This is a genomic window from Prevotella sp. P3-122, assembly GCF_002251365.1.
GTDB lineage: Bacteria > Bacteroidota > Bacteroidia > Bacteroidales > Bacteroidaceae > Prevotella.
This window is the reverse complement of record NZ_NPJH01000041.1, coordinates 1-57,671: the sequence shown is the minus strand read 5'-3', so window position 1 is coordinate 57,671 and position 57,671 is coordinate 1. Positions and strand designations below refer to the sequence as shown.

Sequence of the window (57,671 nt, the reverse complement as noted above, 5' to 3'; positions counted from 1 at the left end):
CAGATACTGCCTGCCCTCTACGTTGAGCACGGAACCATTGAAGGTCATATCGCCAGTATTGGCCGACGAGTGCACGTATGTGACTCCAGCCTCGCTGATGCGGATGCTCTGTCCGTATGCCGTGAGTGAGGCTGCAGCTGCCAACATGATGGTCAGCAGTCGGGAGATGCGCATTATGGTCATTTGTCGAGTACGGTCTTAAGTGTTTTACCTTGAGTCTTGAACAGATATATGCCCTTGTCGAGACTTCGGCGTGCGGCCTCGATATCCTTGAATTTTCCTACGCGCACACCTGCTGTAGTATATGCAACCACCTCACCGCCATCGGTAGCGGGCAACTCTCCTACTCCCGATGTCTCGGCAAAGAACATCTTCGCCATTGAGGAGATGGGAAACTGCAGAGTGCCGTCAGCGTTGGTGACAACGAGGTTGTTGTCGGCGATGGTAATCTTCAGATTGGTTACTGTCATGGACGTTAGCTGCCCGCTGTTGTCTTCAAATGTCAGATAGTCGTAGCCGTTAGCGTTGGCTGGGAGTGTCATGAGCGCAATGACGGCCGTCAAAAAACATGCTTTCTTCATAATGTTGTATGCTGTTAATAGATTTGTCGTTGGGTAATGGTACCCGCTGTGTTAAAAGCATTTATTCTGTTGCAAAGATAATAGAATCTGCGTGAATATGATAAAAAAAATAGTGTTTTTTTGCATTTTTAATGATTACACGAATACCATAGGCATTACGCACTGTAAGCGCAAAAGCACAAAGCCCAGGGTAAATGTAGCGTAGCGACACCCTGGGGCTAAGCGGATATTGTCCCATGCGCGCTGTAAGCGCAAAAGCGCATAGCCCAGGGTAGAGCGTAGCGACACCCTGGGTTATTACATGTAGTTGACGGTCGCCCTGCTAAGGGCAAAAGCGTAGATAATGGCAGGAAAGATAACGCTTCTGCGCTTACAGCGCGACAATTGCCGACATGAACTTCTGAATTAGGATATTCAATTTTTGCACATCAAACTGTACACCCTACTAATTTATTTTCCGTGCAAAAGTTTTACCGGACAGCAATAAAAGTCAATATCTGCGAGGCTTTCATCTAAGGCAAAGGAGGTTGCACCGTGGGCATGTAGCCCCTGATGCAACCTCCTTTGTGTGGCGGTGGCGTGTGCAGGCGTGTTCTTTCTCGGTCCTTACGCCTGTGCGGCCTCACGCTATTACTTCATTACCTTTCGCGTTGTGCCGTCGCTCATGCGCACAATATTCAGTCCACGCTTCATTGAGTCCGTGCGCCTGCCGTCAATGTCATACACGGCATCCACTCTTGGCGCATTATCCGTCGGCTTGCCCTCAATGCCCGTGTCCTCAAGGGCAACGACATTCACAAAGTTGCTCCATGGAGCGGTGGTCTTGTATGCGTCTATAGACTGCTTGGGCACGTATAATGTGGCAGTTTTGTAGACATAGAACATGTTAAACCTCGAGTCTTTATCATACACAGGACATTCCTTGGCAAGACATGTCACGGAGGTGATATCATAACAGCCGGCAAAAGCTCCATCTCCGATAGTAGTGACAGACTCTCCAATGTTGACGGATGCAAGTGAAAAGCAATTAGCAAAAGCATATTTTCCAATAGTCGTCACAGAGTTAGGTATGTCGATGGATGCAAGGGATTCGCAAGAAGAAAAAGCCTCATATCCAATAGTCGTCACAGAGTTAGGTATGTCGATGGATGCAAGGGAAGAGCAATGAGAAAAAGCCATCTTTCCAATAGTCGTCACAGAGTTAGGTATGTTGACGGATGCAAGGGAGGTGCATCTATAAAAAGTACACTCTCCAATAGTCGTCACAGAGTTAGGTATGTCGATGGATGCAAGGGAGGAGCAATAAGCAAAAGCATATTCTCCAATAGTCGTCACAGAGTTAGGTATGTCGATGGATGTAAGTGAAGAGCAAGAAGAAAAAGCCCACTCTCCAATAGTCGTCACAGAGTTAGGTATGGTGTATTCGGAGCCGTCTTTACCTTCTGGATATACAACTATCATTGTCTTGTCCTTATTGAACAAAACACCGTCAATGCCAATATAATTAGGATTGTCTGATGCAACACTGATGGATGCAAGGGAGGTGCAATTAGAAAAAGCCCACTCTCCAATAGTCGTCACAGAGTTAGGTATGTCGATGGATGCAAGGGAAGTGCAATTATAAAAAGCATATTCTCCAATAGTCGTCACAGAGTTAGGTATGGTGACGGATGCAAGGGAAGAGCATTCAAAAAAAGCCCCCTCTCCAATAGTCGTCACAGAGTTAGGTATGTCGATGGATGCAAGGGAAGTGCAATTTTCAAAAGCATATTCTCCAATAGTCGTCACAGAGTTAGGTATGGTGACGGATGCAAGGGAAGAGCAATCAGAAAAAGCCTGCTCTCCAATAGTCGTCACAGAGTTAGGTATGTCGATGGATGCAAGGGATTTGCATCCTAAAAAAGCCCCCTCTCCAATAGTCGTCACAGAGTTAGGTATGTCGATGGATGCAAGGGAAGAGCATTCAAAAAAAGCCCCCTCTCCAATAGTCGTCACAGAGTTAGGTATGTCGATGGATGCAAGGGAGGTGCAATTATAAAAAGCATATTCTCCAATAGTCGTCACAGAGTTAGGTATGGTGTATTCGGAGCCGTCTTTACCTGCTGGATATACAACTATCATTGTCTTGTCCTTGTTGAACAAAACACCGTCAATGCCAATATAATTAGGATTGTCTGATGCAACACTGATGGATGCAAGGGAAGTGCAATAACCAAAAGCCAACTCTCCAATAGTCGTCACAGAGTTAGGTATGTCGATGGATGCAAGGGAAGTGCAATTAGAAAAAGCCCACTCTCCAATAGTCGTCACAGAGTTAGGTATGTCGATGGATGCAAGGGAGGTGCAAGAATAAAAAGCCCTCTCTCCAATAGTCGTCACAGAGTTAGGTATGTCGATGGATGCAAGGGATTTGCAAGAATAAAAAGCCCGCTCTCCAATAGTCGTCACAGAATAATTCCCCCCGTACTCAATGGTATTGGGTATGACAACATCCGTGGGTTTATTACTACGGTCATATCCCGTGACAGTAGCGACCTTGGTGTCTGTGTCAAGGATATACACAAGATTCCCGATAGTAACGTCAGAAATGGTCTCTGCACCTGCCGCCATAGCTACCAACAGCAGCATCGTGGCGGTCAATAGTTTAAGTGTCTTCATATATTTAAAATTTTGAGATTGTTTGATTGAATTTTTATATGTATTTTGATTCTGTAAATTTAGCAAAAAAAACACATACAAAAATAATTCAGGGCGATTTTTTTGATGTTTTTGCGGCTTTTAAAGCCAAAAACACTCAAAATGGCAAGATACTCCGTGCTTTTGGAGCGAGGCGAGGTGTGATTACACGAATACCGTAGGCATTATGCGCTGTAAGCGCAAAAGCACACAGCCCAGGGTAGAGCGTAGCGGCACCCTGGGTTATATCCATGTCGTTAATGGTCGCGCTGTAAGCGCAAAAGCGCATAGCCCAGGGTAGAGCGTAGCGACACCCTGGGTTATTTCATGTAGTTAACGGTCGCCCTGCTAAGGGCAAAAGCGTAGATAATGGCAGGAAAGATAACGCTTCTGCGCTTACAGCGCGACAATTACCGACATGAACTTCAGAATTAGGATATTCAATTTTTGCACATCAAACTGTACACCCTACTAATTTATTTTCTATGCAAAAGTTTTACGGGACAGCAATAAAAGTCAATATCTGCGTGGCTTTCATCTAAGGCAAAGGAGGTTGCACCGTGGGCATGTAGCCCCTGATGCAACCTCCTTTGTGTGGCGGTGGCGTGTGCAGGCGTGTTCTTTCTCGGTCCTTACGCCTGTGCGGCCTCACGCTATTACTTCATTACCTTTCGCGTTGTGCCGTCGCTCATGCGCACAATATTCAGTCCACGCTTCATTGAGTCCGTGCGCCTGCCGTCAATGTCATACACGGCATCCACTCTTGGCGCATTATCCGTCGGCTTGCCCTCAATGCCGGTGTCCTCAAGGGCAACGACATTCACAAAGTCGCTCCATGGATCGGTGGTCTTGTATGCGTCTATAGACTGCTTGGGCACGTATAATGTGGCAGTATCGAAGACTGAGAATATGTTATTCCACAGGCCTTTATCACACACAGGACATTCCTTGGCAAGACATGTCACGGAGGTGATATAATAACAGTAGATAAAAGCTCCAACTCCGATAGTAGTGACAGACTCTCCAATGTTGACGGACGCAAGTGAAAAGCAATAAGCAAAAGCAAATTTTCCAATAGTCGTCACAGAGTTAGGTATGTCGATGGATGCAAGGGATTCGCAAGAAGAAAAAGCCTCATATCCAATAGTCGTCACAGAGTTAGGTATGTCGATGGATGCAAGGGAAGAGCAATGAGAAAAAGCCATCTTTCCAATAGTCGTCACAGAGTTAGGTATGTTGACGGATGCAAGGGAGGTGCATCTATAAAAAGTACACTCTCCAATAGTCGTCACAGAGTTAGGTATGTCGATGGATGCAAGGGAAGTGCAATAAGCAAAAGCATATTTTCCAATAGTCGTCACAGAGTTAGGTATGTCGATGGATGCAAGGGAGGAGCATCTAACAAAAGCCCACTCTCCAATAGTCGTCACAGAGTTAGGTATGGTGTATTCGGAGCCGTCTTTACCTTCTGGATATACAACTATCATTGTCTTGTCCTTATTGAACAAAACACCGTCAATGCCAATATAATTAGGATTGTCTGATGCAACCCTGATGGATGCAAGGGAAGTGCAATAATCAAAAGCCAACTCTCCAATAGTCGTCACAGAGTTAGGTATGTCGATGGATGCAAGGGAGGTGCAACTTGCAAAAGCCTGCTCTCCAATAGTCGTCACAGAGTTAGGTATGTCGATGGATGCAAGGGAGGTGCAATTATAAAAAGCCGCCTTTCCAATAGTCGTCACAGAGTTAGGTATGTCGATGGATGCAAGGGAAGTGCAATTATAAAAAGCATATTCTCCAATAGTCGTCACAGAGTTAGGTATGTTGACGGATGCAAGGGAGGAGCAATAAGCAAGAGCATATTTTCCAATAGTCGTCACAGAGTTAGGTATGTCGATGGATGCAAGGGAATAGCAATCAGAAAAAGCCCGCTCTCCAATAGTCGTCACAGAGTTAGGTATGTCGATGGATGCAAGGGAGGTGCAATAAGCAAAAGCCCCCTCTCCAATAGTCGTCACAGAGTTAGGTATGTCGATGGATGCAAGGGAAGAGCAATTACAAAAAGCCCCCTCTCCAATAGTCGTCACAGAGTTAGGTATGTCGATGGATGCAAGGGATTCGCAAGAAGAAAAAGCGCTCTCTCCAATAGTCGTCACAGAGTTAGGTATGTTGACGGATGCAAGGGAAGAGCAATGAGAAAAAACCCTCTCTCCAATAGTCATCACAGAGTTAGGTATGTCGATGGATGCAAGGGATTCGCAAGAAGCAAAAGCGCTCTCTCCAATAGTCGTCACAGAGTTAGGTATGTCGATGGATGCAAGGGAGATGCAAGAAGAAAAAGCCCACTGTCCAATAGTCGTCACAGAATAATTTTTCCCCCCGTACTCAATGGTATTGGGTATGACAACATCCGTGGGTTTATTACTACTGTCATATCCCGTGACAGTAGCGACCTTGGTGTCTGTGTCAAGGCTATACACAAGATTCCCGATAGTAACGTCAGAAATGGTCTCTGCACCTGCCGCCATAGCTACCAACAGCAGCATCGTGCAGGTCAATAGTTTTAGTGTCTTCATATATTTAAAATTTTGAGATTGTTTGATTGAATTTTTATATGTATTTTGATTCTGTAAATTTAGCAAAAAAACACATACAAAAAAAATCAGGGCGATATTTTTGATGTTTTTGCGGCTTTTAAAGCCAAAAACACTCAAAATGGCAAGATACTCCGTGCTTTTGGAACGAGGCGAGGTGTGATTACACGAATACCGTAGGCATTATGCGCTGTAAGCGCAAAAGCACACAGCCCAGGGTAGAGCGCAGCGGCACCCTGGGCTATGTACTTCTGCGCTTACAGCGCGACAATTACCTACATGAACTTCAGAATTAGGATATTCAATTTTTGTACATCAAACTATACACCCTACCTATTTTATCTCCGGCGCTCCTGTCCCTGGACGGAAGAAGGAGACGAGGGTGATATCGAAGGTAAGTAATGAATATGCAGGGATTGACGAGCTTGCCGAGGTGCCGTAGCCAAGCTGATAAGGCATGTACACCGTCCACCTGTCACCTTCATGCATATTCATGAGGGCCGTGGTAAAACCATCTACAAGGCCGCCACCAAGATAGAACTGCACTGGAGCGGAAGTGGGCGGCATGTGAGAGTCGAAGACATAGCCATCAGTGTATGACACTGACGGCAACAGCCTGCCCTCGTAATACACACGCACAGAGTCTGTGTATAGAGGCGAGGTGGCACCAGTACCTGTATTCTCGACATGTGCCACAACGAAATTGGTGTTGGATGTCTGCAAGCTATCCTCCAACGACCATTTGCGGAGAATCTTCCACGAAGTGTCGCCAGCTGCTATCCGCATCTGTGCCTCTGCGAAGATGGTCTCCCAGCGAGCCTCGTTGACGGCCTGCCAGTCGGGATATTCCTCAACGGTATCGTCCTCTTCGCTGCACGAGGGCAGGCCGAAGAGAGATACCATAAGGGAGAGCATATATAATAAGGTGTATTTTTTCATTGAAAACAGAATAATGTAAGTCTTGATTCTGTGCATTTGCCGTATGACATTATTGCAGCTTCTTGAGAAGGCTGGTAATGCTAACCTTGTCCTCGATGATGGCTGCAAGCTGGCTTATAGGCACACGCTCCTGCTCCATGGTGTCACGGAAGCGCAGTGTCACGCAGTTGTCGTTTGGTGTCTCGTGGTCAACAGTCACACAATATGGTGTTCCGATGGCATCCTGACGGCGGTAGCGCTTGCCTATGGAGTCCTTCTCGTCGTACTGGCAATTGAAGTGGAACTTCAAATCGTTGATTATCTCACGTGCCTTCTCTGGCAGTCCATCCTTCTTGACGAGCGGCATAACGGCGAGCTTTACCGGAGCAAGGGCTGCAGGCAGCTTCAGTACAACGCGTGTCTCGCCGTTCTCGAGTTTCTCCTCCTGATAAGAGTGGCACATAACGGAAAGGAACATACGGTCTACACCGATGGATGTCTCAATGACATATGGAACGTAGCTCTCGTTGGTTGCCGGGTCGAAGTACTTGATGCTCTTTCCAGAATATTTCTCATGCTGCGAGAGGTCAAAGTTGGTACGGCTGTGTATACCCTCTACCTCCTTGAAACCAAACGGCATCCTGAACTCTATGTCGGTAGCGGCATTGGCATAGTGGGCAAGTTTCTCATGATCGTGGAAGCGGTAGTTCTCTGCTCCGAAGCCGAGAGCCTGATGCCATGCCATTCGCATCTGCTTCCATTTGGGGAACCAGTCGAGCTCTGTTCCTGGCTTTACGAAGAACTGCATCTCCATCTGCTCAAACTCACGCATGCGGAATACGAACTGACGTGCAACAATCTCATTGCGGAACGCCTTGCCAATCTGTGCTATACCGAAAGGTATCTTCATACGGCCAGTCTTCTGCACATTGAGGTAGTTGACGAAGATACCCTGTGCGGTTTCCGGGCGCAAGTATACCTTCATGGCTGCATCGGCGCTGGCTCCCATCTCTGTAGAGAACATAAGGTTGAACTGGCGCACATCAGTCCAGTTCTTAGTGCCGCTGATAGGGTCTACGATTTCCTCATCGATGATAATCTGCCTAAGGGCCTCAAGATCCGGTCCCTGCATGGCCTGTGCGAAACGCTCGTGCAAAGCGTCACGCTTTGCCTTGGTCTCCTTCACACGCTCGCTTGTCTCAAGGTATTTCTCTTCATCGAACGAGTCTCCAAAGCGCTTGCGTGCCTTGGCAACCTCTTTCTGTATCTTGTCGTCGTACTTTGCTATCTGCTCCTCTATGAGCACATCAGCGCGGTAGCGCTTCTTGGAGTCACGGTTGTCGATGAGTGGGTCATTGAAGGCATCGACGTGTCCGCTGGCCTTCCATATCGTTGGGTGCATGAAGATGGCGGAGTCAATACCGACAATGTTCTCATGCAGCAGAACCATGCTCTTCCACCAATACTGCTTGATATTGTTTTTCAGCTCAACACCGTTCTGACCATAGTCATAGACGGCTGCCAGGCCATCATAAATCTCACTACTTGGGAAGACGAAGCCATACTCCTTGCAGTGGCTCACAATCTTCTTGAATACATCTTCTTGTGCCATAATTTATTATAGTTTACGATTTTTGCGTGCAAAGATACGTTTTTTTCTCCGAATAGCGACACTTACAGATGTGAAAACTTTATAATCTGTTTGCTGTATGGATTTTTTTTCGTACTTTTGCCGATAACGTTGGAGTTTTTTGGCTATGAGGTTTTAAGGTTTGAATACCTACAAAACCTATAAACCACCCCAGCGGACCCTACCTAACCCACAAAATAAATGAACGACAACGAAAACTTTAACGGCAACGACATCGAAACAGGAATGGAGGAAAAGCATTCCGACTACAAGCCGGTGAACAGATTCGACGCAGCAGCCGTTCACCACCTGAGCGGCATGTACCAGAACTGGTTCCTTGACTACGCATCATACGTAATTCTTGAGCGAGCCGTCCCGAATATCGAGGATGGCCTGAAACCTGTACAGCGACGCATACTGCACTCGATGAAGAGAATGGATGACGGCAGGTACAACAAGGTTGCAAACATCGTTGGACACACCATGCAGTTCCATCCTCATGGCGATGCGTCCATCGGTGACGCCTTGGTACAGATGGGACAGAAGAACCTTCTCATCGACACTCAGGGAAACTGGGGAAACATACTAACCGGCGACCGCGCGGCTGCACCAAGATATATAGAGGCAAGACTGTCGAAGTTCGCCCTCGACACGGTGTTCAATCCAAAGACCACCGAATGGCAGATGTCTTACGATGGCAGGAACAAGGAGCCAGTGGCTCTGCCAGTGAAGTTCCCGCTATTGCTGGCTCAGGGTGCTGAGGGTATAGCCGTCGGTCTTAGCTCAAAAGTGCTGCCACACAACTTCTGCGAGCTGTGCGATGCTGCCATCAGCTACCTGCGTGGCGAGCCGTTCAAGCTCTATCCCGACTTCCCCACTGGCGGTGCCATTGACGTAAGCCGCTACAACGACGGACAGCGCGGGGGAGTACTCAAGGTCAGGGCAAAGATAGAGAAACTCGACAACAAGACGCTCGTCATCAGGGAGATTCCGTTTGGCAAGACGGCCGACACTCTGAAGGAGTCGATACTGAAAGCTGTGGAAAAAGGGAAAATAAAGGTAAAAAAGGTTGATGACATGACATCGGCAGAGGTGGAGATACAGGTACACCTGGCACCGGGAGTATCGTCAGACAAGACACTTGATGCCCTGTATGCCTTCTCCGACTGCGAGGTGAACATATCGCCCAACTGCTGCGTCATCGAGGACAACAAGCCGCAGTTCCTTACCATCAGCGATGTACTTCGCCACTCGACCGACAACACAATGGGACTGCTACGCAAGGAGTTGCAGATAAGGCGCGGAGAGCTTATGGAGCAACTGTTCTTCGCTTCGCTTGAGAAAATATTCATTGAGGAACGCATATATAAGGAAAGAAGATTTGAGCAGGCCAAGGACATGAACGAGGCCATAGCCTTTGTGGACGAGAAGCTCACGCCCTTCAAACCCAGCTTTGTAAGAGAAGTTACACGCGACGACATCCTCAGGCTCATGGAGATAAAGATGCAGCGCATACTGAAATTCAACAAGGACAAGGCCGATGAGCTGATTGCCAGAATAAAGGACGAGGTGAAGGGCATAGACCATGACCTGGCACACATGACCGACGTAACCATTAACTGGTTTACATTCATAAAGGAGAAATACGGGCACGAGCATCCACGACTCACGGAAATACGCTCCTTCGACACCATCGAGGCAACAAAGGTGGTGGAAGCCAACGAGAAACTATACATCAACCGTCAGGAGGGCTTCGTGGGCACAGGACTGAAGAAGGACGAGTTTGTGTGCAACTGCTCCGACATCGACGATATCATACTCTTCTACCGCGACGGCAAATACAAGGTCATCAAGGTGGCCGATAAGATTTTCGTAGGCAAGAATGTCATGCACGTCCAGGTGTTCAAGAAAAACGACAAGCGCACCATCTATAATGCCGTATACCGCGACGGAAAGAAAGGGTACTATTTCATCAAGCGCTTCAATGTTACGAGCATAACACGAGACAAGGAGTACGACCTCACCATGGGTACTCCAGGCTCAAGGGTGATGTACTTTACCGCCAATCCCAACGGCGAGGCTGAAACCATAAAGATAACGCTCGACTTGGACCCAACGAAGAAAAAGCAGAACATCTTCATGGAGAAGGACTTCTCTGAGGTAATAATCAAGGGACGCGCCTCAAGGGGTAACCTGCTGAGCAAGAAGAGCATTCACCGCATAGGCCTGAAGAGCCACGGACACAGTACACTCGGCGGACGCAGAGTGTGGTTCGACCCTGATGTGAACCGCATCAACTACGAGGAGCACGGACGCCTGCTCGGTGAGTTCTGGGACGGCGACAGCATACTGGTGGTGCTGGACAACGGTGAGTTCTACATCACTAACTTCGATGCAAACAACCACTTCGAGAATAACATCCTGCGTATAGAGAAATGGGATAGGAATAAGGTATGGACGGCAGTGCTCTACGATGCCGACAACGAAGGCTACCCCTACATAAAGCGCTTCGAGATGGAGGCCATAAGAAAACATCAAAACTACCTGGGAGAGAACCCAAACAACAAGCCCGTACTGCTCACCGATACCGCCTATCCACGAATTCTCGTCACCTTCGGCGGTGCCGACGAGCCACGTCCACCAATGGAGATTGACGCAGAGAGCTTCATCGCCGTAAAGGGCTTCAAGGCCAAGGGCAAACGTATAACGACATTCCACATAGGCAACATAGAGGAGTTGGAACCACTGAGAATGCCAGAGCCAAAGAACGAAGGAGACAATGAGGAGGCGGAGACACAAGTAGAGGAAGAGGAAAATCTCGACCCAGATGCAGGGAAAACCCAGCAGCAAATAATTGACGAGATAACAGGACAGCTGAACCTTTTCACCGATGAAGACTTGTAGACGACTGCTTACAGCCATTGCATGCATGGCTGCCACCACGGCAGCAACAGCACAGGAGGACACGCCTGATGCTGGCCGAATGGTGACAACAGCCAGAATGGTGGCCGTTGGAGCAACCGACATCCTCGACACCTACCTGTCGCAAGAGAAATACAAAGGCACGGAGGTGAGGTATATGTCACACTCTCTGAGCACCAAGCCCGGCAGCAACATCTCACGCCTCATCATACACCAGGGCATGGCGGCATTTGCCGACAACCGCTCGGGAAACGGAGGCGAGATGGAGGGTATGTACAACTTCCAGTACGGATGGCTATACAACTGGCGACTATACGGAGGCAGGCTAAGGGTAACGGCTGGAGCTACTGCCGACGCAACGGCTGGTTTTCTATACAACACCCACGGCAGCAACAATCCTGCACAGGCAAGGCTAAACATCAACATCACACCTACGGCTTCGGCTGCATACACCCTCAGATGGGGCAATACCCCGCTGACAATATCCTACGAGCTGGCAATGCCATTGGCAGGAATGATGTTCAGTCCAAACTACGGGCAGTCATACTACGAGATATTCAGCCGCGGAAATTACGACCACAACATCGTACCAACATACTTTGGCAACGCACCATCAATGAGGAACATGCTTACCATAGACATTGGCTTGGGAAGCAATGCCCTGCGCATAGGCTACCTGGGAGACATAAGACAGGCGAAACCAAACTCACTTAAGCAGCACAAGTATACACACGCATTCTTAATCGGCTTCATCAGAACTATAAAAACGGTGAAAGTAAAAGCCGGAAATTTTACACAGAAGTAGACACCCACAATGAGACAACTACTGCACAACCTCCTCATGGCAGCATCCATCCTGCTGACATTAAACGCATGTATTGACGAGGACGAGTTCGACGACACTCCCAACGGTAACTTCGAGGCTCTGTGGAAGATTATCGACGAGCACTACTGCTTCTTCGAATACAAGCAGGTGGACTGGAATGCCATACATGACAAATATCAACGACAACTGGCAGGCAACGTCTCCGATGACCAGCTGTTTGAGGTGCTCGGAAACATGCTTGCCGAACTCCGGGACGGACACGTAAACCTATACTCGCCCTTCGACGTGGCACGATACTGGACATGGCACGAGGCATACCCCTCGAACTACTCAGACTCACTAATCACACACTACCTCGGCACGCACTACCGCATGGCATCGGGCATGAAATACCGCATCCTCGATGACAATACAGGCTACATACGCGTGGCATCGTTCGCCAACGGCATCGGCGCAGGCAACCTCGACGAGATAATGCTATACCTCTCCTCATGCCAGGGGCTAATCATCGACGTGCGCGACAATGGCGGAGGACTGCTCACCAGCGCGGAGGAGCTGGCCGCACGCTTCACCAACGAGGAGATAACCGTAGGCTACATGCAGCACAAGACGGGACGCGGGCACAACGACTTCTCAAGCATGGAGGTACAGACTCTGAAACCCGGACGGGGACTAAGGTGGCAGAAATCAGTCGTCGTACTGACAAACAGAGGAGTTTACAGCGCAGCCAACGAATTTGTGAAATACATGAGGTGCTGCCCCAACACCATCACCGTTGGCGACAGGACGGGAGGAGGCGCGGGACTGCCTTTCTCAAGCGAGCTGCCTAACGGCTGGATAGTAAGGTTCTCGGCATGCCCGATGTATGACGCGCAAGGCAACAGCACGGAGTTCGGAATAGACCCTGACTGCAACATACAGCTCACCGAGAGCGACCGCCTCAGCGACCGTGACACCATCATTGAATTTGCGCGCCAGCTCATTAGGAACAAGAGGTGAAGAAAAAACTTGGGCAAAAAGTCTTGTATTAAAAAAATTATTTGTACCTTTGCACACGCTTTTGCGCCTGTGGCGAAATTGGTAGACGCGCCAGACTTAGGATCTGGTGTTTTGCGACGTGTAGGTTCGAGTCCTATCAGGCGCACAACAGAGGGAGACACCCATTCGGATGTCTCCCTCTTTCTATCTTCAAGCCGCCATCGGTGGCTTATTATTTTGGCTCAGCTTGCTGTAGTCACCCACTGCCGACACCTTATTCACAGTAATCCTCATGTCTTTCAGGTTGAGGGTGACGTAGTAGTCGCCGTCTTGGTTTACAGTAAACTGATAGTCGATATATGGCACATTGCTCTTGCTGACAAGCAGATTAGCGGTGCTTATGCCATCGTTGAACTGAAAGTCCTTGTATTCGGCATAGTAGCTGGAGTTGGTAGAGAAATCCTTGCCGTTGACAAACTTGAACTTCTTGCCTGCCTTAAGAGTCAGCTTGGCGTTGTAAGTGTTTCCGTCGGCGCCCTTGGTCATCAGAAACATACGTTCCGCACTGTAGTTGCTGAAGTCCTCGCCTGTGACATACATGTTGTCTTCCACGGATGCCGCCTCGAAAACCACCATTGTCCAGTATTCGAGCGACGGCACTGTAACGGTCACCTTGTTGCCGTTCTGTGTGAACGGCAGTTCGAGGGGTGCACCTCCACAGTTGTCGGGTGTAGCCGTCCACACCTTGCGTATCTGCCTTATAGTCTCGAAGGTGAAGTTGATGTTGGTTTGCTTTTTTGGCGCTGGTCTTGTACCGTTGAGGTCACGCCACGAGAGGTCGTCGGTGTTGCTGAAGTTGAGCAGATGTACCACCTGGTTGACACCCACGTTCTTAGCAAATGCCGTGATGTGATAGCTTTGTGGCGGCCATGCGTTGACAGCATGGGTGGTAGAGCTTACCGAAGGCTGAAATACGCCCTTTGAGCCTATGCCGCGAAGCAGGTTCTGATAGCCGGTCATGAAGTCGTAATAGTGTACGAGCCGCTGTTTCAGCTCGTCGGTCATAGCAAGTGGCTTTGCGGGGAAATACTCCCTTGTCAGCATGTGGTCGCCCATCTCAAGGTGAGAGCCACCGATGGCGAACATCACGGCATCGGTAAGCAGCGCGCCGGGAGTGTTGACATTCTGGTCGGCAAAGTCCCAGGCATGGTCAGCCTTGTCGTAGTTGATGTAGGCTGCATATACCGTCTGCAGGCTATGGTCGCTCTCCTTGTCGTTGGACTTTATTATTTCATAGAGGCTTTCAAAAGAAGGCTGGGTGTCCCACACCTCGTTATAACAGAAGTCGACAGTCCGGGTACCGTCGTCGAGTTTGGCATCGCAGATGTCGTGGGTGCCGTAGCCACCTACGCAGTTCATGACAAGCCGCTTGTCTTTGCGGTGACCCTTCATCGCCTTGAGAAACAGACGGTAGTTGTACTGAAGGTCTATCATATTGCCGTTTTTCTCGAACACGTCACCACGTCCACCAAGCTGATCGATCTGATAGCCGTCGAAGTCGTAGTTGGCATAAACATCTCCGTTGCGGTCCATCAGATAGTTCTGCCAGTTGGGGTTGCCGGGGTTCATGAGGAAGATGTTGCTCTGCCATGAAGACGGCAGACCGTGATAGTCCTGGTAGAGGTTGCCGTTGCTGTCTTTCTTGTACAAGCCCCACTCCGCACTGACGTGATCTGTCTCGTAGTCTTTCCATGCACCGAAGCAGAGGTTATAGAAGATAGACTTCATGCCGTAGCGGTGCTGCACCTCGATGTATTTCTTCACATACTCGGTGCCTATCCAACGGTTGCTGACATCCTGATACCAGGCTACAAAGTTGCCGTTTTCATCGAACTTAACCGGTCTGTGGTGTTTCCAGTGCCAGTCCTGAAACTGCACGCCGTTAATATGCAGGCGGTTGAGATATTTCATCTCTGCCTCGATGTTGGCGTACTTGTCGATAGTCTTGTTGCAGTCGTCGAACTCAGCCACGAAGCCGTAACGCGGGAAGCGTGTCCAGTCGGACGACACATCGACGGCTATCGTGCCGAGTATGTGCTCCTTGGTATCTTCGACGTAATAGATATCGACTAAATAGCCCACGAAGTCGTTGGTTGGCGGTTGCCATTTCCATGTCTTACCATTGGTGAAGGTAAAGGCGTCTTTCTGTATTATGTCGTTGCCATGGCGATAACGCACGAAGAGCGTCTTCCCTTCTGGAACTGTTCCTTCGGAAGTGAACGTCACCGTAGAGCCGGGCGAATAGCATGCCTTGTCGGTGCTCAATGACAGCGTCTGCTCTGACACCATGCCGTCTGCTCTTGCTGTTAACGGCAATAATAACATGCATACCATCAACAGCAAGAAAGATATACAATGTCTGAAAATCACAACTACTTTTTATTCTCTAACAAGTTGACGAGTTGTTATTCTTTCCGGTTATTGTCAAGGTAAAACCATCAGAGCAGCAACTTGTCAACTTGCAAAACTTAGGTTATTTTCTATTAATTGTCTTCACAACCCTGTTGCCCTGACGTTTTATGCATATACCCTTTGCAGGAGCAGACAACCTTACGCCGGAGAGGGTGAAATAGTCTGCTGTGGCATTGGCTGTGGTCGCCATATTGGTTATTCCATTCGCAACGTGCTCCACGATGGAGATTGTGAGGTTCTTGACATCAGCCTCAACGTCGTACTGTCCTGCCTTTGAGATGTTCCACTTGTTGTCGTCGCCTCCGAACGTCATTTTCGTATCGTCGGCAGCATCTCTCTGGTAGAATGTTTGACCGTAGCCGGTATATTTGTTTACGGCAATTTTCATCTCGCCTTCAAGAAGGTCGACGGTACCACGGAACACCATTGGGTTGTCGTCGGAGGGTAGTATCATCGTAGCCTTGCCAAGCTCCCATCCTCCTGTTGTGGCTGAGCCTACGAGCCAGAGAGCGGTGTGCTTTATCTCGTCGTCCTGATATGCAGCCTTTGTCACGGTGACGGTCTTTGCCGCAAGGTCGCACACGATGCTGTAGTTGGCTGTCTCGCCAACCTGGAATTTGTTATCGTTGCTGTTGTCGTCGGACGACACCAGGGCGACACTGACTCCGTCTGACAATGTCACACCAGCATCGCCTGCACGGTATTCCAACTTGCCCCACTCTGTCTCGGTGAGGAACTTGAAATCGCTGTTGGCCTTAAGACTTACGGTTGCCGTGAATACGTCGGGCTGTGCGGCATCGTTCATCATCACGATGGAGTTGTCAATGGACCAGCCTCCCCAAACTCCGTCTCCTACAATAAGAAGGCGTTCGGCAGCCTGAACGGTTAATGTACTTGCTGCAAGAAGCATGCAGCCTAACAATCTCTGTGTAAACGTTTTTGTTTTCATAATGTTTTGTTTTTGAAAAGTTATCTGTTTAAAGAAGCACTCTCTTACATTGTGTGGAAACTGTCACTAAATATACGCCATGGGTGAGACGACGCGAGGTGAAGGGTTGTGGGCGGTCTACCCTTCCCTTGCAGACCAAGGCTCCGTCGACTGATGTCACTACCACGTCGGCTGCCGAACTGTCGGCTGTAACGACAATGGATGATGAAGAAACCCTTATCTTGAATTTCTCGTTGCGGGCTGCATCAGGAATGCCGGTAACGGATGGCTCGCCTATGCCATATCCGACAGCACTTACCAATTGTCCGCGAAGAGTTTCCTTTGCAGTGTTGAGAGTGATGCGGTAATAGCCCGACTGGGGTATTGTCCATTTAACATCGGAACCTCCTGTGGAGCGGTAACAGCTCTCGCCTATTATCGCTTCGTCTGCTGTGTAAGGATGGAAGTTGACGCTTCCCCAGTCTTGTGCCGTAAGGATCTTGAATTTGTTGGGTTCTTCCCTGTTTTCTCCCCAGTCGGTCTTGAGCGTTCCTTCCCATACCATCTCTTCGGGCGAAGTTGCCGAAGGGGAGAAACGTATGGACTGCGGGGCTGTCCAGTAGTTCCAGCCAAGGGGGCAGCAGCCTCCCACTAAATATAGTTCCTTATACTGCCGGAAGCGGCGTGCGTAAACGTTAGCGTCTTCAATAATTCCGTAAATGGTGTATGTGCCGGGTATGCTTACGCTCCATCCCTGCCGCTGACATGACGATACCGACTTGGTAAGGGACGAGCTGCACGCCGTGCCGAAGGTGATGTCTACGCCGTCGAAGAGGGGTGTGTAGAAGGTTGTTTCGGCAGTCGCTTCGGGCGTGTCCTGCAATATGATGTTGCCGGGTGTGAGTTGAAAGGTTGCCTTGTATTCGGCATTTCCAAACAGCGGCAAGGCTACTGTGCTGCCACCGAGTGCCGACCCTGTTGCATAGAGTGTTGCGGGGAGCCGAACGGGCTCTTCCAACTCACGTACTGACATCATCATGGTGTTGAGGTCTACGTATATGGTATAGTCGGCTGTTTCGGAAGGCACGAACTTGAAGTCGCGGCTGCCGTCGAGTGCCCAGTCGGCAACATAGGTCAACGTGTATGTGCTGCCTGCCGAGACTGACTGTCGGCAAGAGGTGCCGAAGATATGCTTATGGAAGTCGCGGGCGTTGAGGAACTTGAACTCCCGACCGCCTTCGAGTTTTCCGCTCCAGCGGAATACGCCTTCTGCTATCCTGTCCATTTCCGGTGTCTCGCCGATATTCCACTGGTACGGGGTGGCATCACCGATGATATATAGCCGGGACAGTTCCATGGAGTTTGACATGTCGGCTGCCGCAGCAACCGATGCCGTGACCATGAAACATAACTGTAAAAACAATTTCTTCATATCGACGTGGGGTTATTTATTTTTTGCGAATTTGTTGACATACGTACTGTCGTCTGCCACCACCTTACTTATATATAACCGGGGTTGTAGCATGGAGAGGTCTACGCTGAAGCCGTGAACATTGTTGTAGATGCCGTCGAGCATCTGCTTGCCGTTGGTATCGCTGACAGAGAGCAACACGTTCTTTGCTCCTTGTGGGAAGGAAGCCACGAGGCTGTTTTTCTGAGCATCGTAGCTTACCTTGGGCTTGTTCAACGAGGCATTGTCCACTGCTGTACCTTCGGGGTATTCTACTACAACGGTGCTTTCGGAAGAGGTGTCTGCCGTGGGCACGTCGAAAGTGATACTCCGTGATGCCGCATCGTAGAGATATTGCGCAGCTACTCCGTTGACCTTGACGGCAAGCGGTGCGACGCTGTTGTATATGTGCATCTCGTAGGAACGTGATTGCGGAGCTTTTGCACAGGTTCCCTGCCGGGGATGGATCACGTATGTCGCCTTATCACCGGAAATGGTCTGGGTAAAAAGCGTGGTGGCATAATTCGTGTCGTAGTCGGCATTGTCGCCGTCGTCTTCATAAAGGCAGAACGAGCCATCGGAACCGTAGACGGCATTGAGCACCAGCCTGTCGGGTCGCTCCGTGACGTTCATCACCGAAGGGGGATTATATGGTATGATGGCTCCCTGTCGGAAAAAATAGGGTATCTGGGCATCGGTAAATGCCATGCTGCGCTTGCAGGGGCCCTGTATCAGCTCGTTGGTCGACACGCTCCACCACTTGCCTTCGGGGAACCATATCTCTTTCTCGGTAAGTCCGTTTGCCTGCGGCCTTGTTGTTATGGGTGCGACAAGGATGTCGTTGCCGAACATATATTGTCCTTCATATTCATAGGCCTCGTCGGCTTCGGGATAGTCGTAGTAGAGCGGACGGCATAGCGATATGCCCGTATCGTAGGCTTCGCGTGCCATGGTGTAGAGATATGGGAACAACGAATAGCGCAGGCGCACAGCATCGAGGATGGTCGGGAAGTTCGGGAATTTCCATATACGACGCTCTATGCGTGAGTCGGCAGTGGCGTGGGTACGGAAGATGGGCGTGAACACTCCGAACTGTATCCAGCGCAGGACGAGGTTGGGGTTATTGATCAGCTCGTCGTTGCTGTACATGTGGCCTCCGAGGTCATGTCCCCAGTAGCCATAGCCCACATTCGATGCCGTGGCTGTGAAATAGGGTTCGAAGTCAAGTGCCTCGTAGCTGATGTTGGCATCGCCTGAGAAGCCTATCTGATAGCGATGGCTGCCGAGACCTCCCCAACGGTGGAAGATAACGGGACGCAGGTTGTCGCGCTTTTGCGCTTCGTTGAAGAATACGTGGTTGCACCAGAATGTCTCGCTGAGAGAATTGGTGTAGGGGCTGGTAAGATACTGCTGCCAGTCGAGCCACCAGAAGTCGACACCCTCGCTCTCGTGGTCACGGATGATGGTAGAGAAGAACGACTTTGTGAAATCCTGCCAGTCGAGGCTCCAGCTGATGTTGTCTTTGTTGCTGTTGAGGTACTTGCCCGAGAGCTGGCTGTTCATCTGCTCGAAATAGTATGGCGACTCTGTCTTGTTGATGCCGTCGGCAGGATGAAGGTTCAGTGCCGTCTTGAAATTGTTAGCGTGCATCTCCTTAAGCAGTCCCTTGGCATCGGGGATGAGATTGGTGTTCCACGACCAGCCCGTCCATCCGCCACGTCCTTCAGACATGCTTGAGGCGTTGCCGTTCCAATGCCAGTCCATATCGAGTATCATCACATCTGTCGGTATATTGTTGCTCTTCAGGTCGCTCATTATCTGGCGGTAGTCATCGGCAGAATAGGAGGCATACTTGCTGTACCAATATCCGAAGACATAGTCGGGCGGAAGGGGTATGCGTCCGGCTATACTGATGTAGTCGGCAACTGCCTTGCGATAGTTTCTGCCATATGCGAAGAGATAGACATCCATGGCATGAGCGTCGGCACGTTCGTTCCACCAGGGGTAACCCATGTCGGCATCGGGGACAAGAGCATACGAGCGTCCGCCGTCGGAACGCGTTGCGCTCCACGAGTCGTCTACTACTGCCCAGCCGGAGCGTGATATGACTCCGGCTTCCATATCCGAACGCTTGCTGTCGCCCGTCAGTCCGTCGAGGGTGCGGCAGGTTCCTTTGAGGTTCTGTGGGTCTGGCTTACCAGGATACCAGTAGGCTGGCGTGCCATTGTTGTCGATGGTAACGGAGAGGTTATCGGGCGAAGCAGGCACGGTGCGGGGATCGCTGCCCTTGCGGTACTTGAGTGAGAGACGTTCGGTTGTAATATATAAATAGGTGCCGTCGTCGGTTGTCATATACGAAGGAACGTCGAGGTTGCGGTTTACTATGGTAAATGTGGCACGATCTTCAAACTGTGCCGTTTCGCTGTATTCAATGCGTACCAACTCTGGTGTGAGGACTGTGAAGCGTGCACCGCCGCATGTGACGACAGCGGCAGGATTGGCAAGAGGACTGGGGGCTGTACTCTGTGCGCCTGCCTGGGCGGCAGACACAGCAAAGAGTACAGCTGTCACTATACGGAAAGAGAGTGATACTGTTTTATTCATAAGGATATATTTTTCAAAGAGGTATAATACTTACGGCATATCCTCCACCGGGTGCAGCCTTCAACTTCAGCACCGTCTTGGCAGTAACGGTGCGTTTTGTTATGGTATATGCCTTGGGGTTGGTACGGAAGTCTGCATCCTTGGCATCAGCGTATATTGTGGCTTCATACTTCCTGCCCGGCTCGAGGAAGTCGAGTCTGAGGACTGACTGATGACCGTTCTCTGCTGCGGTACAGCCAAGGAACCAGTTATCTGTACCCTTTTCCTTTCGGGCTATGGTTATATACTGTCCTGGCTCGGCTTCGAGATATCGACTTTCGTCCCAGTCGATGGCGACATCCTTGATGAACTGGAAAGCGTCGCTGTAACGCTCGTAGTTCTCGGGCAGGTCGGCAGCCATCTGCAACGGGCTGTACATGGTGACGTAGAGTGCCAGCTGGCGTGCGAGGGTTGAGTTTATGTTATGGTGCTTTCCGGGGTCTACCTTGCTCATGTCGCCCTCGAGGATTCCGGGTGTATAGTCCATGGGACCTCCCTGCAGGCGCGTAAAGGGCAGCACGGTTGTATGGGATGCCTTGTTGCCGGCAAACGACTCATACTCAGTGCCGCGTGCCGACTCGTTGCCTATGAGGTTAGGATAGGTGCGGCAGAGTCCGGTGGGGCGCACAGCCTCGTGGGCATTGACCATGATATGGTGTTTAGCTGCTTCGGTGACGCAGTACAGGTAGTGGTTGTTCATCCATTGTCCGTAGTGGTGTTCGCCACGCGGAATGATGTTGCCCACATATCCGCTCTTCACCGAGTTGTAGCCGTATTTGTCCATAAGGTTGTAGGCTGCATCAAGGTGGCGTTCGTAGTTGCGCACCGACGATGATGTCTCATGGTGCATCATCAGACGTACACCCTTGGAATGGGCATAGTCGTTGAGAGCCTTGATGTCGAAGTCGGGATATGGTGTCTGGAAATCGAAGACGTAGTCCTTGCTGTGTCCGAACCAGTCTTCCCAGCCGATGTTCCATCCTTCGACGAGAACCTGCGAGAAGCCATGTTGGGCGGCGAAGTCGATATACCGACGCACGTTGGCATTGTTGGCTGGATGGTTTCCGTGTGGCTTGCACTTGGTGTAATCGGTAGTGCCGATGTGGACTGAGGGTAGGTCGTTGGTGTACGACCATGCCTTGCCACCGCCTATCATCTCCCACCACACACCGATATACTTGACTGGGGTTATCCATGATGTGTCGGTATATCTGCATGGTTCGTTGAGATTGAGTATGAGACGTGAGGCAAGCACCTTGCGTGCATCGTCGACAACCATGATAGTTCGCCAAGGTGTGGTGCATGGGGTCTGGCAATGAGCCATGTTGCCCTGTGCGTCGGGTGTAAGCTGGGAGCGGAAGACGAAGTTTTTGTCGTCGAGGTCGAGATGCATGCATGAATAGTCTACGAGGGCTGCTTCATGGATGTTGATGTACAGGCCTTCGGCTGTCTTCATCTGCAACGAGGTCTGCACCCCAGTGGGTGAGAAGAAGGTCTGTGAGGCGTTGTCGCATTTGGCTGCTTCCATAAGTCCTCTTATCTCCGAGAGCTTCGACTCGGTATAGTCGTATTCCTGTGTGTCGTAGTCGCCGGGTATCCACCATGCGGTATGGTCGCCTGTCATGGCAAATTCCGTGTGTTCGGCTTTTACGACGAAGTAAGGCAGATATACCTGCTGGGGGAACTCGTAGCGAAACCCTACCCCATCATCGTAGACGCGGAAACGGAGGTTCATGAAGCGACCGTTGGACGGTTTCTCCATCTCTACAAGCAGCTCGTTGTAGTGGTTGCGTATCTCTTTTTCTTCACCCCATACGGGCTGCCACGTCTCATCGAACGATGTTGTTGAAGTATTGTTGATACGGAACTTGTCCATCAAGGAGTTTTCCTCGTTGAGTTCCATTCCGAGCCGGCTTGTCTTCACGACGGGCATCCCCTTGTAGTCTACCTTGTAGGTGGGCACACCTTGCTCGGTGAGACTGAAGGAAACGCTGAGGTTTCCGTCGGGCGATGTCACAGTCTGTGCCATTGCGACATTGACAAACAGGGCACAGATAAATGTTAGATATTTCATTTTCAGGATTATTATTCTTTTAAGTGTCCTTTAAGTTGACGAGTAATTATTCAAGTCAACTTAAAGAACACTCGTCAACATTATTGATCTGATAACTTCACAATCTTACATCCATGGGCAGGGATATTGGCTGACACAACAGAAGCCTTGCCTTCGTCGGTATGCTTCCAGAGGTCGCGTACGTTTTTCTCGCCGCTGATACCTATGTCGGAGAGTTTCACTGATACCGAAGCAGTATTGTCGCTGCGGTTGAATAGTCCGACAACATAGTCGCCATTCGTCATCTTGCCATACCATATCTCGTTTTTCTTGTCGCCAAGTTTGTCGCTCAGTGGCTTGCCTACGAAACCGTCCTTGTTGAGTGCGAGGAGCTCGTCGTTGACATAGAATTTGAGGTTATTGCCTATGGTAGAATACTGGTCGGCTGCCGCTACGGGTCCACCTGCCATGAGCTGTAGGGAAATGACTGTTTCGCGTTCAGCGTCGGTATCGAACTTGTTGAGTCGGATGAAGTCGCCGTCGAGTATTATCTTGTTGCGTCCCGAGAGATGCGACCAGTAGGTAAAGCCGTCAAACTGGTTCATGCACTGCGGCCAGTTGGCATACGACTTGCCTTTGTCCTGTGCCGACGTGTGCCACCATCCTCCTCCACCAGTGTCGCATACTATGCGCATCATGTTTCCGTAGCGTGCTTCTATCTCAGCATCATTGAAGTTGTGGGGCATGACGAGCGAGGTGAAGATGCCGTATTTCTTTGCCGACTCGGCGATGTAAGCCATGGCGCGTGCATAGCTCTCGCGACCATAGCCTCGTCCCACTACACCGATGCCGCGGTCTTTGCCGTCTTCGTACCACGAGAGGAAGTCCATGCGTATGAATTCCACGCCAAGCTCCTTGTAGTGTTTGAAGAAGCCGTCGATATATTCCTTTGCTCCCGGGTTTTCCGCCACTATCCAGTGGAACCACATATCGTCTACTCCGGGGTTAACCACCTGTGTAGAGCCGTTATAGTAAAGGTTTCCGAAGGTATAGTCGGTACCTTCAATCTTTGTGTCGCGCGGTCCGTGTATCCACAGCGGGTTGTCGTATACGCCGAGCTTTAGTCCCTTTGCCTTGCATTTTGCTACAAGGTCTTTGAGCGATATGGAGCCATACTGCGTCATATATCCAGAGTTGTCGGTGGCAAGCATGGCGATAAAGCCGTCTGTACATATCATGTCGTAGCCGTGAGGCTTGAGGTTGGTTGCCACGAAGTCGATTATCTTGTCCCATTCTTCGGGAGAGATGTCGATGGTGCCGACACCCTGGCGTTCCTGGTCGTAGCAATATTCGTAAACGCTCCAATAAAGCGGTGCCTTTACATTGTCGTGGATACCCTCCACAACGGGAAGGTCGGGAAGTTCGTACTTCGGTGGATAACGCATCTCGACGTCGTCGGTGCAGGCAGTGAGCAGCATGAGTGCCGCTCCTGCCAATATGGAAATCATATTTCTTTTCATACTCTTTTATTTTTTATTCACTGTAATCGTCCACTCTTTGAGGTTGAATGTGATAAGGTATCTGCCTGCTTCCTTCACGTGCCACTTGTCGTCGGGTGAAGTGGTGAATACGAAATCGGGTGAAGAGACTCCCTCGGACGTGATATCTACATTGTCGGCTGCAGGACGCAGGAATGGGCACGAGAAGCTTCCGTCTTTCACTATACATGCCTTCATGTCGCCCTGAACAAGCTCACCTTCCCATGTGAAAACGTATGGGTCTGTCGCACTTTTGGTGAACTGTGTGGCATTGTCCATGCTCCAGCCGTTGGGTGTGGCATCACCTATCATATATAGGTTCTCTGTCTCGATCGGCTCCTTGGTCACGGTGATGTCGGCAAGATATTCTGCCTTTATCGTCCAGTGCTCAAGATCGAAGGTCAGGCGGTAAATGCCATGGTCGGCTATCTTCCACTTGTTGTCGGGACCGGTTGTGAACACGAAGTCGTTACTCTCTACTCCATCCTTGCCTATCTTGCAGTCGGCAGACGACGGACGGATGAACGGTACATCCCAGCTGCCTTTCTCCAGACAGGCTTTCATCTCTCCGGGCTTCAGTTCGCCTTCGTATTCGAAGATGTATTTCGACTTCATTACCAGTTCAGTGGGGTTGTTATTGTCCCAGCCGTTGGGTGTGGCATCGCCGAGCATGTAGAGCACGTCTGATTCTATGGCCTCGACTACCGGGGCATCGTTCTCACCAAGGAACTGTGTTGACATTGTCCAGTTGCGGAGGTTGAAGGTCAGACGGTATTTTCCGGCATAGGCGACTCTCCACTTGTTGTCGGGATCACCGGAATGCATAATGAACTTCTGGTCTGTTATGTCGGTCTTCGATATCTCTGTGCCTCCTACCTCAGGACGGATGAAGGGTGCATCCCAGCTGCCTGTGGTAAGACAGAGCTTTATCTCGCCTTTGTACAACGACCCCTCCCACGAAAAGACGAGTGCATCGTCGGCAGAGGCTTCCAGCGGTGTAGGGTTGTCGATGTTCCAACCGTTTGGCGTAGCGTCGCCTACCATGAAAAGGCATGAGGTCTTTATGGGCAGGTCTCCCTCTATGATAACGGGTTCCTGCTCGCCTTCGCACCCTGTAAGGAAGAATGCGAACGCTGTGGCGGCGAGAGTGGAAATGATATCTTTTGTTTTCATATTGTTACTGTTTTATCGTTATTACTCATTATAGCCCGGGTTCTGCTTCAATGCAGGGTTGGCATTAAGTATAGGACGCATGATGGGGAAAATCTCTGTGTGATTGTCGGCATCGGGGGTCTTGTCCCACCATGTTCCGCTCGAGAACTTGCCGAAGCGTATGAGGTCTATCCTGCGGCGGCTTTCGGCAAAGAACTCACGTCCCCACTCGTCGAGCATCTCGTCCATGTCGAGGGCTACATTGCCTTCGGGTGCATACAGCACGTCCTGATAGTTGGCTGAAGGATAGTTGCGACGGCGTACATCGTTGAGCAGTCTTGCTGCATCTGCCTTCCTGCCCTGACGCAGGCGGCACTCGGCAAGAGAGTATATAATCTCGGGAAGACGTATCTCCGTGTAGTCGCTTTCCATCTGATGTGTGTCGTCATCGCTATAGAAAGGATATTTGGCAAAGTGCCATCCGGAGTTATGGTCACCGTCGCGCAGTGTGCTTGTGGTCACTGTAAGCCATTTGTTGGGGTCGAGTCCCTGGAATTTTCCGACGGCGTCGCGTATGTAGAGTTCGTAATCCACCTCGGGTGCCTTGACACGTTTTGTGGCTCCGTTGTCGTCCTTGTATTCAAGATAACCATACAGGAAAAGTCCTTCACGGCTGCTGTTGCCGAGGTTGCGGTAGAGCTTGAGACGCTTGTCGCCGGCATATTTGCGGAACTTGTCGACGGTCATGCCAAGCTGGTAGTTGAGCTTGACGCCATTGGGAGCATAACTTGGAGAAGCCGCATACTTCGTATTGTGGTCGCCTGCCTTCGACTTGGAGTCGCCAAAGTAGTAACGGGCACGTGCGGGAACAGTCCACCAGTAGGTGTCGCCCTGATATTGCCAATAGGTGTAGCCGGCATCTGCAGGGAAGCCGAAGATGACTTCATCGCAGTTGTCGTTGTTCCAGTCGAAAGCGGCATCCCAACGGTTGGCAATCTCGTATTTTCCGTATTCACCGTTGATAATCTTCTCTGCCACCTCGGCACACTCGTCGTATTTGCTTACCCCTATGTAGGTCTCGGCATTGAGATACAGGCGTACAAGAAGGGCTGCCGCACCTGCCTTCGTCCACTGTCCCTGTATGGCGGAGTTGGTACCGAGCTCGCTCTTTTCTACAAGCATAGGGATAATCTCCTTCAGTTCGGTCTCGATGAAGGCAAAGAGCTTGTCGGGGGCTACCTGTCCCTCGGTGTTGAGCGAGACATTGTTGTAGCTAATGGCAAGTGGCACGTTGCGGAAGGCGTCGAGAAGACGGATATAGAACCATGCACGCAAGGCACGGCACTGGGCCTTCAGATTATCGAACTCTGCCTGCGAGAAGCCGAATTTGTCCGGTGACAGGGTGCCAAGGTCTTCGATGACATAGTTTGCCTGCATGATACCCTGGAAACATCCGTTCCACTCTGTCTGTGCGTCTCCTCCGTCTTCAACATTCCACTCGTGGTAATGCAGACGACGCCATTTGCCGCCATCGTCCCACCATCCGTCGCGGGTGGGTGTGATAAGTTGATCGGCTGTAAGCTCGTTGAGCACATGACGGCTTTGGATGCTCCAGAAGGCATGTTCGAAGGGACGGAATGTCGCACGTACGACATCCATCTTGGTGTTGTAATAGTTCTGTGTGCCTACCTGGTCGTACAGGGTCTCATCGAGGTCGGTACAGCCCGACAGTGTAGCGACACAGATTGCAGCAGTGGCTATATAATTGTAAATCTTCATATCTTTATCTGTTTTTTGTGGTTCATACTTGAATCAGAAATCAATTTGCAAACCTACGATGAACTGACGTGTTGTGGGGAAGTACGTACGCGAGCCCTGGGCACCGGGGTATAGACCATTCACCTGATATGAAGAAGGGTCGACACCACTGAACTTTGTTATCGTGAATATGTTCTTCATCGTTCCGTATACCCTTACCCGGTCAAGATACGGACAGTCCTTGAGATTAAGGGTGTAGCCAAGTGTCATCATGTCGAGTTTCAGATAGTCACCCTTTTCAAGGAAGTAGTCGCATACCACGGGGTTGGCAGAGCCGGAAACCACGAAGTTCTTTCCATAAGCCTTGTCAAGACGGTTGCCTGTGAAATTGCGGGTGCCGTAGTAGAAATCGTGAATGTTGAAGATGTCGTAGCCAAAAGCACCACGGAAGAACAGCGAGAGGTCGAAATTCTTGTAACGGAAGTTGTGACTTGACGACATGGTGAACTTCGGCATACCGTTGCCTACCACCTGACGGTCGGCATCACTTGCCTGCGAAGCTCGGATGATGTCACCATCTTTGTCATATACGAGCCATTCTCCGTCGGCAGAATGTCCTGCATAACGCCACATATAGAAGTTGCCAAGCGACTCGCCCTTCTGTATGCGCTGCAGATTATAGAATGGGTATGGGTCTTCGGTTCCTGCCATGTCGTAATAGTCCTGACCTATGTACTTGGAATTGCTGAAGTCGACAAATTTGTTCTTCATGGTAGTACCAACGAAATTGAGGTCGTAAGAGAAGTCCTTGGTATTGACAGCCTTGAAATTGACGTCTATCTCGATACCCGTATTCTTCATTGTACCTACATTGACAAAGGTCTCGTCGAAGAGGTAAGGAGGTACAGACACCTTATAGTTTCCGAGCAGGTCCTGCTGCTTGCGGTTGAAATAGTTTACCGAACCGTATACGCGGTTGTTGAACAAAGAGAAGTCGATACCGATGTTCCAGTTCTTGCCCTTCTCCCACCTGAGGTCGGGATTGACATTCTTTGACGGTCCCCATACCTGGAAGTACTTGCCGTTATAGAAATAATAGCCGAAGCCTGTCATCGTATTGAGCGAGATGTAGCTGCCGAAGTCCTGATTACCAGTGACTCCGTAGTCGGCACGCAACTTAAGGTCGCTCACCCACTTGACATTCTTCATGAACGGCTCTTCGGAAATACGCCATCCGGCTGAAACGGCAGGGAAATTACCCCACTTGTTGTCGGCACCGAACTTGGAAGAACCTTCATGACGCAGAGAAGCCGTGAACATGTATTTGCCGGCATAGTCGTAGCTAACACGACCAAAGAAAGATATCAGCTTGGAGTCGTTGCGATAGCTGCCCATATCAATCTCACCCTCTTCCTTGGCATATTCGCCCGAACCGAGATTGTCGTAGCCAAGACCGTCGTTGGGGAAATCCTTGTTATAGGCATCCAGACCGGAATATTGTGCATATTGGTATGAATAGCCTGCCATACCCTTGACATTATGGCTACCGAAAGAACCGCTGTAGTTGGTGAGCCATTCCACGACATACTGTCGTTCCTTGCTGTATGAGCGGCTTGCCTCACCCTCACGGCCGTTGTTTATACATATAGTACTTGTAGACGGACGGAACCAGGAATTGTCATTGTCATACTGATGGTCGGCAAACATCACCTGTGTGGACAGACGGTGATTGCCGTCACTGTCGTTGCCAAGCAATGGAAGAAGGTTCAACCTCACGGTGCCGTCCCAGTCGAGGAGCTTGGTATCGCCATGGTCTTTCTCAAGAAGCTGGCGCTCAACAGGATTAGAGCCTACAACCTGTCCCTGGAAATTATAATAACGTGTGGGGTTCTCGGGATCCATCAGAGGTGTGGTAGGATTGGCCTCGATGGCATCCTTGAACACACCCCAGTCTGCCTGGTCTCTGTAGATTATTCGTGGCGCGATATTGGCGGTGATGGTGAAGAGGCCACCCTTCGTAGTATGCATAATGGAAGCACGTGCACCATATTCACGACGGTGGGAACGGAGGTCGATACCCTTTGCATCACGATAGTCGGCACTTACACGATAGTTGCTCTTGTCGTTGCCTCCGCTTAGGGTAAGGGTATGCTGTTGCGCCGTTCCTGTGCGGCTTACAGCATCGAGCCAGTCGACGTTGCCGCCAAGGTCGACGCCTGTATCACCCCATCCAAGGCGTACGTCACGAAACTCCTGGGCTGACATCATGTCGAGTTCTTTGTTAATCACATCCCACGAGAACATGCCGGAATAAGATGTATGCATCCTTCCGTCCTTGCTGCCCTTCTTGGTTGTGACAACAATGACACCGTTGGAACCGCGCGTACCATATATAGCTGATGCGGCACCATCCTTCAGAATGTCGAATGAAGCGATATCGTTGGGATTGATGTTGGTAAGGTTGCCACCAGGAACACCGTCAATGACAATCAGAGGGCCGAGTCCGGCTGAACGTGATGACACACCACGTATCTGTATGCTCGCCTGGTTGTTAGGGTCGCCTGCACCGGTATTGGTAATGGAAACACCTGCCACCTTGCCCTGAATCATCATTGACGGATCAAGAGAACTGATGGTGAGGAAATCTTTCTCTCCGACATGTGAGATGGCGGATGTGAGTTCCTTCTTGTCCATCGTTCCGTAACCTATTACCACAACTTCATTCAGGACATCGTTCTTCTCTTTCAACGTAACGTTGATAACCCTGCGATTCTTTACCGGCTCATTACGAACCTCAAAACCCACGTAAGAGAAAACAAGCGTACCTGTTGGTGACACCTCTACAGAATAGTTGCCGTCAACGTCGGTGATGGCACCTGCTCCTGAATTACCGGTTTTGACACTGACACCAATAAGTGGTTCACCACCCGGGTCGGTTACCGTTCCCGTAATTTTTACTTTCTGGGCAAAAGCTGTAGCACCAATTGTCAACAGCAATGCCAGAAACAAAAAACGGCACTTAGGAATCTTTTTTAATAGAATCATGTTTTTTGGTTTTAGTTATTATTAATAAAATATGATATAGTATTCATAGGGTGACTTAGCCTTCTTCTGTCACGACTCGGTTAGCTTTCGGTTGCAAATTTAGCCATTATAACCACTCAGTGCTCAACAAAGTACAATACAAGTAAATAATGATTTTTACATTATGAATATAAAGCGTTAATTATCAACCGTTTACACAAAGCAATAAATTTATCTCAAGTACATATGGTATTTTTTCGGTATTTTTGTTTACCTTTGCAAAAGTATAGCCGAACATTGGATAATCTACAATTACACACTGACTTTTGACATCAAACCTACACATAAACCTATTAATTATGAAATCAATTATCATAATTGTAACTATGCTTCTGATATCCACATCCGTGCATGCGGAAAATGAAGTACTCTACAACACTCTCGACAGTGTTGTAGCAAACAGACATAAATATACAAAAGAGAAAGAGGCAAGACTCTCCATGCTGAAACAGCGTATACCATCCATCACAGACCCTGCACTGAAGCTGGAGATGTACAACACGATATACAACGAATACCATTATTTCAGATACGACTCGGCAATGGTATACGTATTGAAGGGATTGGAACTGGCAAAGAAAACAGGTAACGGAAGATACACGATGCTGAACACCATACACAAGGCTACACTGCTCTCGGCATCGGGGCTGTACAGCGAAGCCGAAGATCTCATCAAACCGCTCGACGAGGAAAAGATGGACAGTTTGCTGAAATACGAATACAACCTCACGCTTTACTGGCTTTACACATACTGGAAAGACTATGCCAATTCAAGCGAATATGCCGACCAATACTGGGAAAAGAAAATTGAATGTCTGAAGAAAACCATTGAACTGGCAAAAAAATCTCCGAGAGACTACTACTACTTGCTCGGAGAATACGAAATGTATATCAACGGCGACCACAAAAAGGCTCTCGCATATTATAATAAGGTATTGGACGCCGAAATGGAAAACACAAGACTGTACTCCACCGCATGTTTTGCCGCCGCTTGCTGCTACAACAATCTTAAGGACTATGTCAGATATGAGGAATACATTGTAAGGACAGCCATTACCGATATAAAGACTCCGGTGAAGGAGAACCTGTCGCTGCAGACCGTTGCCGACTGGCTCTTCAATACTGACGGGAATATAAAAAGGGCTGAAAGCTATATCAACGTAGCCATAGAGGATGCCAAGTTCTACAACAACAGGCTGAGAATGCTTAACAGCTCGGACAAGCTGATGGTTATTGTACCGAAATACAAGAGCATGCTGGAAGCTCAGAACTATGCGCTGCTATGGGCACTCGTGGTGTGTGGGGTGCTTGTAGTGACACTGGTGGTGGCAACTGTTTTCATAGTCAGACAAAACAAGTTGCTAATACACAGAAGAAAGGAGATTGCATCGAACAACAAGCAGCTGTCTGCTCTTAACGAGGAACTTACCATGAAGAACGGATGCCTTGTGAACATAAACACCCGACGAGAGAACCTCGTCAAACTGTATATTGACCTCTGCTCGAAATACATAGACCGGCTGAACAACTACCAGAAGCTGGTGGTCAGGAAGATTAAGGCGAAACAGATAGATGAACTGCTGAGCAAGACAACGTCGTCGAAGCTGTCGGATGAGGATGCCACCACGTTCATGTCGCACTTCGACAAGGCGTTCCTGGAACTGTACCCTTCGTTTGTGAACGAGTTCAATGCGCTGCTTACCGACGGTTCAGACGTGAAGACCAAGCCGGGTTCTCTTACTACCGAACTAAGGATATTCGCCCTGATAAGGCTGGGTGTGAAAGACAGCAGCGAGATAGCTAACCTGCTGTTCTACACACCGAGAACTATCTACAACTACCGCTCTGCCATGAAGGCAAAGGCGATAAACAAGGAAACGTTTGAGGACGATGTTCGAAGACTCTGCACGTAATCTTCCCTACTCTACTCATACATTGTTCAGCTATTGCTTATTCCTTAGCTCATCTATCAGGCCGTTTACTATATATGTATCACACATCAGGTGCAAGCCAAGCTCTTTGTCGTGTTGCCCGATGCGATCGCACGGAGTATAGGATAGAGGTTGGCGCGATACATTAACGTTGTTAAAACAATATTTGAAAGCCTTTCAAACGGTGTTCAAATGCCTTTCAAATATCATGTAAATCCGGCTCAATGGAAATATAGTGGGGTAAGCATAAATCTTAGCAAGTCTGTAGAGAAAAACTTTTCATCAACGATTTTGCCCGATGCGTCTACAGGTTTTGCCCGACTGAATTTCCACTTCTCCCAAATATCGGAATAATAGAAGAGCTGCAACGCACTGGGCTGTTGATATATGCAAACGATAAATCGACGATAATTTTGGTGAGAAAAAGAAATCCAACCATCTTAAATTCAGATGATTGGATTTTCGTTTCGTTGGGATACCCGGACTCGAACCAGGAAAGGCAGGACCAGAATCTGCAGTGTTACCATTACACCGTATCCCAATGTAGGACCGACTTGTTGTCTGTATTGCGATGCAATAGTTACTGCTTTTTTGTAAACAACCAAAACTTTTCCGCTGTTTTTTTGTCTGGCAGCCTTATTTTTTCGTTTTTCTGTACAAAACAGTATGTTTCGTCAGTTTCTCACCATCATTTTCCGTACTTTATTGCCCTGACGTACTATGATGAGTCCACGGCGTGGGGCTGCAAGAGGAGTGCCGTCGATAGAATAGTAGCGGACGGTGCCATCGGCGAGAGCACCGGCAACAGTACCGCTGATGGCAGTGTCATCAGCCAGCTCTCCTGCCAGGAACTGTGCAATAATGACGCCCAGAGCCTTTGCGGCCGCCAAGGCTTCAGTAGCCGTCTCGTACTTGTAAGTGCTGAATGCAAGGTCGTAGGCGGCGATGCTGTCAGCAAACTGCTGGTATGCCGGATTGTCCGTATTGGCAGCCAGCACGGTGTAGGCCGACACGAGGGAGTCTGCAAGAATGGTATAGTTGCGGTCGTAGGTGATGTTTCCATAAAGACGTATGCCATTGGCGGACGATGTAGACTCAATGGCAACGCTGAAAGGTGCCACCTCCGTACCGGCATTGTTGAGAAGATAGAACGGCTGGCTGGACTTCTCTCCCAGCAGCAGGGCTTTCTGCTCCAGAGTGCGTCCAACAGTGGCAAACGACATGTTGGGAGTCAGGGACTCGTACAGCACAACGCTATCGGCTGCCACGTCAACGTCGGTGGCGGTAAGGGAAGAGAGGTTGGGACGCGCGGAGAAATAGCAGAACGGAGTGAGCGCCGGTATCTCCGTGGCTTGTTCCTCAACAAGATAGGTAGTCTTTATCTCAGAAATGAGGCGTGCCTGCATACCCTGCGGTATAGAAGCCGGGAACGGCAGGAAGGACACGTTCCACTTGGCAGGCTCGAAGGCGGGGAAGCAGAACTCGGCCCTTGCGGCTCTGAACGGGCGCAGTGGCAGGAACTCGCTATTGGCATCAATGACGAGATTGTCGCACTTGTCGTTGACAATGATATTGGCAAGGCCATCGACATTGGCAGAGGCATAGAACAGGGCGTTGGGGTTGGCGGCCACTGGCTGGCTGTTAACTCCGCTGACTTCGGTCATATCGTATGTGGTGACGTAAGCGTCGGCAGCAGAAGAAGTAAACAAAGCGGAGTTCCATTTACCAGAGACCTTAGCGTGGCGTCCTTCTGTCTCAACAGCAAGCGATGGGGCGAATGTGCGGAAGTACACCACGCTGTCGGGAATGTCTACGACAATCGGCGTAGTGGTGCCGGCCGTTGCTATGCGTACCATGCGCGCCTTGTAGTATCCTCCGTCTGCAAGCCTGGTGAACTGGAATACTGTGTCACGGGTCTCGCCCTCGTTGAATACCAGCGAAGATATGGACTTCAACGTTGAGTCGGCGCTCCACGTCCCAGCCTCTGGGTCGTAAGAGAAGAGCGAGCAGCGTATGATGGGCTGGCAGACGGAACCTCCCTCCCCATTGGTGAGCGTAACGCTGACGTTGGCCGTAGTGTTGTTGACATGTCCGAACTTTATGTCATTGACTGTTGTCGACTCGCTGCTTGCGTCTACATCAATCCTGTTGAGGGTAAGAGCAGCCTTTGTGGGCAGCACATCCACCGTAGCCTTGTCGAGCAGACGGCCATAGTCATCATATAGGAATATGTTGAGCGGCTTGGTTTGCATCGGACGATAGGAGAAAGACACCAGCGCACTGTCGCCAGGAGCTACCACTGTTACCAAATCCTCGTCCGAGGGGCTTTTTGGCAGGTTTGATGTATAGGTGCAGTAGATGTAGAAATTCTGTTGGGCCAGTGTAGCGTCATTGGTCACCATGGCCTTGATGGTGCCGACGGTGCGCTCGTACAGGGTGGGCACTATGAGCCGTGCTGAGAAATTCTGGGCCTTCGGAGTGATGTTTGCAAGCATGGCCTGACTGCTGTTGAAGCCGTTCATACCAGTCTCGTCATCGACGGTGAAATATCCGTCACCCTGACCACCCCATCCGAAGTTGAAGTGATAGAGTCCCGTTGACGCCTGATAGCCATCGAGCACTACGGCATGGCCTCCCTGCGACTCGTTGGCTCCAGAGTACAGCATAGGGCGTCCGGAGGCGAGGTTGTTGTAGACGAGCGTCTCCCATCCCTGCTGCGAGTAGTTCCACTTTCCGCAATAGTCGTTGTTCAGGTTGAACTGTCCGCGTATGGCATTGCCCATGTCGCTGGTCTATCCTGAGGTAGCGGTACCATCTCCGGCACCATACGTGAGCCATGACGACGTTCCGGCCGCATACATGAGCACTGCTACCGCCGAGTCTTGCTTGGCCGTACCTCCGCCCGACAATTTCATAAGGTCATATCTGACGGGAGTACCCTTAGGCAACGATACCGTTACGGGCGCACCTCCATAGCCATAGGTCGGCGTGTCGTAGAGTAGAGCCGTAGGGTTATCCTTGCGGAAATAGTAGATAATCTGCGAGGCTGCCGTCGCGAGGCATCCCGTAAGCGCCTGATTGTTGTTGTCGGTGCGGTGTGGGGCGAGCAGATTGTAGGGATAGCCCTGGTTCCAGTGTGTTGCCATGAGTACGGGCACGTCATGCCATGACGACTTGTAGGCTGCCACGGCCAGCCTCCTCCTTGCCTTCTGTGCAGAGGCAGCCTCACGTGGCTGCTGCGGAGCGTTCTCCTGCAGCTTGGTGACCTTCTCTGCCCATGCGTCGAGCATGTTCTGCAGTGGCTGTGGAATTTGTTCCTCCACATAGTCGCCGCACTCGGTGTAACCAACTATAGGAGCTGTAGCATCATCACCGCTGACGATGACAAAGCCCTTGCCAGCCCCTCTTGAGAAAATGTAGTATGGTGCCCAAGGAACATCATCGGTGGTGGTGTCGGCAATCTCCACCAATGCCTGAGCAACAATGCGGGCCTCAGCCCTGTCTATGGCCACGGCGCCAGCCTGAATGCTGGTAGCCAATGCCAATGAGAATAGAATAGTTTTTTTGTTCATATTTAGGTTATCTGTAATGCTTAGCTGCAAAACTACAAAATATTTCGCTAACAGCAAAGACTTTTTCCATAAAACCTTATAGGTGGGTTCTGTTAATTCCCGCCTATACACAAAATGCAAAGAACAAAAAAAACGGTGGCAAAGAGGCCTGCTATTTTATCTTTGGCTTCAGCTCGTCAGGCGATTCGTTGGTGAACATGTCCACAGGCTTTGCCTGCTTGGTAAACAGGTTGCGGACGGTCTCCACCGGCACTTCCGTGTCGGGTTGGAAGCAGGAGCTCTGCATATATGCGAGTATCGACTTGCGGAGTTGGCGTGCAACGACCCTGCGGTCGAGGTTGGAAGAGATATCGAATGTTGTCATCAGCAGCTTGCCTCCTCCAACACGGGCCTCGACAATCATTCCCAAACGGCGGCTCACATGCCAGGTGTCAATGGGCTGGAATGGCGGGCGGCACGACTGCGGGAACTCTGTAAGGTTCATCACCTGCGCCTTGTTAACCAGCTCCCACCAGTTGAGGTTCTGCCAGCTGTCCGTAGGGAACAGGGCGAACACGGGATGGTCGGACTGGATGTAGGAGCCTGTGGTATGTGGCGGACGCATCTTGAACCAGCTGGTATTCCAGAACACTGGCAGATAGGTCTGCTTGACATCGCTGCCGTAGGTCACCTTGCCCGCAGCCTCAACAAGCACTTTTCCTCCCTTTGCAAGAACACCGAGTGCCCGGTCGTCGAGCGAGTCACAGACGTAGATGTCGCTACCGGCCATGCTATTGCCATCAGTCTTGGGCATGGCGAGCACGGAGGGATATACCCAGAAGTCCCACTCGTTGGAATAGCCGCTGACGGTTACCTGAAGCCTGAGCTTCACAGGAATGCCGTTGGCAGACACGCTGGCGTATGCCGATAGCGGCAGCACCACCCTACCGAGATTAATGTTCTTGCCCACGGGCAACGGATTGGCACCACTATTTAGAACACCGCTCACCGGCGGACAACCGTCACCACTAATGGTATATGCCGGAACGCCTTGCAGCTCACGGCCAGAAGCATTGTACAGCTCCACGTCTACAGCCAGAGTGTCGGCATCAGTGAATACGAACTTGGGGAACCGGGCCAACGGCACCACTGGCGCACAGGCATGGCGCAGCACATCCATGGCGGCAGCGTCATCACGGCAGTAGCTCTTCTCCTTCCAGAACACATTGAGCGGTCCCACGAGGGCTGTTCCCTGTCCGCTGTAGTCGTTGAGTCCGAGAAGCTGGAAGCCAGCATAGCCTGGTGTGCGCAGGTTACGCTCAATCTCATACTTATAAGCCATATTCTGCAACCTGCTGCTGGCATCGAGGAAGCGTGAGGCCATATCCTCCATGCCGTTGTCGCGGAGCAGGTCCTCAAAGATGTCGAAGTTGCACGCCTTGTAGGCTCCTGTATAGAGCGGACGCTCGCTGAGGTCGGGGAAGGCACACCACTGCCCCTGCTCATGAGCTACGATAGGGCTGTTGCACACCATCTCTATGGTGCCGTCGGGCAGGGTATCGGGCATGAGGGCGTAGTCGGGCGCGCCCTTTGTGGTGAAGTTACGTGGTCGCAGCAGTTGGTCGTAGTAGTCGTCTGCTGACTGTGGGGCCTGCCTGTCCCATGCCAGTCCACGGGCGCCGCCTTTTACATGGTAGTCGCTATTGGCATCCCATGCCCAGCCTCCTCCCACCGATGCTCCGCAATAGAGCCTGCGGGTATCGCCAGTTGAATGCCAGTAGTCTATGAAGTCATGACACCATGCGACCCAGTCTCCGGCCGGCTCGTTACCGGCTGCAAGCATGCAGAACGACGGATGGTTGCCGTAGGCTCTCACCATGCGCTCTGTCTCCTCAAGCAGATATCTGTCTATGGTCATGCCACGGCGCAACCTCACACCGTGATTTGGCCACGACGGCCCCTCTGGCTGAAGGTATATGCCAACCTTGTCTGCTGCGCTGAATGCCGCCTCGGGAGGGCAGTAGGAGTGGAAGCGCACATGATTGATGCCGTAGCTCTTGCACTTGCGGAAGATATCAAGCCACGAAGCCTCATCAGTAGGCGGATAGCCTGTCAGCGGGAAGCAGCAGTTCTCAACTGTTCCGCGCAGCCATATAGGGTTGCCGTTGAGGTATAGTTGCCGTCCGCGGAAACTAATCTCCCTCATTCCGAATACAGTGCTCACGGTATCTGCCCCAATGGTGGCCGTGAGAGTGTACGTGCAGGGGGTGAACTCGCTCCACAGCCTGACTTCCTCGCCTACCTTCAGTGAATATATCTTCTGTCCGTTACTTCCTTCCCTTACGGCATGCGGTTCCACAGTCTTGCCATCGATGGCAAACAGAGGCTTGCGACGGCTCGCCTTGCCAGCCATCTCCACGGCAACGTCTATTGACTTGTCGGCAAGCCTTGGGAACACCTGCATGTTGGCGATGTGGCTCTCAGGCCTCGCCACAAGCATCATCCTGCCGGCAATACCGTTCCAGTTGCCTTGCGTCTGGTCGGTAACACTGTGCGAGTCCTGGCCGACGCATACGTTCTCGATACCATTGTATAGCCTAATCTTTATCTCGTTTGTCTTGCCAAATACGACAAAAGGTGTAATATCGAACTCATGTGGCACGCTGAGCGACGAGTCACGTCCGGCATGATGTCCGTTGACATAGACATCGGTCTCTATATGTGGACGCTCCAGAAAGAGCATCACCCTCCGTCCCTTCCACTGTCTGGGTATATCGACGGAGCGCATGTACCATGCCTCGCCGACATAATGACGGGAGGGAGTGAGGAAGAAGGGAAATTTCATACGCCCGGCCTCACGGTATCGTGCCATATAAGGATTGAAATAGTAGGAGGAGTCGTATAGGCTGCCTGTCCAACGGGTGTTGGCATCAACCTTATGTCCCACACCGTTTGTGAGCATGGAACCAGGCAGCGTGACATCACAGCTGTTGCCCTCGTATGACAGTCTCCATTTTCCGTCAAGGTGAATTGTATGCTGCGCAAGCACAGCGTGGAACGACATTGCGGCGAGGAAAAGAAATAACAGTCTTCGCATTTTTGATTTGATTTCGGTTAATATTGTTTATGTTGCAAAAATAATCCTTTTACGCACAACGGCAAAGAGGGAAGTGCCAATATAGCAAAAAATACGGAAGTTTGGTCAAAAAGTGAAGACTTTACACAATAATATCAACAAAATATGCGTTATACGTGATAATAACTTCCAAAGTTTTACGACTCAGCAGGATAGTAGCAAGAGAGGAGAATGGAGAACAAGTATAATTCCAAACAGGAGAATATAGTCTACATTGGTCTTTGGTCCATAATATTTCTCAGCCCCATCGTTACGGTTTACCTGAAGACTATGTATGATGCCAATGCATTTTTTGATTGGCAGGCAATACTTAATGTCCAGAAAATCTTCTTTTTCTATTTCTGCGCCTTCCTTATCCACAACTACCTGCTTGCCCCGTTGATAATATACAAGCGCAACTTCCGCGCCTACATTCCTCTTGCCCTGTTGCTGATAGCGGCATTCTTCGTCCTTTTAATTGCAACGAGGCCAAAGATGCTGAAGGACATGCATGAACCTTTCCCAAATGAGATGGCCATGCACGACAAGGGAGGAAAGCACAAAGATCCAAAAGAGCGGAAAAGGACACACGGCCACAAGGGGTCGGGAGACTTTATGGACAAGGGAAAGCCAAAAGGGCTCGGACTGCTGGAAATTACCAATTCCATGACGCTGCTATTCCTGTTCGGCATGAACATCGGAGCAAAAGCATACTTCAAGTCGGCTGATGACAGGGAGAAACTGGAAAAGCTGGAAAAGCAGAACCTGCAACAGAGGCTTGACTACCTGAAGGGACAGATAAATCCGCACTTCTTCATGAACACCCTTAATAATATCCACGCTCTCGTCGACATAGATCCCGAGAAGGCCAAGACAAGCATCGTGGAACTGTCGAAGCTTATGAGGATGATTCTCTACGACAGCGACAAACAGATGACGAGCCTGCCCCAAGAGATAGAATTCATAAAGAACTACATCAGGCTCATGCGCCTCAGGTTTACTGACAACGTCACCATCCACACCGAATTTCCCAACAATCCTCCGCATAAGGATATCGCCCAAATGGTGTTAGTGACCTTCATCGAGAACGCTTTTAAGCATGGCATCAGCTACATGCAGCCAACGATAATAGACATTGCCATCAGGCTGCACGGCAACAAGCTGCTATTTACGTGCGCCAACACTGTCAGGCCGGCCGACAAAAACAACAGCAACGAGAAAAAGGGAGGACTCGGGCTGGCCAACGTGAAGAAGAGGCTCGACCTCATATACGGAAACGAATACAAACTCGACATAAAGGGCCAAAGCACGCGGTACAAGGTGAGACTGCTGCTGACACTCAACTAATCTGGAAAAGACTATGATAAGGACTATCGCTATTGATGACGAGCCGCTCGCACTGCAACAACTGACCTCCTACATAGAGAAGGTGCCATTCCTGAAGCTTGTAGCGGAATGCCGCAGCGCCATGGAGGCCATGGAGGTACTGAACAATGAGGAGGTAGACGCTATCTTCTGCGACATCAACATGCCCGATATCAACGGCATGGAACTGATAAAGTCATTGCCGGCACCACCCATAGTGGTCTTCACGACGGCATCAGCAGACCATGCCCTTGAGGGATACAAGCTCGACGCCGCCGACTATCTGCTTAAGCCCTTTGGGCTGATGGACTTCAAGAGGGCCGCCAATAAGGTGCAGAAACGGTACTACTTGGCAAACAGCAAGCCCGCCGGCAACAGCGAGGACGACACTGTATTCCTGAAAACAGAGAACAGGATGGTGAAGGTGGCGTTCAACGACATAAGGTATATCGAGGGCATGAGCGAGTATATCAAGGTGTACCTGGAGGGGCAGAAACCAATTGTCGTGCTGCTGGCTCTGAAAAGGATGGAAGACCGCATGCCCTCATACTTCATGCGCATACACAGGTCGTACATCATAAACCTGAAGAAAATACAGGAGGTAAACAAAAACAGGGTAATCATGGACCAGGACACGTATCTGCCTATAGGCGAGAACTACAAGAACGCCCTGACAGAATATATCAGCGACAGATTTCTCGGAAAGTAACCAGACTGCATGCTGGCACAAACAAACAATAATATACTAAACAGAAAAGACATGAAAGCAATCAGTACAGAAAAAGCACCCGCGGCCATAGGCCCGTACAGCCAGGCCATAGAGGCTAACGGCTTTGTATTCGCATCGGGACAACTGCCCATAGACCCTGCCACAGGCAACTTCCCCGAAGGAGGCATAAAGGAACAGACTCGACAGAGCCTCACCAACGCCAAGAACATCCTCGAGGCTGCCGGCACAGACCTGAGCCACGTTGTAAAGACAACAGTATTCCTCTCAGACATGGGGAACTTCGCAGCTATGAACGAGGTGTATGCCGAGTTCTTCAGCGCTCCATACCCAGGCCGTTCAGCAGTAGCTGTCAAGGACCTGCCCAAGGGCGCGCTCGTTGAGGTGGAATGTATTGCCGCAAAGGGATAAGTCTCGATCAACCATTATCAATGGAAATACGATGAAAGCGTATCTCTGCACGATGCAGGGGTACGCTTTCACCGTATTATCAGAATCCTGCCAAGAAGGTCAGGTATATGTTATTACCATCTGGACGAGCCATACTGTACGGCAGACACCGACTTGGACGTTCCGCCTACATTGAGCGTATAGCTGCTGCCCGAGGTCATGCCGGGTGCCGTCACCAATATCGAGGCTGACGAAATACTATATGGCATGGTAAAAGTTGCCAGTGTAGTCGAGCCTGATGACAGGGTTACCACAGAGTTGGCAGTCACGCTTGCAGATGTTGAGACATAACACTGTGTGGAAGAGGAATTTGTTGGCGCAGAGTTGCTTCCACCTAATGCTATCAGCTCTCCACCCGTGAAATACACTGTATATCCAGCCTCGCTGTTGGCATCGATACCGCATTCGGGACTCTTTGCTCCATAGGCTATGGTATGTCCGCCGGAGACATATATGCTGCCATTGGCGTCGATACCATCGTTGGAAGTGGCATACGCCGTAACGGTACCACCCTTGATGTACATGTGGCTACCAGAGTTTATGGCATCGTCTGACGAATATGCCGTAACAACAACATTACCGTCAAAGGTTATGCACGACTTGCTCTCTATAGCCTCTGACGATGAAGACGTTGCGTCAACGGTTCCGCCGCTGAACAGCATGTCACCATCCGACTTGATGGCCTTGGGCGAGGACTTCTTACTGGTATCTGTAGTTCCACCGCCGCCGGGGAAGCCGCCTCCACCAGGGAAGCCGCCTCCACCAGGCCCGTAGGCCGTAGACGAATAGTTGTACACGCTGCCCGTTGCCTTGGCCGTAATGGTTCCGCCCGTCACGGTCAGCAGAGAGTCGCTGTTGAGACACTTGCCTCCTGCTCCGCTGCTTGTAAGGGTAAGCACTCCGGCATCAATGGTAATATCGGCATCCGACTTGATGCACGATGACGCCTTTGCCTCAGCGTCAGCCTCATCCCACTTGCCTCCGCCTGTGGTCACAATGGTTATGGCAGGCGTGCTCTTGTCATCATTGATGATAATGTCACTCTCTGCGGTAAGGCCCTTGGCTGCCGCAGCTGACACTTCAATATCTATGGTACCGCCCTTTATTACTATCTGGCCGGTATTCTCCTCGTCAACTACTTTTGTTCCATCGTCCTCAGTCTCGTAGCTGGCCTGTATGCCGTCATCGCCCACTCCGCTGATAGTGACTTTTCCACCATTCTGCTGATAATACTGGTTGCAGTTGATACCATCGCCAACGGCAGAAAGAATGTTCAGTGTTCCGAAACCAGCCTTCAGCTGCACATACTCCTTGCCCCAGAAAGCATGATTGGCGTTACCACGGATGTTCAGCGTACCCGCACCATTAAACTCGGTGTGTCCCTTTACGGCAAAGCAAGCCTTCTGCGTGCCTCCAGCACCATCACTGAGCGTACTTTCCGTATTGTCAGCCAACAGCACGGCTATTCTCTTGCCGTCCCTGATGTTTATGGCTGCACTATCTGGATTGTTGAGCGTCAAGCCGTCAAGCACGAAGGTTGCCTTCAGGCTGCCGTCCATATAAAGTGAGCCATCAGTAGAGGCACCTCTCAAGGTATATGTTATCTCATCGGCAAGGTCAGCCGACTGCAACAGCACAACATGGGCACCCGTTACTGAGGCGTTGACATAGCGTGCCACATTACCTGCCACAAAGACACTGGCAGACGTACCATTGTATACAACATCCACAGAGTTGTCAACTACCATGTTGTCATCGATATACATGCTGTCAACAGACGCAAGCGCAAAAGGACGGCCCAAGACTGTCAGCGACGTGCCGTCAGCATAAAGCATATCACCTGCCTGAGTTGCGGGGAAGCGGTATGTTATTCCTTTTTCAACAACATTCAATGTCTGTGCATTGACAACAAATGAAAGCGTCAAAAGTGCCGAAGCTATAATTGTACGCATAATAATAAATATGTATAAGGGTTAGCTAATCCTAATATAAAACGTCAATATGTTTTGCAAATATAAGACAAATATAGCAAAACGAAAAAAAACAATCAGCAAACACCCTTTTTTTTATCACGAAGCCATCCCTCTACCTTATCTATCTCCTCTATCCTTCCCTATCTCCTCTATCTTATCTATCTACTCTATCATATCTATCTACTCTATCCTGTCTATCCCTCCTCCCGAACAGCAGGAGGAGGGACAATCTATCAGAACTTAAACTTATACTCTACGCCAACAACATGTCTGTTAGGCTCGTTATCGTCATCGTCGTCATGTACAGACTGATAGAGATAGTACAGCCCCACTTCATGTTTCTTAGTAATCTTCCAGTCTACGCCTGCCGTATAGCGTGTCTTCTGCACTGACCAGCCATTGAACATCTCCACGCTGGCATACGGCTCGAAATGACTATTGGGAATATCGTAGCTCAGCTGCAACCTGCTGCGCAGTACATTCTTGCCACGTCCCTTGTATGTTTTTGGCTTGCCATCGTACTCGTCATCATCAAAGTCCCATCGCTCATCGATGGTCTTCTCCGGGCGATAGGTGTACTGCCATCTCTCACGCAATGACACCTGCCAGTCACCAAACTTATAACTTCCTGTAAGCGACACATTGAAGCGGTGGCGCACCCCCCAATACTCGGCAAGTTTGTTGGGCATGCCATTTGTCTCCTTGTAGGTGATTTTCTCATTGTTGTCATCAAGGAACGAATAGCCCGCGCTAACCTTCAGCCATTTTGTAAGCTTATATTGTGCATCTACGCCCACGCTCCAACGGTCGAGGGTAGACACATCATCGCGGGTACGCAACTCTGCTTCCATACCCACACTGAGTTTCTTCGAAATCTTCTTCTCCGCACCAATGGATGTCCACACGCCAAAGTCATCACTTTGGGCAAGCAATGACAGCGGCATCATCATCAATGCCAGCAGATAAAACGCTTTTCTTTTCATATAGTCCTATTTAATAATTCATGTTTCAAAACAATAAAAGTCTGGCTTAAACATTCGTCCTTTACCTCCTTTTATCTTCCTTTTTACTACTTGTAAAATCTAAGTATAATAATATTCAACACTGGGTAATGAATGTTATACCTCCGTAAGGTCGGTACGGGCGAGCTTCAGCTTGTCGGCAACGCTGTTGATAGCCTTGGGGTCTACATAGTACACTCGGAGCATTGCCATGTCACGCAGTAGGTCTACGGCTCCTACATCTATCCTCTTGACCGTCAGTCCGAGCCTCTGCTCAATATCGGCAATAAGCTCCTCGCGCCGCTCTGGCTTTATCAACTCTATACGGTCGTACTGCACCAGTTTGCTCGGCTCCATCTTCAGCCGGTGCTCGCACATCCATACGGCAAACACCACTATGGCATTGGTAAGCAACAGCTCTACAATATTCACGGAGGCAGCTATGGCATTGACCACAGACAGAGCAATGATGACAAAGAGATAAGTCATCTCGCGAACGGGCATGGCGTCCGTGCGGTAGCGCATGATGCTGAAGATACCAAAAAGTCCGATACCGATACCGATGCTCGTCTTGGCCTTCAGGTCCTCAAGCACGAAGAGCATGAAGAACACTAAGAAGAAGATGGCGATGGAGATGAGCATGAAGGTGAAGTAGAAGTCGCGGCGGCGGCTCTTCTTGTAGTACAGTCTGTCAACGATGACGAGATTAACAACTACACAGATTGTCAGTCTGACAAGCATTGCCACGAACGATTCTGACAGTGATAAAGAAAAAATGTCCATTTCTGTATGTTATTAGTTTTTGAATACATTGATAATTACTTTCCCGATGTAAGCCCGGCTCTCAGCCGTTCTACGGCATGAAGGCGTGGCTTGAAGCGGTTCTGCTTAAGCCCGGGATTGGTGAGGGCAGAGCCCATGCAGTACTTACTGAAGCCCATGGGCTTTATACGTAGCTCACGCAGCAGTCCAAGTATCGGTGAGGGTACCAACCCATCGCGTTTCAGCTCAATGATGGCAATCTCAGGCAAGGCAACGTCGAGACCTGTGGCTATGTTGTGGAAACACAGCGAGGTATCAATGGTCAGGCGTTCGGTCTTCATATTGTTCACCAGCGTAATACGGTTGAAGCGGTTTTCTATCTTCTCACCCATAATGTCTGGACTGTACCGCAGATACTGGCGCAGAAACCCGTCATACTCCGCGAACGTCTCGTCATGGCGGTCGAAGATTATGTCCCTCGTTGGGTTCATGGGGTCAAAGTCAAACATCGTAGTTCGTTTTTTCTTTGTACGGCCATGGTTGTTCTTCGTCTTCACCTCAAGGAAGTTCAGCCCGCTGTCCACATAGCTTCTTATCCTGAGTTTCTGTCTGTCGGTATGTCCTGCATGATGGCAGCCGAACATGTTGTAGTCTGGCGTGTCGAAGTAGAGTGTATAGTAGCGTCCTATGCGTCTGCTGTCAATTTCCTGCACACGATACTGCCACACGGCGAGCTTCAGCAACTTCCGCAACTGATCTGTCGTGGTGACGAACTTTGTATCAGTACGGTTCATTAGCCTGATACCGCTCATCTCCTCAAGTGTAATGGGTTGATAATTGTCTAAGATGTCCAGCATTGTATAGGTTAGTTTGTGCAAAGATAGTGCTTTAATTTATATAATCCAAATTAAATATGCCAAAAAACACAATTTCCGCAAATAACTCTCTCGCATTTTGTCCGTCACACAACAGTCTTCATATACCCGAGACCACGCAAAACAAAAAGGTGGAGAACAACGTTCCCCACCTTATCTATAATAAATATCGAGTCTTCAAACTCTCGAACCCTTCGAACCTCTCGAACCTTCGAACCCTTCGAACCCTTCGAACCTTACTTCACATTGCCAACCTCAATAAGATACTCGGCAATCTGCACGGCATTCAGCGCGGCTCCCTTGCGTATCTGGTCACCAGTAAGCCACAGGGTGATACCATTGTCGTTGGCAAGGTCCTTGCGTACACGGCCAACGTATACATCATCCTTGCCTGCGCTCTCAAGAGGCATAGGATAGACATACTGCTGAGGGTCATCCTCAAGGGTCACACCGGGAGCGGCAGAGAGAGCCTCGCGAACCTGACTGACAGTGAGTGGCTGTTCAGTCTCTACCCATACCGACTCGGAATGAGAGCGGAGCGAAGAGACACGCACGCAAGTAGCGCTTGTGCGCACATCACTGTGCATAATCTTGCGGGTCTCGTTGTACATCTTCATCTCTTCCTTGGTATAGTCGTTCTCTGTCATCACGTCTATCTGAGGAATAACGTTGTATGCCAGCTGATGTGGGAACTTGGCAACAGTCTTCACCTCGCCCGTCTCCACCAGTTCCTTATACTGCTGCTGCAGCTCTGCCATGGCGGCAGCACCTGCTCCACTGGCACTCTGGTAGCTGGATATGTGAATGCGCTTGATGTGGGAGAGCTTCTCAATAGGCTGCAACACCACAACCATCATGATGGTCGTGCAGTTGGGGTTGGCGATGATGCCACGTGGACGCACAAGGGCATCCTCAGCATTAACTTCAGGCACGACGAGTGGCACGTCGGCATCCATTCTGAAAGCGCTGGAATTATCTATCATCACAGCACCATACTTGGTGATGGTCTCTGCAAACTCCTTGCTTGTGCCACCACCAGCCGAAGTGAAGGCGATATCCACATCCTTAAAGTCATCGTTATGCTGAAGGAGCTTCACCTCATACTCCTTTCCCTTGAAGGTGTACTTGCGGCCGGCACTACGCTCCGAGCCAAACAGCACCAGGTCGTCCATCGGGAAATTTCTCTCTGCAAGTATGCGCAGGAACTCCTGTCCTACAGCACCGCTTGCACCAACAATAGCTACTTTCATAATTCGTCTATATAATTAATTTGTATACTCTCAGGGCGCAAAATTACAACTTTTATAGCAAATAACGCTTAAAAATGGAAGATTTATAGCTGAATATCAATATTTTTTTGCACCTTTGCACAACCAAATGGACTTTCGTGGCATTATGGCACATAAAGTAATGGCACCGACGACCACATATTTTATATATATAGAACATAACAATGCTGGCAGATATCACCAACTACTTTCCCATAACAAACCCGACACTGATATTCTTTGTCGTGATGATAATCATCCTGTTTGCCCCTATCATCATGGGAAAGCTAAGGATTCCACACATCATCGGCATGGTGCTTGCGGGCGTCATGGTGGGACAGTACGGCTTCAACATCCTTCAGCGTGATGACTCCTTCGAGCTGTTCGGCAACGTAGGTCTCTACTACATCATGTTCCTTGCTGCGCTTGAGATGGACATGGAGGGAGTGAGGAAGAATGTCAGGCGTATGCTCATCTTCGGTGCCCTGACATGCGCCATACCATTCGGGCTTACTTACGTCATGGGTATGGGGATGCTTGGCTACTCGGGTACGGCTGCACTGCTGCTGGGATGTATCATGGCCTCGAATACGCTCATCGCCTACCCTATCGTCGGGCGATACGGTCTGCAACGCAAGCCGAGTGTGACGCTCAGCGTGGGTTCGTCAATGATTTCGCTGTTTGCATCGCTCATCATTCTCGCAGCCATTGAGAATGCTCACGGAAAAGACTCTGGCGGGCTGTTCTGGCTATTGTTCGCCGCGAAGTTCATTGTCTACTGTGCTGGTCTGACATGGCTTGTGCCGAGGCTTACCCGCTGGTTCCTGCGCCGGTACTCCGATGCCGTCATGCAGTTCATCTTCGTCATGGCAATGCTCTTCATGAGTGCGGCCTTGGCCGAGGCGGCAGGTGTCAACGGCATCTGCGGTGCCTTCCTTGCCGGACTCATCCTGAACAGATATATCCCCCCCGTATCACCTCTGATGAACAGGATTGAGTTCATCGGCAATGCCCTCTTCATACCCTATTTCCTCATTGGTGTGGGAATGCTTATCAACGTGCGGTTGCTCTTTGGCGGAGGCGGTATCATCTGGGTAGTGACGTGCATTGTCATCTTCGGAACACTCGGCAAAGCCATAGCGGCCTACCTTGCCTGCTTCGCGTTCCGCATGCCCTTGTCGTCAGGACACATGATGTTCGGACTCACCTCCGCTCATGCGGCAGGAGCTATCGCCATGGTACTTGTAGGCATGAGGATAGAGACTGCGCCAGGGCAGTATCTTGTAGACGACAGCATGCTCAACGGTGTTGTCATGATGATACTCTTCACATGCGTCATATCAACGCTCGTAACAGAATATTCAGCACAGAAAATCACGCTTCGAGACAAGGAGTTCCCGCAAGAGGCACAGCAGGAAAGCGACGATGAGAAGATACTCATACCGGTGAAATATCCGGAATATGCCAACAGGCTCATAAACCTGGCCATACTGATGAGAAACCAGAAGCTCAACAGAAGCCTCGTGGCACTGAACGTGGTATATGACGATGCAAAGATGAGACAAAACCAAGCCCTCGGCAAGCAAATCCTACAGCAGGTAGAGCAATACGCCGCCGGCTCCGACGTGAAGATGCAGACGCAGGTACGCATAGCTGCAAACATCGCCAACGGCATCAAGCACGCATTCAAGGAGTTTCAGGCTTCGGAAATTCTCATCGGCATGCACATGCACGCGGAGGTGTCAAACAAGTTCTGGGGAGAGTTCCACCAGAGCCTGTTCAACGGACTCAACAACCAGATTATCATGGCAAGGCTTCACCAGCCTCTGACAACGATACGCAGAATACAGGTCGCCGTTCCGTCAAGGGCACAATACGAGCCTGGCTTCTACCGATGGCTTGAGCGCCTGGCACGCATGGCCTCCAACCTTGAGTGCCGCATAGTGTTCCATAGCCGCACTGACACCCTCGACCTCATAAGGGAGTTCGTACAGAACAGGCACCACGAGCTGAGGGCTGAGTATGAGCATATGGAACATTGGAACGAGATGCCGAGGCTCGCCACAACCATATCACAGGACCACATGTTCGTTGTGGTGACAGCCCGGAAGGGCACAGTGTCATACAAGAACGCACTCGACCGCTTGCCTGACGAGATTACCCGGTTCTTCAGTGGCAAGAACCTCATGATTATATTCCCCGACCAGTTCGGAGAGCAGATGGAGGCTATGACATTCGCCCAGCCGCAGCACACAGAGGAACGCTCGGCGTACGACGAACTAAGGGAATGGATAGAAAAGAAATTAAGATAAGAAAATGATAGACATCAAAGAAATAACCAAGAGCTTCGGCTCTCTGCAGGTCCTAAAAGGCATCGACCTGCACATAGGCAAAGGAGAGATAGTCAGCATTGTCGGTCCAAGTGGAGCAGGCAAGACGACCCTGTTGCAGATTATCGGAACACTCGACAAACCCAACTCGGGCAGTATCGTTGTCGACGGCATCGACGTATGCAGGCTTTCCACTTCAAAGCTCAGTGATTTCCGTAACAGACACATAGGTTTCGTATTCCAGTTCCACCAGCTTCTGCCAGAGTTCACGGCGCTCGAGAACATCATGATTCCGGCATTCATTGCAGGGAAGAGCACGAAAGAGGCCAAGACAAGAGCCATGGAACTGCTGGCCTTCATGGGACTGGAGGACAGGGCACAGCATAAGCCCAACGAGCTGTCGGGAGGAGAGAAACAGCGCGTTGCCGTAGCACGCGCACTGGTAAACAATCCATCCGTCATCCTTGCCGACGAGCCTTCGGGCAGTCTCGACTCAAAGAACAAGGCTGAGCTGCACCAGCTGTTCTTCGACCTTAGGGACAAATACGGACAGACATTCGTCATAGTGACTCACGACGAGGGATTGGCGAGCATCACCGACCGAACCATACACATGAAGGATGGACTAATAACCGAGGGCGAGGCACCACAAGAGCAGGAGACTGTTTAGTCCCCATCACTAACAAACGTCATTTTCTCCACATCATTTACATTTACCACATTATTATATATATGGCAAACCTGAAATTAGGCGACTACAACATCCTGAAAGTTGTCAAAGAAGCCAAAAGACCAAACCCACACTCGTTCAACAACGAGGAGACATTCGGCATATTCCTCGACGGAGGACACGAAGGCGACATTCTGATGCCGAAGAAGTATGTACCGGAAGGTACAAAGGTCGGCGACATGATTGAATGTTTCCTGTACCTCGACCAGGACGAACGGCTCATAGCAACGACAGAGAAACCTATAGCGAAGGCAAACGAGTTCGCATTCCTCGAATGCTCATGGGTAAACGAGTATGGAGCTTTCCTCGACTGGGGACTGATGAAAGACGTGTTCTGCCCTTTCCGCGAGCAGAAGAGGAAAATGGAGATTGGCAACAGCTACATCGTACACATCCACCTCGACGAGGAAAGCTACCGCATAGTGGCATCAGCAAAGATTGAGAACTATTTCTCCCAGGAAAAACCTGCATATAGACACGGCGAGGAAGTGGAGATAATGATTTGGCAGAAGACCGACCTGGGCTTCAAGGTCATCATCGACAATAAGTATCCCGGACTAATCTATCAGGGCCAAATCTTCAAGCACGTCACCACGGGCGACCGCATGACTGGCTATATCGACAATATCAGACCCGACGGAAAAATAGATGTCACCCTCCAGCCAACAGGCCGTAAGCTGACAGCCGACTTTGCAGAGACTCTTCTCGAATATCTGCACGACAACAACGGCGTGTGCCCACTGGGAGACAAGAGCGACGCCGAGGACATCAAGCGCACATTTCAGGTGAGCAAGAAAACATTCAAGAAAGCCGTTGGCGACCTTTACAAGCGAAGACTCATAACCATTTCCCCCGAGGGACTGAAACTCGTATAAGGTGGGGCTATTCATTCGCAAAACCTAATACTACAATAAATTACATTTTACGTAGGGAATTAATAGAACCCACCATAAGGGCAAATAATTAGGGTGTCCAGTTTGATGTACCCAAAATGGAACTGTTCCTGATTTATTCTGACTACTCGCTCACCAAAAACACATTGACCAGCACGCGCTGTAAGCGCAGAAGAACATAGCCCAGGGTAGAGCGCAGCGGCACCCTGGGTTATTTCATGTAGTTGATGGTCGCCCTGCTAAGGGCAAAAGCGTAGATAATGGCAGGATATATAACGCTTTTGCGCTTACAGCGCGCAGGGACAACAACCCACTACACCCAGGGTGTCGCTACGCTTTACCCTGGGCTATGAGCAGGTTGCCCTTTCAGGGCGTTAAAACACATGGGGAAGGAGACCTAAATTAAAGCTCCTTTCCAGGTTCACTGGCAAGCCCCTTTTCCAGCAAACGTTTGCGGGAGCGGATGCAAAGCTTTGCGTTGGTGGATGCAATGCTTTGCCCACGTCCAATGAACCACTATACAGTGACATGCAGAGCCTGGGCTGCATTGTTCGGCAAGCCTGTATGCCCCTCGATGAGGCATTCTGTCATAAGTCGTTTAAATAGGATGACTTTTCATAAACAGGAGAGTTTGAACTAAATAGTACGAGGGAGTCCATATCAGCTATGGGCTCCCTCGTGATGTCTAACAACGTGTAGTGCGGTAATTAGTTATTCGGCTATACAGATAGAAACTCTATTCAAGTCATTCTCTGCAAACGGCTGCTCACGCGAGCCCTTTGAGTCAGAGGTTATGCGGTCTGCCGCAATGGCATACTGTGTAGTCAGAGTGTTCACTACAGACTCTGCACGTTCTTTTGCCAGACGGTCGTTCACCCTATTGTTACCCGTTCCAGCATCAGCATAACCTGTGATAGAAATCTTAGCTTTCGGGTTTGCGTTGAGGTAAGCAACGATGTCTCTTACCTTGACAGTCTCGCTGTCGGCAATCTTTGAAGAGTTAATCTTAAAGAATATGTCGCGGCGCAGAGGTTCAACCTTCACCTCCTCAACTACAGGAGCAGGCTCCACTACTGGAGTTGTGGGAACAGGCTCTACAGCTACAGGCTCTTCCTTTACAGGCTCCTTCTTGGTATATGTCTTGCCAAGGTTGATGCGCAGACCAGCCAGTGCGTTGAAGTACCAGTCAGCATTGCCGGCCTTCTTCGAGTTGTAGTGGTCGCTCAGCACATTGGCATTTCCCTCAACGATGATGCTGACGGCATTGCTTACACGGAAGGACAGCTCCACGCCACCACGTCCGTACACGTTGGTCTTAGTACCGTCCCAAAGATATTCAAGATTGTAGGCATCCAGACGGTTTAGCTGTGCGGCAATGGCATTCACCTCGTCATTGTCAAAGGCAATGTTCACACCGCCACCAAGGAAAGCCGTAACGTTGAAAATGCGGTTAGGATTGTAGCCACAGAACGCATTGGAGAGGTTGAACATGAAATCAAGCCCGGGAGCCACATACTTGAACTTGTAGTCAGCGGTATAGGCAGGACTGCCCTGAGCGTCACGATAGTTGCTCCAGCCGCCCTTGCTCTGCCAGGCGTTGGCCTGAAGGCGGGTGGCGAACCAAGGAGTTACCTGCCAGCCCAAGGCGACCTGAACGTTAGGACTGAGCAAGTCACCGAACGATGCCTCGCCAAGGGTGTACTGCGCTCCACCAGCAACATTAACAAACAGGTGTTTCTTAAACTCGTACTCTGCACCATCCTTGTCTGTGTAAGTCTGGGCCGATGCTGTCGCACTGAAAGCAACCAATGCGGCAGCGATAATTGACTTAAGTGCTCTCATAACAAATGTGTATTTTTTTATGTTAATAAATGAGTTTCGAATTCTATTTTTGCTGATATTCTCATTCTTTGAAAGATATGCTCGCGCACATCCTTCAAAGAAGGGAGGTGCCAACCATCGCCTCATCGTACGCGAGCCATATCATGCTAAAAAATTGACTATGATGTGATATAAACTATCGCATCTGGATACAAATTAAAGTTCGTTCACACGTCACCTTCATCGCTTTGTTTAGGCTTATCGTGCTACTTCCCAAAAGAGTGTTTCTGTCCACGGAACTCAACGACGAACTGGTTGGACGAAAGAGCAACTATTGTTGCAGCTTCCTCTTGCTCTCCGTAGTTTGAGCCGTCACTTAATATATATGTGAGTTTGAGCTGTCCCTTTTCTATGCGCCAAGAATGGAACGTTATATCATCTATCTTACCAATACTGCAGGCCGAGCCATCCTCGTCTAAACGGATACCATTGCCACTCTTGTCATTCAAGAGCCAGATGCCTGTAAGCTCGGTTATATTTATTAATGTCGATATAGTCTTCTTGTTAAGGTCTGCCATGACGGCATATTTATTCTTTTGTGTTAGCGAGCCATGAATTTCCTTATCCTGCATGAGTTGTGATACTGAAAGCGTATACTGGCTCTTTGTCTCACTATCAGTAACAACGATGCTGTCACCTTTAGTTGATTCGAGAACCACCATGAGCGTGGGGTCCTTCGGTTTCGGCGCAGCTTTGCGGGCTGCATCAGCCTCTGTGCGTTTTATTTGTGTTGTGCTTCCATTGTTGCAAGAAGCAAAGGCAAGCAATGTGATGGAAAGGATAAACAACTTGAATAATTTCATGAATGCATTTCTCCTTTTGATAAACGGGGACGATGCCCCAACAATGTGAATTTTGAATGAAAAGGGGAGGAATGGAGCATCTCCATCCTCCCCAAGATAATTATGCGTGTATTTCTGATGGATAAAATCAGAGTCTGGGCATCTTACTTGTTCTCCTTAACCTTCACGCTGAAGTCGTAGGTAAGTACGTTGCCGTAGTAGTCCTCAACAGAGAATGTGAATGTTATAGGCTCTGTAGTGATTGAGCCAACACCGCCAGGAACAGTTTCAGCAGTCTCGATCTTGATGCCATTATCTGTAACCTCGATGGTCTTGAACAAGCTGGCGAACTGTGTATCCTTGAGTTTAACAGATGTGCTCTTGATGCGGTTGTCGCGGTTGTCACCGAAGTAGATGATGTCATCAGCAACAGAGGTTGATGGGTCATCAGCATTGATCTCGTCATCACCGATAAGGATAGCTGAGCTTGGGTATTCAACCTCGTAGGTTTCGTTCTTCCACTTGAAGTTAGCCCATGCGATTGCACTCTTGAAGACAACGGTGAACTCGTAAGGAGCATACCAGAGAGACTTAACACCGAAGCACTCAACAGCAACCTGAAGCTTATACTGATGCTCTGACTTGTATGCGACAGCCTTGGCAGGTACTTCCATTGTGTAGTCTGTAGCAGCAGTTAACCAGTTCAGTCTCCAAGCGTTAACTGGCTTATAATCCTTGTATATGCTGTTAGTCTGCTCGTAATCCTTCTTGTCTGTGTAGTCGAAGCTAATCACGCAGCCATCAGCGTTATACCAATCCTTATTGAATGCGGCGATGATGTTGTATGTAGCGTCGTATCCACCAGTAACCTGCTTGTGGTTGTTAGCCCATGCAGTAAGCGTCTTGCCTGCGAGGCCCTCAGCTGTGAGGTTCTTATCGTATGGCAAGAAGTAAGCTGGGTTAGGACTGATGAGAGAAGCGTGATGGTTAGGATACTTCATTTTAAACTTGATAGGCAGCTTGCTTACGAGGTTGCCATTCAGGTCATAAGAATACATCTCAAACGTATACTCTTTCTCAACCTTGATGCTTGCAGGATCATAAGTGAATATCATGTTCTTAATCTTCTGTACGTTTGCAACTGTAAGATTTGAAACAGAACCAGAGTTGGTCTCGTTCATGTTAATTGTTGCAATCGGAGTCTCATCAATCCACTTAGGATTATTTGTCTTCTCTGCTGAGCGGAACTCAACGGTCTTAATCTTGCAGTAGTCTGTACCAACGGCCTTAATCTCAATCTTGTTGGTGTTCTCATACCACAGCTTGTTGGATGCAGCTACAGCGATGCAGTTAGCCTCAACCTGGAAGTCTGTCTTGCTGTCAGCCTTAAGGCCATTAAGCATAGTGTTTACGCCACTCTGATATGGAGTATGCTCGATGGTTACAACACCCTCCTCGAAGAGAGTCTTTGCGAACATAACCTTGATGTCGGTTGAGTAGATAGTACCATCATAGTTCTGGATGAAGTAACGGAATGTCACGGTAGAACCGATGAAGTTGTATGCACCCTCTGCATCTGGTATGGTAACAGTTATCTGGTCGAATCCAGGAGTATCCTCCTCAAAGATTGTGTTAAGGATGCCTACGTTAGCAGCATCGATAGCCTTCTTGAGATTCTTGTAGGTGTCACCTGTCTGAGCCTGATTGCGTGCGTTGCTGATAGCAACAACCTCAACATACTTCCTGTAAACCTTTGCACTTTCCTTTGTCTTACCAAACTCAGTGTTCTGTGGGAGAAGGTTGAACTTACCAGTCATAGGATTACCGAATTCGGTTGTGAAGCGTGCATCACATACAGTTGGATGTGTGGCATCAGCACCTACAGGCTTAATCTCTGGAGCTGTCTGTACACGTGCGTCAACAACATTGAGGTTGAGTGCATACTGAGAGTAAACGCTCTTTACAGTAACCTTACCCTCCTTGTCAGCCTGGTTGTAGCGTGTGAAGAGAGCGTAAGAGTTTGCGAAGCCTGCATGCTTTGAATCACGGAGAACATCAGAGTTGGTAATCAAGCTCTGATAGAGACCGTTTGCAGGAGCCTCGTCAGCTGCACGGGTGATAGGAGACTTGCGTGTAGAAGCCTCAGGAGCAGAGATTGCGATGTTGGCAGGAGCTGCCATCAGGCTGTTCTCAAGGTTGATGTTGGCCTTGTCTGTGAAGTTTACGTTTGTAGGATTGATGGTGTAGTAAACTGGACCAGCAAGACGCTCTACGTTCCACTTGCCAACAATAAGGTTTTTCTTTGCACCGGCAGCATTCTTGTATGGGAACCATACGAGAGTCTTCGAACCAGAAAGCTCTGTGAAGGTCAGACCTGTAAGACCAGTCTTGTTTACATCAGAAACAACCTGAGCCTGTACAATCTCCAGCTGCTCATCCTGAAGGATAAGACCTGTGATGAGGTTGTTGAGGTTCTCTGCAAGGATATCAAGATACTTGTTGATCTTGCTAACTTCACCCTGAAGAGCAGTAATGGCCTCAGCATTTGCTTGGATAGCAGGCTTTACATTATCACGAATGTCATTCTGGATGTTCGCAATAGCTGTTGCATTAGTCTGAATGTTACCAGCGTTGGTGTTGATATCCGCTGTATGCTGGGCAATTGTGTTTTCAGCAGCAGTCAACTTGTCACTCAGCTCAGGAATCTTATTCTCAAGGATGTCGCTAATGCTTGCCTGATTAGCCTCGATAAGACGCTGAAGCTCTGTATCCTTTTCAGAAAGAGCTTCGTGAGCAGTGTTATTTGATTCCTTAAGAGAATTGAGCGCAGACTCAAGGGCGGTAAGCTTTGCGATATTGTCCTGAACCTGCTTGTTAGTTGTAGCGAGCTCATCCTTAACACCTGCTAAAGCAGTATTTGTTGCTTTAAGGTCCTCGGTAAGCTTGTTTATTTGCTGCAATGCTTTCTCAAGTTGATCATTTGTCTCACCGAGACCTTTAGAAAGTTTCTCTAGATTAGCCTTGTTCTCCTTAGCAAGTTTGTCTGCCTCTCCTGCAACTCCAGCAGCTGCGTCAGCAGCAGCCTTAGCCTGCTCGGCAAGCGTATAAGCAGCGTCAGCCTTTGACTGAGCGGCCTGAAGCTCACCATTTTTAAGGTTCTCGATAGCTTGCTCAATCAGAGCAGCTGATGCATCAACAGCAGCCTTCTTTGCCTCAGCAGCCTGAATCTCAGCGTAGCCGTTAGCATCGTTTGTAGCATTCTTGATGGCCTGAGCCAACTCCGCAGCTGCATTATCGCAAGCTGTCTTGTTGGTAGCAAGAAGTCCTTCAAGTTTCTGGATCTCAGCACTCAAGTTTACACCTGAAGCGTCAATCTGAGCCTGCAAGTCCTTGATGTCGTCATCATAGTCCTTACAAGACGTGAATGTGGTCGAAGCCACTGCAAGTGCTCCGAACATTAACGCACTAAAAATTTTTCTTTTCATACGATTAATTTTTGTTAGACATATTTATTTAATACAAATATTTGTTCCAATCTCTGCCCAAGAAATCTAAATCAGAAAAGAAAAAGGTTCATCCGACATTTCGAGTGATTACCATTTATAGCAGTGTGCTCTATGTTGGTTACCTTCATTGCTGATAAGGTTATAAATCTTGTCTGTGGCGTATTCATATTTGCGGTTCATGCTATATCTCGAGTGACAATATATTGTTGCGTGGTCTATGCATATATATATCATTGCCGATAAGGTTAATAACCTTAAGGCCGTAAGGTTAATAACCTTTCAGCCGTAAGGTTATTAACCTTATCAGGGATGCAAACGTATTCAT

At 49.6% G+C, this 57,671-nt stretch carries 34 protein-coding genes, 1 tRNA gene and 1 pseudogene (1 of these 36 running past the window's edge); 11 read left to right on the top strand and 25 right to left on the bottom strand.

Annotated elements, in window-relative coordinates:
- From CIL02_RS07800 to CIL02_RS07765, 6 genes are all read right to left on the bottom strand, one after another.
- A protein-coding gene (locus CIL02_RS07800; RefSeq protein ID WP_170935044.1) for a carbohydrate-binding domain-containing protein crosses the window boundary here: on the bottom strand, positions 1 to 174 show its beginning. It extends 1,287 nt beyond the left edge of the window; the window shows 174 of its 1,461 coding nt (coding positions 1-174); its start codon is at positions 172 to 174; the stop codon falls past the left edge of the window.
- Between the two features lie 5 nt (positions 175 to 179).
- A complete protein-coding gene (locus tag CIL02_RS07795; protein WP_094400601.1) occupies positions 180 to 581 on the bottom strand; it encodes a hypothetical protein in 402 nt (133 codons plus the stop codon).
- Positions 582 to 1,211: 630 nt separating this feature from the next.
- Positions 1,212 to 3,239 (bottom strand): leucine-rich repeat domain-containing protein, encoded by a 2,028-nt coding sequence (locus tag CIL02_RS16680; protein WP_240513580.1) that lies wholly within the window; start codon positions 3,237 to 3,239, stop codon positions 1,212 to 1,214.
- Between the two features lie 674 nt (positions 3,240 to 3,913).
- On the bottom strand, positions 3,914 to 5,836 hold the full coding sequence (locus CIL02_RS07775) for a leucine-rich repeat domain-containing protein (RefSeq protein WP_094400597.1): 1,923 nt from the start codon (positions 5,834 to 5,836) through the stop codon (positions 3,914 to 3,916).
- A gap of 351 nt (positions 5,837 to 6,187) precedes the next feature.
- Positions 6,188 to 6,793, bottom strand: coding sequence for an FKBP-type peptidyl-prolyl cis-trans isomerase (locus CIL02_RS07770; protein WP_094400595.1), 606 nt, complete (start codon positions 6,791 to 6,793; stop codon positions 6,188 to 6,190).
- Between the two features lie 49 nt (positions 6,794 to 6,842).
- On the bottom strand, positions 6,843 to 8,384 hold the full coding sequence (locus CIL02_RS07765; RefSeq protein ID WP_094400593.1) for a glycine--tRNA ligase: 1,542 nt from the start codon (positions 8,382 to 8,384) through the stop codon (positions 6,843 to 6,845).
- Between the two features lie 219 nt (positions 8,385 to 8,603).
- Between CIL02_RS07765 and CIL02_RS07760 the strand changes: the two genes are divergently transcribed.
- The 4 genes from CIL02_RS07760 to CIL02_RS07745 all read left to right on the top strand — a co-directional run bounded on the left by CIL02_RS07760 (position 8,604) and on the right by CIL02_RS07745 (position 13,294).
- Complete coding sequence (locus tag CIL02_RS07760) at positions 8,604 to 11,306, top strand: DNA gyrase/topoisomerase IV subunit A (protein ID WP_094400591.1); 2,703 nt, start codon at positions 8,604 to 8,606, stop codon at positions 11,304 to 11,306.
- The gene (locus CIL02_RS07755; protein ID WP_094400589.1) at positions 11,293 to 12,129 is read left to right on the top strand and encodes a DUF3316 domain-containing protein; all 837 of its coding nucleotides are present in this window, start codon (positions 11,293 to 11,295) and stop codon (positions 12,127 to 12,129) included. The genes CIL02_RS07760 and CIL02_RS07755 overlap by 14 nt, the downstream gene beginning before the upstream one ends.
- A 9-nt stretch (positions 12,130 to 12,138) precedes the next feature.
- The gene (locus CIL02_RS07750; protein ID WP_094400587.1) at positions 12,139 to 13,149 is read left to right on the top strand and encodes a S41 family peptidase; all 1,011 of its coding nucleotides are present in this window, start codon (positions 12,139 to 12,141) and stop codon (positions 13,147 to 13,149) included.
- A gap of 63 nt (positions 13,150 to 13,212) precedes the next feature.
- Positions 13,213 to 13,294, top strand: a tRNA-Leu gene (locus CIL02_RS07745).
- Between the two features lie 44 nt (positions 13,295 to 13,338).
- Here CIL02_RS07745 and CIL02_RS07740 read toward each other — a convergent pair.
- The 9 genes from CIL02_RS07740 to CIL02_RS07700 form a co-directional block, all read right to left on the bottom strand.
- On the bottom strand, positions 13,339 to 15,477 hold the full coding sequence (locus tag CIL02_RS07740; RefSeq protein ID WP_170935043.1) for a glycoside hydrolase family 66 protein: 2,139 nt from the start codon (positions 15,475 to 15,477) through the stop codon (positions 13,339 to 13,341).
- Positions 15,478 to 15,661: 184 nt separating this feature from the next.
- Positions 15,662 to 16,549 carry a SusF/SusE family outer membrane protein gene (locus CIL02_RS07735; protein WP_094400583.1) on the bottom strand — a complete coding sequence of 296 codons (888 nt, stop codon included), beginning with the start codon at positions 16,547 to 16,549 and terminating at the stop codon, positions 15,662 to 15,664.
- 28 nt (positions 16,550 to 16,577) lie between these two features.
- Positions 16,578 to 17,960 (bottom strand): SusF/SusE family outer membrane protein, encoded by a 1,383-nt coding sequence (locus CIL02_RS07730; protein WP_094400581.1) that lies wholly within the window; start codon positions 17,958 to 17,960, stop codon positions 16,578 to 16,580.
- A gap of 12 nt (positions 17,961 to 17,972) precedes the next feature.
- Positions 17,973 to 20,582 carry a glycoside hydrolase family 31 protein gene (locus CIL02_RS07725; RefSeq protein ID WP_094400579.1) on the bottom strand — a complete coding sequence of 870 codons (2,610 nt, stop codon included), beginning with the start codon at positions 20,580 to 20,582 and terminating at the stop codon, positions 17,973 to 17,975.
- Positions 20,583 to 20,595: 13 nt separating this feature from the next.
- Complete coding sequence (locus CIL02_RS07720) at positions 20,596 to 22,650, bottom strand: glycoside hydrolase family 97 protein (protein ID WP_371589217.1); 2,055 nt, start codon at positions 22,648 to 22,650, stop codon at positions 20,596 to 20,598.
- A gap of 125 nt (positions 22,651 to 22,775) precedes the next feature.
- On the bottom strand, positions 22,776 to 24,194 hold the full coding sequence (locus CIL02_RS07715; RefSeq protein ID WP_094400575.1) for a glucan 1,6-alpha-isomaltosidase: 1,419 nt from the start codon (positions 24,192 to 24,194) through the stop codon (positions 22,776 to 22,778).
- A 6-nt stretch (positions 24,195 to 24,200) separates the two neighbouring features.
- Positions 24,201 to 25,385 carry a SusF/SusE family outer membrane protein gene (locus CIL02_RS07710; RefSeq protein ID WP_094400573.1) on the bottom strand — a complete coding sequence of 395 codons (1,185 nt, stop codon included), beginning with the start codon at positions 25,383 to 25,385 and terminating at the stop codon, positions 24,201 to 24,203.
- A gap of 21 nt (positions 25,386 to 25,406) precedes the next feature.
- Positions 25,407 to 27,143, bottom strand: a complete 1,737-nt coding sequence (locus CIL02_RS07705; RefSeq protein ID WP_094400571.1) for a RagB/SusD family nutrient uptake outer membrane protein — start codon at positions 27,141 to 27,143, stop codon at positions 25,407 to 25,409.
- A 33-nt stretch (positions 27,144 to 27,176) separates the two neighbouring features.
- The gene (locus tag CIL02_RS07700; RefSeq protein WP_094400569.1) at positions 27,177 to 30,167 is read right to left on the bottom strand and encodes a SusC/RagA family TonB-linked outer membrane protein; all 2,991 of its coding nucleotides are present in this window, start codon (positions 30,165 to 30,167) and stop codon (positions 27,177 to 27,179) included.
- Positions 30,168 to 30,505: 338 nt separating this feature from the next.
- Between CIL02_RS07700 and CIL02_RS07695 the strand changes: the two genes are divergently transcribed.
- On the top strand, positions 30,506 to 32,119 hold the full coding sequence (locus tag CIL02_RS07695; RefSeq protein WP_141210167.1) for a DUF6377 domain-containing protein: 1,614 nt from the start codon (positions 30,506 to 30,508) through the stop codon (positions 32,117 to 32,119).
- 692 nt (positions 32,120 to 32,811) lie between these two features.
- On the opposite strand, the pseudogene CIL02_RS07685 reads toward CIL02_RS07695, so the two are convergent.
- Together CIL02_RS07685 and CIL02_RS07675 are read right to left on the bottom strand one after the other, a co-directional pair.
- Positions 32,812 to 35,709: pseudogene (locus CIL02_RS07685) on the bottom strand (C10 family peptidase).
- A 151-nt stretch (positions 35,710 to 35,860) separates the two neighbouring features.
- Positions 35,861 to 38,785 (bottom strand): sugar-binding domain-containing protein, encoded by a 2,925-nt coding sequence (locus tag CIL02_RS07675; RefSeq protein ID WP_094400561.1) that lies wholly within the window; start codon positions 38,783 to 38,785, stop codon positions 35,861 to 35,863.
- Between the two features lie 210 nt (positions 38,786 to 38,995).
- Between CIL02_RS07675 and CIL02_RS07670 the strand changes: the two genes are divergently transcribed.
- From CIL02_RS07670 to CIL02_RS07660, 3 genes are read left to right on the top strand one after another with little or no spacing between them, the layout of a single operon-like run.
- On the top strand, positions 38,996 to 40,150 hold the full coding sequence (locus CIL02_RS07670) for a sensor histidine kinase (RefSeq protein WP_094400559.1): 1,155 nt from the start codon (positions 38,996 to 38,998) through the stop codon (positions 40,148 to 40,150).
- Between the two features lie 13 nt (positions 40,151 to 40,163).
- On the top strand, positions 40,164 to 40,877 hold the full coding sequence (locus CIL02_RS07665; protein WP_094400557.1) for a LytTR family DNA-binding domain-containing protein: 714 nt from the start codon (positions 40,164 to 40,166) through the stop codon (positions 40,875 to 40,877).
- Between the two features lie 51 nt (positions 40,878 to 40,928).
- The gene (locus CIL02_RS07660) at positions 40,929 to 41,306 is read left to right on the top strand and encodes a RidA family protein (RefSeq protein WP_094400741.1); all 378 of its coding nucleotides are present in this window, start codon (positions 40,929 to 40,931) and stop codon (positions 41,304 to 41,306) included.
- A 113-nt stretch (positions 41,307 to 41,419) separates the two neighbouring features.
- On the opposite strand, the gene CIL02_RS07655 is transcribed toward CIL02_RS07660, so the two are convergent.
- From CIL02_RS07655 to CIL02_RS07635, 5 genes are all read right to left on the bottom strand, one after another.
- Positions 41,420 to 43,297: a carbohydrate-binding domain-containing protein gene (locus tag CIL02_RS07655; RefSeq protein WP_094400555.1), complete on the bottom strand. Its 1,878-nt coding sequence runs from the start codon at positions 43,295 to 43,297 to the stop codon at positions 41,420 to 41,422.
- Between the two features lie 254 nt (positions 43,298 to 43,551).
- Positions 43,552 to 44,301: a DUF2490 domain-containing protein gene (locus CIL02_RS07650; protein ID WP_094400553.1), complete on the bottom strand. Its 750-nt coding sequence runs from the start codon at positions 44,299 to 44,301 to the stop codon at positions 43,552 to 43,554.
- A 135-nt stretch (positions 44,302 to 44,436) separates the two neighbouring features.
- Positions 44,437 to 45,102 carry a DUF4956 domain-containing protein gene (locus CIL02_RS07645; RefSeq protein WP_094400551.1) on the bottom strand — a complete coding sequence of 222 codons (666 nt, stop codon included), beginning with the start codon at positions 45,100 to 45,102 and terminating at the stop codon, positions 44,437 to 44,439.
- Positions 45,103 to 45,137: 35 nt separating this feature from the next.
- Positions 45,138 to 45,938, bottom strand: coding sequence for a polyphosphate polymerase domain-containing protein (locus tag CIL02_RS07640; RefSeq protein WP_094400549.1), 801 nt, complete (start codon positions 45,936 to 45,938; stop codon positions 45,138 to 45,140).
- A 254-nt stretch (positions 45,939 to 46,192) separates the two neighbouring features.
- Positions 46,193 to 47,206 carry an aspartate-semialdehyde dehydrogenase gene (locus CIL02_RS07635; RefSeq protein WP_094400546.1) on the bottom strand — a complete coding sequence of 338 codons (1,014 nt, stop codon included), beginning with the start codon at positions 47,204 to 47,206 and terminating at the stop codon, positions 46,193 to 46,195.
- A 203-nt stretch (positions 47,207 to 47,409) separates the two neighbouring features.
- On the opposite strand from CIL02_RS07635, the gene CIL02_RS07630 reads away from it, so the two are divergent.
- From CIL02_RS07630 to CIL02_RS07620, 3 genes are all read left to right on the top strand, one after another.
- Entirely contained in the window at positions 47,410 to 49,536 is a 2,127-nt protein-coding gene (locus tag CIL02_RS07630; protein WP_371589182.1) for a cation:proton antiporter, read from the top strand.
- A gap of 4 nt (positions 49,537 to 49,540) precedes the next feature.
- Positions 49,541 to 50,224: an ABC transporter ATP-binding protein gene (locus tag CIL02_RS07625; protein WP_094400544.1), complete on the top strand. Its 684-nt coding sequence runs from the start codon at positions 49,541 to 49,543 to the stop codon at positions 50,222 to 50,224.
- Between the two features lie 62 nt (positions 50,225 to 50,286).
- A complete protein-coding gene (locus tag CIL02_RS07620) occupies positions 50,287 to 51,159 on the top strand; it encodes a S1 RNA-binding domain-containing protein (protein WP_094400542.1) in 873 nt (290 codons plus the stop codon).
- 729 nt (positions 51,160 to 51,888) lie between these two features.
- Here the strand turns inward: CIL02_RS07620 and CIL02_RS07615 are convergent.
- The 3 genes from CIL02_RS07615 to CIL02_RS07605 form a co-directional block, all read right to left on the bottom strand.
- Positions 51,889 to 53,019, bottom strand: coding sequence for an OmpA family protein (locus CIL02_RS07615; RefSeq protein WP_094400540.1), 1,131 nt, complete (start codon positions 53,017 to 53,019; stop codon positions 51,889 to 51,891).
- Positions 53,020 to 53,264: 245 nt separating this feature from the next.
- On the bottom strand, positions 53,265 to 53,861 hold the full coding sequence (locus CIL02_RS07610) for a lipocalin family protein (RefSeq protein WP_094400538.1): 597 nt from the start codon (positions 53,859 to 53,861) through the stop codon (positions 53,265 to 53,267).
- Between the two features lie 143 nt (positions 53,862 to 54,004).
- Complete coding sequence (locus CIL02_RS07605; protein WP_141210166.1) at positions 54,005 to 57,325, bottom strand: hypothetical protein; 3,321 nt, start codon at positions 57,323 to 57,325, stop codon at positions 54,005 to 54,007.
- Positions 57,326 to 57,671: the final 346 nt, after the last annotated feature.

Coding starts and splice junctions, on each gene's coding strand:
- CIL02_RS07750 (WP_094400587.1), top strand. CDS start 12,139: ATGAGACAACTACTGCACAACCTCCTCATGGCAGCATCCATCCTGCTG.
- CIL02_RS07625 (WP_094400544.1), top strand. CDS start 49,541: ATGATAGACATCAAAGAAATAACCAAGAGCTTCGGCTCTCTGCAGGTC.
- CIL02_RS07705 (WP_094400571.1), bottom strand. CDS start 27,143: ATGAAGATTTACAATTATATAGCCACTGCTGCAATCTGTGTCGCTACA.
- CIL02_RS07670 (WP_094400559.1), top strand. CDS start 38,996: ATGGAGAACAAGTATAATTCCAAACAGGAGAATATAGTCTACATTGGT.
- CIL02_RS16680 (WP_240513580.1), bottom strand. CDS start 3,239: ATGAAGACACTTAAACTATTGACCGCCACGATGCTGCTGTTGGTAGCT.
- CIL02_RS07760 (WP_094400591.1), top strand. CDS start 8,604: ATGAACGACAACGAAAACTTTAACGGCAACGACATCGAAACAGGAATG.
- CIL02_RS07660 (WP_094400741.1), top strand. CDS start 40,929: ATGAAAGCAATCAGTACAGAAAAAGCACCCGCGGCCATAGGCCCGTAC.
- CIL02_RS07620 (WP_094400542.1), top strand. CDS start 50,287: ATGGCAAACCTGAAATTAGGCGACTACAACATCCTGAAAGTTGTCAAA.
- CIL02_RS07715 (WP_094400575.1), bottom strand. CDS start 24,194: ATGAAAAGAAATATGATTTCCATATTGGCAGGAGCGGCACTCATGCTG.
- CIL02_RS07700 (WP_094400569.1), bottom strand. CDS start 30,167: ATGATTCTATTAAAAAAGATTCCTAAGTGCCGTTTTTTGTTTCTGGCA.
- CIL02_RS07725 (WP_094400579.1), bottom strand. CDS start 20,582: ATGAATAAAACAGTATCACTCTCTTTCCGTATAGTGACAGCTGTACTC.
- CIL02_RS07720 (WP_371589217.1), bottom strand. CDS start 22,650: ATGGCACAGACTGTGACATCGCCCGACGGAAACCTCAGCGTTTCCTTC.
- CIL02_RS07755 (WP_094400589.1), top strand. CDS start 11,293: ATGAAGACTTGTAGACGACTGCTTACAGCCATTGCATGCATGGCTGCC.
- CIL02_RS07615 (WP_094400540.1), bottom strand. CDS start 53,019: ATGAGAGCACTTAAGTCAATTATCGCTGCCGCATTGGTTGCTTTCAGT.
- CIL02_RS07610 (WP_094400538.1), bottom strand. CDS start 53,861: ATGAAATTATTCAAGTTGTTTATCCTTTCCATCACATTGCTTGCCTTT.
- CIL02_RS07795 (WP_094400601.1), bottom strand. CDS start 581: ATGAAGAAAGCATGTTTTTTGACGGCCGTCATTGCGCTCATGACACTC.
- CIL02_RS07735 (WP_094400583.1), bottom strand. CDS start 16,549: ATGAAAACAAAAACGTTTACACAGAGATTGTTAGGCTGCATGCTTCTT.
- CIL02_RS07650 (WP_094400553.1), bottom strand. CDS start 44,301: ATGAAAAGAAAAGCGTTTTATCTGCTGGCATTGATGATGATGCCGCTG.
- CIL02_RS07765 (WP_094400593.1), bottom strand. CDS start 8,384: ATGGCACAAGAAGATGTATTCAAGAAGATTGTGAGCCACTGCAAGGAG.
- CIL02_RS07675 (WP_094400561.1), bottom strand. CDS start 38,785: ATGCGAAGACTGTTATTTCTTTTCCTCGCCGCAATGTCGTTCCACGCT.
- CIL02_RS07730 (WP_094400581.1), bottom strand. CDS start 17,960: ATGAAGAAATTGTTTTTACAGTTATGTTTCATGGTCACGGCATCGGTT.
- CIL02_RS07640 (WP_094400549.1), bottom strand. CDS start 45,938: ATGCTGGACATCTTAGACAATTATCAACCCATTACACTTGAGGAGATG.
- CIL02_RS07710 (WP_094400573.1), bottom strand. CDS start 25,385: ATGAAAACAAAAGATATCATTTCCACTCTCGCCGCCACAGCGTTCGCA.
- CIL02_RS07665 (WP_094400557.1), top strand. CDS start 40,164: ATGATAAGGACTATCGCTATTGATGACGAGCCGCTCGCACTGCAACAA.
- CIL02_RS07645 (WP_094400551.1), bottom strand. CDS start 45,102: ATGGACATTTTTTCTTTATCACTGTCAGAATCGTTCGTGGCAATGCTT.
- CIL02_RS07635 (WP_094400546.1), bottom strand. CDS start 47,206: ATGAAAGTAGCTATTGTTGGTGCAAGCGGTGCTGTAGGACAGGAGTTC.
- CIL02_RS07630 (WP_371589182.1), top strand. CDS start 47,410: ATGCTGGCAGATATCACCAACTACTTTCCCATAACAAACCCGACACTG.
- CIL02_RS07695 (WP_141210167.1), top strand. CDS start 30,506: ATGAAATCAATTATCATAATTGTAACTATGCTTCTGATATCCACATCC.
- CIL02_RS07605 (WP_141210166.1), bottom strand. CDS start 57,325: ATGAAAAGAAAAATTTTTAGTGCGTTAATGTTCGGAGCACTTGCAGTG.
- CIL02_RS07770 (WP_094400595.1), bottom strand. CDS start 6,793: ATGAAAAAATACACCTTATTATATATGCTCTCCCTTATGGTATCTCTC.
- CIL02_RS07655 (WP_094400555.1), bottom strand. CDS start 43,297: ATGCGTACAATTATAGCTTCGGCACTTTTGACGCTTTCATTTGTTGTC.
- CIL02_RS07775 (WP_094400597.1), bottom strand. CDS start 5,836: ATGAAGACACTAAAACTATTGACCTGCACGATGCTGCTGTTGGTAGCT.
- CIL02_RS07740 (WP_170935043.1), bottom strand. CDS start 15,477: ATGGTGTCAGAGCAGACGCTGTCATTGAGCACCGACAAGGCATGCTAT.